Annotated in this window: 45 protein-coding genes and 3 pseudogenes; 10 read left to right on the forward strand and 38 right to left on the reverse strand. The window is 43.6% G+C overall.

From position 1 onward, the window contains the following. The 11 genes and pseudogenes from DPF93_RS18785 to DPF93_RS18835 form a co-directional block, all read right to left on the reverse strand. Window positions 1-160 (reverse strand): annotated as a pseudogene (locus DPF93_RS18785) (IS3 family transposase); the annotation flags it as partial. Window positions 161-273: 113 nt separating this feature from the next. Further along, complete coding sequence (gene vctC / locus DPF93_RS18790; RefSeq protein ID WP_114767581.1) at window positions 274-1,029, reverse strand: iron chelate ABC transporter ATP-binding protein VctC; 756 nt, start codon at window positions 1,027-1,029, stop codon at window positions 274-276. A gap of 7 nt (window positions 1,030-1,036) precedes the next feature. Beyond that, window positions 1,037-1,987: an iron chelate uptake ABC transporter permease subunit VctG gene (gene vctG, locus DPF93_RS18795; protein ID WP_114767582.1), complete on the reverse strand. Its 951-nt coding sequence runs from the start codon at window positions 1,985-1,987 to the stop codon at window positions 1,037-1,039. Then, window positions 1,977-2,912, reverse strand: coding sequence for an iron chelate uptake ABC transporter permease subunit VctD (gene vctD, locus DPF93_RS18800; RefSeq protein WP_114767583.1), 936 nt, complete (start codon window positions 2,910-2,912; stop codon window positions 1,977-1,979). The genes vctG and vctD overlap by 11 nt, the downstream gene beginning before the upstream one ends. 68 nt (window positions 2,913-2,980) lie before the next feature. Further along, window positions 2,981-3,886 (reverse strand): siderophore ABC transporter substrate-binding protein, encoded by a 906-nt coding sequence (locus tag DPF93_RS18805; protein WP_114767584.1) that lies wholly within the window; start codon window positions 3,884-3,886, stop codon window positions 2,981-2,983. Window positions 3,887-4,481: 595 nt separating this feature from the next. Then, the gene (locus DPF93_RS18810) at window positions 4,482-4,952 is read right to left on the reverse strand and encodes a P-loop nucleotide/nucleoside kinase family protein (RefSeq protein ID WP_114767585.1); all 471 of its coding nucleotides are present in this window, start codon (window positions 4,950-4,952) and stop codon (window positions 4,482-4,484) included. Window positions 4,953-5,180: 228 nt separating this feature from the next. Continuing rightward, window positions 5,181-6,098 carry a helix-turn-helix transcriptional regulator gene (locus tag DPF93_RS18815; RefSeq protein ID WP_114767660.1) on the reverse strand — a complete coding sequence of 306 codons (918 nt, stop codon included), beginning with the start codon at window positions 6,096-6,098 and terminating at the stop codon, window positions 5,181-5,183. A 70-nt stretch (window positions 6,099-6,168) separates the two neighbouring features. After that, complete coding sequence (locus tag DPF93_RS18820; protein ID WP_114767586.1) at window positions 6,169-9,288, reverse strand: efflux RND transporter permease subunit; 3,120 nt, start codon at window positions 9,286-9,288, stop codon at window positions 6,169-6,171. Continuing rightward, window positions 9,285-10,427, reverse strand: a complete 1,143-nt coding sequence (locus DPF93_RS18825; RefSeq protein WP_114767587.1) for an efflux RND transporter periplasmic adaptor subunit — start codon at window positions 10,425-10,427, stop codon at window positions 9,285-9,287. The genes DPF93_RS18820 and DPF93_RS18825 overlap by 4 nt, the downstream gene beginning before the upstream one ends. Then, window positions 10,417-11,298, reverse strand: a complete 882-nt coding sequence (locus DPF93_RS18830; protein WP_244204754.1) for an ABC transporter six-transmembrane domain-containing protein — start codon at window positions 11,296-11,298, stop codon at window positions 10,417-10,419. Before DPF93_RS18830 ends, DPF93_RS18825 begins: the two co-directional genes overlap by 11 nt. Before the next feature lie 325 nt (window positions 11,299-11,623). Continuing rightward, window positions 11,624-12,130: an RNA-binding S4 domain-containing protein gene (locus DPF93_RS18835; protein WP_114767589.1), complete on the reverse strand. Its 507-nt coding sequence runs from the start codon at window positions 12,128-12,130 to the stop codon at window positions 11,624-11,626. A gap of 407 nt (window positions 12,131-12,537) precedes the next feature. On the opposite strand from DPF93_RS18835, the gene DPF93_RS18840 reads away from it, so the two are divergent. After that, the gene (locus DPF93_RS18840; RefSeq protein WP_425275313.1) at window positions 12,538-14,184 is read left to right on the forward strand and encodes an EAL domain-containing protein; all 1,647 of its coding nucleotides are present in this window, start codon (window positions 12,538-12,540) and stop codon (window positions 14,182-14,184) included. Between the two features lies 1 nt (window position 14,185). Here DPF93_RS18840 and DPF93_RS18845 read toward each other — a convergent pair whose 3' ends face one another. The 5 genes from DPF93_RS18845 to DPF93_RS18865 form a co-directional block, all read right to left on the reverse strand. Then, window positions 14,186-15,772: an ABC transporter ATP-binding protein gene (locus DPF93_RS18845; RefSeq protein WP_114767591.1), complete on the reverse strand. Its 1,587-nt coding sequence runs from the start codon at window positions 15,770-15,772 to the stop codon at window positions 14,186-14,188. Window positions 15,773-15,774: 2 nt separating this feature from the next. Then, the gene (locus DPF93_RS18850; RefSeq protein ID WP_114767592.1) at window positions 15,775-16,815 is read right to left on the reverse strand and encodes an ABC transporter permease; all 1,041 of its coding nucleotides are present in this window, start codon (window positions 16,813-16,815) and stop codon (window positions 15,775-15,777) included. Further along, window positions 16,815-17,903, reverse strand: coding sequence for a microcin C ABC transporter permease YejB (locus tag DPF93_RS18855; protein ID WP_114767593.1), 1,089 nt, complete (start codon window positions 17,901-17,903; stop codon window positions 16,815-16,817). Before DPF93_RS18855 ends, DPF93_RS18850 begins: the two co-directional genes overlap by 1 nt. Before the next feature lie 10 nt (window positions 17,904-17,913). Further along, window positions 17,914-19,671: an extracellular solute-binding protein gene (locus DPF93_RS18860; protein ID WP_425275314.1), complete on the reverse strand. Its 1,758-nt coding sequence runs from the start codon at window positions 19,669-19,671 to the stop codon at window positions 17,914-17,916. Window positions 19,672-19,953: 282 nt separating this feature from the next. After that, a complete protein-coding gene (locus tag DPF93_RS18865) occupies window positions 19,954-20,472 on the reverse strand; it encodes an NUDIX hydrolase (RefSeq protein ID WP_114767595.1) in 519 nt (172 codons plus the stop codon). 327 nt (window positions 20,473-20,799) lie between these two features. On the opposite strand from DPF93_RS18865, the gene DPF93_RS18870 reads away from it, so the two are divergent. Further along, window positions 20,800-21,804 carry a 2-hydroxyacid dehydrogenase gene (locus DPF93_RS18870; protein WP_114767596.1) on the forward strand — a complete coding sequence of 335 codons (1,005 nt, stop codon included), beginning with the start codon at window positions 20,800-20,802 and terminating at the stop codon, window positions 21,802-21,804. A gap of 51 nt (window positions 21,805-21,855) precedes the next feature. On the opposite strand, the gene DPF93_RS18875 is transcribed toward DPF93_RS18870, so the two are convergent. Continuing rightward, window positions 21,856-24,216 carry a Lon protease family protein gene (locus DPF93_RS18875; protein ID WP_114767597.1) on the reverse strand — a complete coding sequence of 787 codons (2,361 nt, stop codon included), beginning with the start codon at window positions 24,214-24,216 and terminating at the stop codon, window positions 21,856-21,858. Between the two features lie 214 nt (window positions 24,217-24,430). On the opposite strand from DPF93_RS18875, the gene DPF93_RS18880 reads away from it, so the two are divergent. Next, on the forward strand, window positions 24,431-24,925 hold the full coding sequence (locus DPF93_RS18880; protein WP_114767598.1) for a hypothetical protein: 495 nt from the start codon (window positions 24,431-24,433) through the stop codon (window positions 24,923-24,925). Window positions 24,926-24,946: 21 nt separating this feature from the next. Here the strand turns inward: DPF93_RS18880 and DPF93_RS18885 are convergent, their stop codons facing one another. Beyond that, the gene (locus tag DPF93_RS18885) at window positions 24,947-25,846 is read right to left on the reverse strand and encodes a LysR family transcriptional regulator (protein ID WP_114767599.1); all 900 of its coding nucleotides are present in this window, start codon (window positions 25,844-25,846) and stop codon (window positions 24,947-24,949) included. Between the two features lie 159 nt (window positions 25,847-26,005). Here DPF93_RS18885 and DPF93_RS18890 point away from each other — a divergent pair, with 159 nt between their 5' ends. Both DPF93_RS18890 and DPF93_RS18895 read left to right on the forward strand, forming a co-directional pair. Beyond that, a complete protein-coding gene (locus DPF93_RS18890) occupies window positions 26,006-27,697 on the forward strand; it encodes an L-lactate permease (protein WP_114767600.1) in 1,692 nt (563 codons plus the stop codon). Window positions 27,698-27,934: 237 nt separating this feature from the next. After that, entirely contained in the window at window positions 27,935-28,558 is a 624-nt protein-coding gene (locus DPF93_RS18895; RefSeq protein ID WP_114767601.1) for an esterase/lipase family protein, read from the forward strand. Window positions 28,559-28,577: 19 nt separating this feature from the next. Here the strand turns inward: DPF93_RS18895 and DPF93_RS18900 are convergent, their stop codons facing one another. Beyond that, window positions 28,578-29,585 carry a GGDEF domain-containing protein gene (locus DPF93_RS18900; RefSeq protein WP_114767602.1) on the reverse strand — a complete coding sequence of 336 codons (1,008 nt, stop codon included), beginning with the start codon at window positions 29,583-29,585 and terminating at the stop codon, window positions 28,578-28,580. A gap of 304 nt (window positions 29,586-29,889) precedes the next feature. On the opposite strand from DPF93_RS18900, the gene DPF93_RS18905 reads away from it, so the two are divergent. Together DPF93_RS18905 and arsB are read left to right on the forward strand one after the other, a co-directional pair. Then, the gene (locus tag DPF93_RS18905; RefSeq protein WP_114767603.1) at window positions 29,890-30,228 is read left to right on the forward strand and encodes an ArsR/SmtB family transcription factor; all 339 of its coding nucleotides are present in this window, start codon (window positions 29,890-29,892) and stop codon (window positions 30,226-30,228) included. 86 nt (window positions 30,229-30,314) lie between these two features. Continuing rightward, the gene (gene arsB / locus DPF93_RS18910; protein ID WP_114767604.1) at window positions 30,315-31,385 is read left to right on the forward strand and encodes an ACR3 family arsenite efflux transporter; all 1,071 of its coding nucleotides are present in this window, start codon (window positions 30,315-30,317) and stop codon (window positions 31,383-31,385) included. 56 nt (window positions 31,386-31,441) lie between these two features. On the opposite strand, the gene DPF93_RS18915 is transcribed toward arsB, so the two are convergent. The 5 genes from DPF93_RS18915 to DPF93_RS18935 form a co-directional block, all read right to left on the reverse strand. Continuing rightward, window positions 31,442-33,475 (reverse strand): EAL domain-containing protein, encoded by a 2,034-nt coding sequence (locus tag DPF93_RS18915; protein WP_114767605.1) that lies wholly within the window; start codon window positions 33,473-33,475, stop codon window positions 31,442-31,444. A 288-nt stretch (window positions 33,476-33,763) separates the two neighbouring features. Continuing rightward, window positions 33,764-34,612 (reverse strand): mechanosensitive ion channel family protein, encoded by an 849-nt coding sequence (locus DPF93_RS18920; RefSeq protein ID WP_114767606.1) that lies wholly within the window; start codon window positions 34,610-34,612, stop codon window positions 33,764-33,766. Window positions 34,613-34,673: 61 nt separating this feature from the next. Next, entirely contained in the window at window positions 34,674-35,141 is a 468-nt protein-coding gene (locus DPF93_RS18925; protein ID WP_114767607.1) for a DM13 domain-containing protein, read from the reverse strand. A 52-nt stretch (window positions 35,142-35,193) separates the two neighbouring features. Beyond that, the gene (gene pepT, locus DPF93_RS18930; protein WP_114767608.1) at window positions 35,194-36,423 is read right to left on the reverse strand and encodes a peptidase T; all 1,230 of its coding nucleotides are present in this window, start codon (window positions 36,421-36,423) and stop codon (window positions 35,194-35,196) included. Window positions 36,424-36,628: 205 nt separating this feature from the next. Continuing rightward, window positions 36,629-37,837: a NupC/NupG family nucleoside CNT transporter gene (locus tag DPF93_RS18935; RefSeq protein WP_114767609.1), complete on the reverse strand. Its 1,209-nt coding sequence runs from the start codon at window positions 37,835-37,837 to the stop codon at window positions 36,629-36,631. A gap of 519 nt (window positions 37,838-38,356) precedes the next feature. Between DPF93_RS18935 and DPF93_RS18940 the strand changes: the two genes are divergently transcribed. Then, the gene (locus DPF93_RS18940; RefSeq protein ID WP_114767610.1) at window positions 38,357-38,578 is read left to right on the forward strand and encodes a hypothetical protein; all 222 of its coding nucleotides are present in this window, start codon (window positions 38,357-38,359) and stop codon (window positions 38,576-38,578) included. Between the two features lie 136 nt (window positions 38,579-38,714). Here DPF93_RS18940 and DPF93_RS18945 read toward each other — a convergent pair whose 3' ends face one another. From DPF93_RS18945 to DPF93_RS19000, 12 genes and pseudogenes are all read right to left on the reverse strand, one after another. Continuing rightward, the gene (locus tag DPF93_RS18945; protein ID WP_114767611.1) at window positions 38,715-39,665 is read right to left on the reverse strand and encodes a nucleoside hydrolase; all 951 of its coding nucleotides are present in this window, start codon (window positions 39,663-39,665) and stop codon (window positions 38,715-38,717) included. A gap of 4 nt (window positions 39,666-39,669) precedes the next feature. Next, a complete protein-coding gene (locus DPF93_RS18950) occupies window positions 39,670-40,470 on the reverse strand; it encodes an energy-coupling factor ABC transporter ATP-binding protein (protein WP_114767612.1) in 801 nt (266 codons plus the stop codon). Next, window positions 40,454-41,314: an energy-coupling factor ABC transporter ATP-binding protein gene (locus DPF93_RS18955; protein ID WP_114767613.1), complete on the reverse strand. Its 861-nt coding sequence runs from the start codon at window positions 41,312-41,314 to the stop codon at window positions 40,454-40,456. Before DPF93_RS18955 ends, DPF93_RS18950 begins: the two co-directional genes overlap by 17 nt. A gap of 1 nt (window position 41,315) precedes the next feature. Next, entirely contained in the window at window positions 41,316-42,113 is a 798-nt protein-coding gene (locus DPF93_RS18960; protein ID WP_114767614.1) for an energy-coupling factor transporter transmembrane component T family protein, read from the reverse strand. Between the two features lie 14 nt (window positions 42,114-42,127). After that, complete coding sequence (locus tag DPF93_RS18965; RefSeq protein ID WP_114767615.1) at window positions 42,128-42,718, reverse strand: ECF transporter S component; 591 nt, start codon at window positions 42,716-42,718, stop codon at window positions 42,128-42,130. Between the two features lie 19 nt (window positions 42,719-42,737). After that, entirely contained in the window at window positions 42,738-43,697 is a 960-nt protein-coding gene (gene rbsK / locus DPF93_RS18970; protein ID WP_114767616.1) for a ribokinase, read from the reverse strand. Window positions 43,698-43,741: 44 nt separating this feature from the next. Continuing rightward, the gene (locus DPF93_RS18975) at window positions 43,742-44,887 is read right to left on the reverse strand and encodes a PfkB family carbohydrate kinase (protein ID WP_114767617.1); all 1,146 of its coding nucleotides are present in this window, start codon (window positions 44,885-44,887) and stop codon (window positions 43,742-43,744) included. Between the two features lie 383 nt (window positions 44,888-45,270). Further along, window positions 45,271-45,429 (reverse strand): annotated as a pseudogene (gene tdh / locus DPF93_RS18980) (L-threonine 3-dehydrogenase); the annotation flags it as partial. A 377-nt stretch (window positions 45,430-45,806) separates the two neighbouring features. Then, on the reverse strand, window positions 45,807-46,472 hold the full coding sequence (locus tag DPF93_RS18985; protein WP_114767619.1) for an arylamine N-acetyltransferase: 666 nt from the start codon (window positions 46,470-46,472) through the stop codon (window positions 45,807-45,809). Continuing rightward, window positions 46,469-47,815: an asparagine synthetase B family protein gene (locus DPF93_RS18990; RefSeq protein WP_164675399.1), complete on the reverse strand. Its 1,347-nt coding sequence runs from the start codon at window positions 47,813-47,815 to the stop codon at window positions 46,469-46,471. Before DPF93_RS18990 ends, DPF93_RS18985 begins: the two co-directional genes overlap by 4 nt. A 90-nt stretch (window positions 47,816-47,905) precedes the next feature. Continuing rightward, on the reverse strand, window positions 47,906-49,057 hold the full coding sequence (ribA, locus tag DPF93_RS21390; protein ID WP_341866799.1) for a GTP cyclohydrolase II RibA: 1,152 nt from the start codon (window positions 49,055-49,057) through the stop codon (window positions 47,906-47,908). Continuing rightward, complete coding sequence (locus DPF93_RS19000) at window positions 48,963-52,337, reverse strand: glycosyltransferase family 2 protein (protein ID WP_114767621.1); 3,375 nt, start codon at window positions 52,335-52,337, stop codon at window positions 48,963-48,965. Before DPF93_RS19000 ends, ribA begins: the two co-directional genes overlap by 95 nt. A 675-nt stretch (window positions 52,338-53,012) precedes the next feature. On the opposite strand from DPF93_RS19000, the pseudogene DPF93_RS21495 reads away from it, so the two are divergent. Together DPF93_RS21495 and DPF93_RS19015 are read left to right on the forward strand one after the other, a co-directional pair. Then, window positions 53,013-54,171: pseudogene (locus DPF93_RS21495) on the forward strand (IS3 family transposase). Window positions 54,172-54,195: 24 nt separating this feature from the next. After that, window positions 54,196-54,828, forward strand: a complete 633-nt coding sequence (locus tag DPF93_RS19015) for a site-specific integrase (protein ID WP_114767623.1) — start codon at window positions 54,196-54,198, stop codon at window positions 54,826-54,828. A 239-nt stretch (window positions 54,829-55,067) separates the two neighbouring features. Here DPF93_RS19015 and tdh (DPF93_RS19020) read toward each other — a convergent pair whose 3' ends face one another. Both tdh (DPF93_RS19020) and DPF93_RS19025 read right to left on the reverse strand, forming a co-directional pair. Further along, window positions 55,068-56,099: an L-threonine 3-dehydrogenase gene (gene tdh, locus DPF93_RS19020; protein WP_114767624.1), complete on the reverse strand. Its 1,032-nt coding sequence runs from the start codon at window positions 56,097-56,099 to the stop codon at window positions 55,068-55,070. Between the two features lie 158 nt (window positions 56,100-56,257). Further along, the gene (locus tag DPF93_RS19025) at window positions 56,258-57,454 is read right to left on the reverse strand and encodes a glycine C-acetyltransferase (protein WP_114767625.1); all 1,197 of its coding nucleotides are present in this window, start codon (window positions 57,452-57,454) and stop codon (window positions 56,258-56,260) included. Between the last annotated feature and the right edge of the window lie 217 nt (window positions 57,455-57,671).

The following is a 57,671-nucleotide window of genomic DNA, read 5'->3' on the forward strand; positions in this document are numbered from 1 at the left end:
CGTGTTTTCGGAGCCACACTAATACTGTAGAACAACCTTGTATGCCGTACTTCTCTTGAGCCTGTTTATAAGTCAGTTCACCTCTTTCAACTTGGTCAACGACATCCAATTTAAAAGCGAGTGAATAGTCACGTTGGGTTCGTCTAGCTGCTGATTTCATAACACTCTCCAATTTTCTGATTGGGTTGTGTCAACCTTATTTAGGACGGGTCATCTATCGTAGAAAAAGCCTTTCCATTGGAAAGGCTTTTTATGCAAGGAAATCGCACTAGACTAGTAGTAAGTACACATACGTTTGCCATCCATCTCAATGATGTTAAATGGCGTTTCGTAGATGCTCTCAAGCACATCTGCTTGGATAACGGCTTCGACATCACCCTGAGCAACTACCTGCCCTTTCTTAAGCGCGATAATCTTATCTGAGTAACATGCCGCAAAGTTGATGTCGTGGATTACCACCACCACCGCTTTGTTCATTTCACGAGCTAATCGCCCCACATTACGCATGATCTGCAGTGAGTGCTTAATATCAAGGTTGTTAAGTGGTTCATCTAAAAACACGTAGTCTGTGTCTTGCGCGATTACCATAGCAATAAACGCGAGTTGGCGCTGACCACCACTCAATTCATCCAGATACTTATGCTGGATAGCGACCAAATCCAAGTACTCAATCGCTTGATTAATAATAGTTTGGTCTTCTGAAGTTAGCTTACCTTGGCTATATGGGAAACGACCAAAAGCGATCATTTCACGCACGGTAAAGCGCATCGTAATTGAGTTGGCTTGACGCAGCACAGCAAGGCGCTTCGCGAGCTCCTTGGTGTCCCACTCAGCAATCTCTTTGCAGTCGATAAAGACCTGACCTTCATCTTTGCTAACTAAGCGACTTGCCATGGAAAGCAATGTACTTTTGCCTGCGCCGTTAGGACCAATGATCGACGTAACTTTGCCTTTCTCAAATTCTGCACTAGCTTGTTTCACTACTGCGTTTTGACCGAAAAGTTTGGTCAGTTTTTCTAGCTTAATCATATTGATCCTAAACGATTTTGTTTCTTAGCAGCATAGATAAGAAGTAGATGCCGCCGATAAAGTTAATCACAACGCTTAATGTGGTAGAGAAGCCAAACAGATTCTCAACAATCCACTGCCCTGCTAAGAGCGATGCTACAGAGAGTAATGAGACGCCTAGCAGTAACACTCGGTGTTGATAGCTACGCAGCATTTCGCGCGCTAGGTTAGTCACCAACAGACCGAAGAACATAATTGGACCAATCAACGCGGTTGAAATTGCAATCAAACAGGCAGAGAGCACTAACACCTGCATGGTGACTCGCTTTACGTCAATACCTAAGCTGGTCGCGTTATCTTTGTCGAGCCAAAACACATCCAGTACGCGATTTAAGCGGTACAACAATGCAATAATGATGATTAGCAGAGGCGTGCACAAATAAACCAGTTCCACTTTAATGTTGTTGAAACTAGCAAACATACTCTCTTGCAAAGCGGCAAAGTCATTTGGATCCATCAGCATGGTCAAAAATGATGATACGCTGCCAAACAACTGCCCCAAGATCACGCCCAATAATAGCAATACCATTAGGTTCGGTTTACTGCTCTTAAAGTAAAACGTAAACAGCAACATTGAGAAGCCAAGCATCACAGTGACTGACAGCGAGAAGTTCAAATAGTCATTCATCACATAACTGCTAAAGCCACCGAATAACGCGACCACCAGCACTTGAGTGAACATATAGAGCGCATCAAAGCCCATGATACTTGGTGTCAGGATGCGGTTGTTTGTGATGGTTTGAAATGCCAGCGCAGATTGACCAATCGCGATACCAGCTAAAATCATCGCCAATACCTTAGGCACGCGACGTGATAAAAAGTATTGGTAGTTGTCGGCATTAAGACCAAGACCAATAAACAACGCAGCGAATACTACGGCGATCACGCCGAGGATCAGCAGTTTGGTTCTATCCTGCATGTTTTTGACCTCGCAGAATAAAGAACACGAACACACTGCCGCCTAAAATACTGATGATCATCGAAATTGGGATCTCATAAGGGAAAATAATCAAGCGTCCCGCTAAGTCACAGCAGAGCACTATTAACGCACCAAGCACGGCGGTTAATGGAATATTGCGACGTAAGTTATCACCATAGAACTTGCTCACTAGGTTTGGCACGATAAGACCAAGAAACGGTAATTGACCAACGATCATCACCACACTCGCTGCCATGATCGACACCAGCATAACGCCAATGACAATCACTTGTTGGTAGTTCAAACCTAAGTTAGTCGCAAAGTCCTTACCTAAGCCCACTGCCGAGATACGCGTGGCATATAGATAACTGAAAATCGCAATCGGAATTGCAATATAAAGTAGCTCATAATCACCTTGCAGCAGGTTGGCAAAATTCGCGACCGTCCAACCCGACAGGTTCTGTAGCGCATCGTATTTATAAGCAATAAATGTTGCCAGTGAGTCAACCACGTTACCAAAAACAATACCGATCAGTGGGACAAAAATAGCGTTTTTAAATTGAATACGATTGATAAACTGAACAAACAGCAAAGTACCAAGAATAGAAATTAAAAAGATTAGCCAGATTTGCTGAGAACCAAACAGCACCAAGCTCAAAATATAGCCCAGCATGGCACACTCGATGGTACCTGACGTCGAAGGCGCTGCGAAACGGTTTTGGCTGATTTGCTGCATGATAAGGCCGGCAATACTCAAGCCTGCACCGGCAAGAATAACCGCAACAAGACGAGGAATACGGCTGGTAAACATTAAATGCCAACTGTTGGCATCCCCCGCGAGCAGTGCCGTAGGACTTAAATCGCTCACACCAACAAATAGCGAACCGATACTGAGCAAAATCAGTATTGGAAGTAACTTCTTCAAAACATGCCTCTAACGTCAAAAAGCCCAAACAACCTTTGTTGCTTGGGCAAAAAATCTAACTTTTAATTTTATTGTGCCATCGATGATTTAACATCGCTGATCATTTGCTCGGTCGCTTGGATGCCCGAGATAGCCAAGTACCATGCACTAATATCTAAGTAAGCCATTTGCTTATTTTGGTAAGCATTAGTCGCTTTAACTAGATCATTTTCAAAATCGCGTTTAACGGTACTATTACCCTTGTTGGTCAACTGATCTTTATCAACAATCAGTAGCGTTGAAGGGTTAGTTTCACGGATAAACTCGTAAGATACTAAATCACCGTGAGTTTTCGCTTTAACGTTTTGCGCGGTTTGTTTAAAACCAAAATCTTGGTAAATTGCTGAGAAACGCGAGTCCGCACCAAACGCGGTAATATTACCACCAGAGCTCATAACCGTTAGAGCATCCACATTATTGGCTTGGTTGTAATCGCTGATTGCTTTAAATTCTTTGTCTAGTTGAGCAATCTTCTGCTCTACAAGTTCTTGCTTTTCAAAAACTTGACCTAGATTACGCCATTGCTGTTGAGTGCTCTTCCAGTAACCCTCTTTAGCATCAGCGGCAAAAACGATAGTTGGTGCAATTTTTGATAACTCATCAAACTGTTTTGCACCGCGCGAACCGACAATGATCAGATCCGGCTTTTGCATAAAAATAGTTTCGAAGTTTGGCTCAGACAGGCTACCTGCTGAAATAAACTTGTAATCACGGTATTGCGCTAGGTAGTCAGGGAACATACTAACTGTTGAAATCGCAACAGGTTCAACACCTAATGTTACCGCTGCATCTAGTGCACCTACACCGATTACAACGACACGTTCAGGATTCGTTTCAACTTTTGTCGTACCCTTTTGGTGTGTGATTTCAACCATCTCTGCATTTGCAGAAAATGCGACTAAGCCTGTCAATAAGGCTAAAACTGACGCTTTCATACCCAACTCCATAATTACTAATGCAATGCATTATCATTTAGATTCAGTTTGAAGTCATCTTGAATTTACGTTTTTTACATTCGTAAACAAAGATTGAGAGGTGTTAAAGGGATTGTATGGAGCGCTCTTGCTTTCAGCATGAGCTTCGAGAGACGAGAAGATGGAATCGAGTTGCGGAAATGCCTGCGCTAAAGCGTAAACTTACGGAATCGCGAGGACGCTCGCGATGGTAAGCAACGAAACAAATTACGAAATCCAAAACAGCGCTTCAACTAGAACGAACCGACTCCCTAGGAAAAAATCAGGACGATTTTTTAGGTTTTCGGTGTCGGGAACACCTAAAACCGTCCGGACAACAACAGCAAATCAAACGCCTTTCTGATTACTCTTTGGCAAGGCAAAGAGTAATTGGACCGCTTACACCAAGTAGAAAAAAGCGCCAAGGTTTTAAGCGGGACATACAACATATGTAAGTTTTGAGAGTTTAGAACGCCCCGTAGTACAGGGCGTCGAGAAAAGAAAAGATGAATTCGAGACGCGGAAACGCCTGCGCTAAAGAGCAAGCTAACAGATACAAGAATGCGGCATGCATTTACTACTGTATCAAAACAACCTTTTCACTCGAGTCAGGCATTTCAAACCACGACCAAAATAGCTCTAACATTTCAGGGGTCATTTCATATGATTTGCCATTTCGATCTGCATTGCGAATAAATGCTCTTTGCTTACAGGTATTAAATGAAACATCTAGAGAATGCACTTCGCTATCGATACCCATTTGTGACGCCCAAGCAGTAACGGCATCACGGTCTGCCTTACGCCAGAAACCAAAGTCAAAAATAACCGGCACCCCAAGCGATAACAGTTGCAATGCAGATTCTTTAAACAAATCTTGCAGTGTCGCTAAACGGCTTTCGAATACATCACGTTCCATATGCTCGCCGAATAATGGGATCATCCACTCGTCAATTGAAAAACGAAACGCACCGTGTTTCTCAGCCAGTGCTTTCGAGTAGGTCGTTTTCCCCGAGCCAATAAAGCCACAGATAAAATAGATTTTGCTCATAATTCCTCTTTCGCTGTTACGAATGAAATGGTTTCACCTTACTGAGAAGCAGCAATATTCAGTTATAACTCAGTTCAAGACTCATACTACCTACTCTGTACAAAAATATACCCATCGGAAACAATTATAAATTATGAAAACTACGACCCAACTTGAGTTGGATAAATCTTCGCGCGCGCCCCTAAATTAATCAATACGTTACACTTTGGGTTGTTATATTTGCGAGGCTTACTTTAGGTTTCCATGTGAATCAGTCACAGGAAGTTGAATCGACATGGTCAAACCACCATTGGGCTCCATTTCAAAATCGCGCATTAATTCGATGAGAAACCCATCATTATCGACTGTTAGCTGCTGTTTTTCGGCAGCTAAGAACAACGCTTCAATTGCAGCAATGTATGCAGCATCAGAATTAAGATATACCTCAGCACATAGGTATCGACCGGCGGGAATAGTAAAATCATAGAGTGAGCTATCTATCTGCCAACTGCCTATTACTGTCTCGATTTGCTGCCAACGCTTATCAAGTTGCGCTAATGGCGTGGCGCTAAGAAAACGCTTAGTCTTATTACCATAAATTTCAATCACGGCATCCCAATCAGGATCATCGACCATTAGCTTCTTTACACCTCTCAGCGGGTAAGAGTTCAACTCGACGGGCATCGACTGAGCTAGCTCTGCTTCCAATGTATCTGCTCGCCCGGGATGAGCAACCTTGGCAATAAGCGCAGCCGTTTCATTGGGCGTTGATTCATAGCCCATTTTGCGTACTTGCTTAGCTGTCACACCCAATTCGCGTTTTAGCGCTTTGCCCAATGCCTGCGAGGATGAAAACCCACAATAATGCGCAATCTCCATTACACTCCAAGGCGCATCATTTAGAAGCAGATTCAGCGCGATTTGTAGACGAACACGACTCAGGTATTGACCGGGCGTTTCATTAAATAGCTCACTAAACTGGCGATGAAAGTGGTAGCGCGAGATTGAACTCTGCTCTGCCACTTGCTGCCACGTACTTTGCTCGACCAGCTCTGTGTGCATCGTATTTAACGCCTGCTTAAACCTTTTTTGTAAATTCGGCGGCAACTGGTCAATTAGCGCCAATTCAGGAACTAAATTAAATACGCTATTTTTAGCTTCAGGCATACGAGCAACTCTCAACGACTTAATAACACCACTATTACCATTTATGCTTGTAAATTCAATAAGGTGTTCGTCATATCCCATCCATAACATCTTTACCTTCAGCCGGTTTTACGACGCTTTGACTGGTGACGCTCAAAAGTATTGGGATTAACAGTAAAGTGACGATAGTGGCAAATAGCTCACCAAACACTAAAGAAACCACCGCGGGTTTAAGGTATTGAGCCTGCTCTGCGGTTTCACTGAGTAATGGAAGCAAGCCGCATACAGTCGTAATAGTGGTGAGAAAGATTGCACGAAAACGCCCTGTTGCTGCCGTGATTAACGCAGGCTTTAGCGGAACACCACTGCGATACTCCGAATTGAAACGCGTGATAAGCACCAATGAATCATTAATAACTATCCCTGTCATTGCCATCATGCCGAACATTGAAAGCAGACTAATTGGCATATCCATAACATAATGCCCAAATATCGCGCCAGCAAAGCCAAAAGGAATCACTGCCATGATGATAAATGGTTGCCAATAGGATTTTAGTGGCACCGCTAATAAAATATATATAAGTAATAGAGTTAAGATCATCGCAGATGAGAACCCTGACGATACTTCGTTTATTTCCTCTAGCTCCCCACCCGCTTTGATTTTTACGTGCGGAAACTCAGCCTGTAGCGTTTCAATATGCGCTTCAAGTTGCCGCATAGTTTGCTCAGGTGACTGAATATCTCGTGCCTGTTTCCAATATAGATTCACGACTTGATCGCGATCGCGCCGATAAACCGTTTGAGCCTCCTGCTCATAAAGCAGTTGAGCAATGTCACCTAACAATACACTGCCACCTTGAGGCAGAAGAATCATCGCTTGCTTTAGTTGGGCGACACTGATTCGCTGTGAATCAGGGTAACGCAGTAATACATTTATTTCTTGCCCTCGCTCAAGCAAGCGATAAACTTCACGCTCGCCTAACGCCTCTCCAGCAAACCGTGCTAGCGTATCTTGAGTAAGCCCTAATCCTCTTCCATATTCGTTCAATACTAGTCGAATTTGTGGCTGTCCACTTTTACCATCGTCGTAAACATCTGAAACCCCGGTCAAAGTGCGTAACTTATCGGCCAGTTTTGCACTCACCTGTTTAGCCAGCTCGCGCTCCATCGCAGAAATAGAAATAAACGTCTCTCCCGCCGGAGCTTCTGCTGCGCTATACTGCACTGAATACGCACCTTCAATTTCACCAGTTTCTTCACGCCAACTTCCGGTAAGCAAATTGTTTGGTAAGGTGCTAAGCGCTTCACTCGTCAACTCAGCAGTGACCTCTATTGAGCCGTATCCATCAGACCATGCTAGCAGGTTAACCACTGGCGAATGGCTCAAGGGGTAGTCTTGCATCAGTTTGTCTTCGACTTTAGCCATCGCATGCTCTAGTTGTATTAGAGCTTTACTTTGCAGCGGTAAAGGCGCGCCATCCTCTAAGTCGACTTTGGCGCTAATATAACGACCAGGGATATCAGGAAAAATTGCACTACGAATCGTACCGGTTGCCCACATCCCATACGCAAGGACAAATATCGCTATAAACCCCAATAACGATGCCAGTTTGTAGTCCAACGCTTTTTCCAACGTCGGTTGATAAATGCGAGAGTTGAACCACTGCAGACTTCCTTGCGCCCATGATTGCAAGCGAGCAAATTTTGTTTTTATAGGGTTACTGCGTAAAGGCGTATTTTTGGTCTGCATGAGGCTTGGTAATGTTGCCAAATGAGCGGGTAAAATAAATTTGCTCTCGATGAGAGAAAAAGCGAGGGCAAAAATAACCACGGCAGAAAAACCCGCGAGTAGCTTTGCAAAATCATTATCAATCCATAACATCGGAGAAAAGGCTGCAATCGTCGTTAGCACACCAAAAATAGTGGCGACAGAGACAGAATGCACACCATACCAAGCCGCTTTGTTGCCATCCTCATGCTTAGTACGTTGCTCGTAAATCGCTTCACCGACTACCACTGCATCATCGACCAAAATGCCCAGCACGAGAATAAAGCCAAATAGCGTAATATCGTTGATGCTGTAGTTGGTTAGCTGCATTGCCGCCAACGTACCAGCAAGCGCCACAGGTATTCCGACTGATACCCAAAAAGCCAATCTGATTTCCAAAAACAAACCCAACAACAGCGCAACAATAACAAACCCTTGCCACGCGTTATCGCCTAAACGAAATAGCTGCTCCTCAATATAAGGCGCCATATCTGCCATGATGGTCAACTCTATATTTGACGGTAAAGTATGTCGTAACTCTTCTAGTGTTTTTTCAATTGCATCACTAACCTTGAGTAGATTGTCGGTTTGGCTCGTGCTTACCAATAATGCAATTGCACTCACCCCGTTATTGCGAACTATCGAACCACTGCGTTCATAATCCCGACTTAACCTTGCAATATCGCCCAAGTAAACTGTACCTGAAGGCTTGGAGACGATCGATAGGCTCCTCAGTTTCTGTATATCATTCGCATACCCATCGCCTCGAATCGCTATGCGCTCGTGATCACTCAGTAACTCACCGCTACGTGACTCCAGTGACATCCTCTCGATAATGTGCGCTAGCTCTTCAAGGCTTAGGTTTAACTTCTTTAGTTCATCCGGATCTGGTTCAATAAGAAGTTGAGGCTGACGACTCCCCCAGTTGCTCACATTTGAGATAGTCGGATTACTGCGCAACGCTGTCTCAACCTGCCTAGCAATCGGCTGTAATTCATCATCACTACGCGTGCTTGAGACAATCACAAAAGCGGCAAGGTTAGTAAACTCATTTCTCTTCACCTGAGGCTTTTCCGCTTGAACAGGAAAACTATTGATAGCATTGACTCGATTGCGGACATCGTCGAGCAACTTATCAAGGTCAGCACTGCTATTTTTTCTCACAATTACCTTAGCCATCCCCGCACTGGATTGGCTTGTAACTTGTTTGATACCGAAAATACCACTAATTGATTCTTCAATCCGCTGGGTAATGCTTTGATCAATCTGAATAGCAGTACCCCCAGGATAAGCGACACTGATCTCGACCGAAGACGGCGCTATTTGAGGAAAGGATTCGACACGTAATTGACCATATGCCATTACGCCACTAGCAATAATGGCGAGCATTAATAGATTGGCGCCTACAGGATTGTCGATAAACCACTTTGTTAACCAGCTCATAGACGGCTATCCTTTTGAGCAATCAACGTCTTTTCTGCTGTAGGCATGACTTCTTTGCCAGGCAACATAGAAATCAGCGGATAGAGCACGACCTGACGCGTTCTGTCGCTGTTTTGCACAAATCGTACATACGCCTTACTGCCTTTGTGCGCAATTTTCTCAACCGACTCTTTTTGCAAACGGTTTTGCTTGTCTAAAGTCCAAACTTCACCGTCTCGAGTAATTGAGCTCACAGGCAAAACGGCAATATTATCTTGCTCTCCGAGAGAAATGGTTACTTTAACCTGCTGGTTTGGCAGTAAACGCGTTGCTCCCTGATAAGGGTGACTTACCGAAAAAACCACCTCCTTTTGACGAGTGTTTACATCAGCTTGGGGGGCGACATAACGTACCTGCGCTTTCCATTGGTTACCCTCGCGATTTTCAACAAGAATTGAATCTTGTCGTAAGGCTGCATGCACTTGCTGCCAATGCATCTCAGAGACTGGCAGACTTACATCAAGTGAATCGCTTGCTGCTAGCTCATAGAGCACCTGCCCTTCCTCTAACCACTCCCCAGGGCTTATATGACGTCGGATGATCACGGCATCAAATGGCACTGTGATGCTGGCTTGTGCCAATATTGTCGCTGCGCTGGTGTAAGCATGTTCCGCTTGCTTTAATGCTGCTTTTGCCGCCAATACCTGAGGCTCGCGACGCGCGAAAGCCGAGCTTTTATCGGGTGAAAGCATCTTCAAGGCAACCGTTTGTTCATGTAATGTATGTTGTAAATTCAGTTCGGCTTGCTTTACGCTGCTATTTGCCTGAGCAAGATTGAACTCCAGTTCGCTGGTATCTAACTTGGCAAGTCGAGTTCCTTTTTTAACCAATGCACCTGGTTCTATCTTCAGATTTAACCAGTCTAGTCGCGCACTGCTTGGCGCCTTTAATTGCATCGACCAGTACACCGACGTGGTCGCTAGCAAGATGAGTTCCGTTGTATGTGTGGAAGGGGTAACCTCTAGCACCGTAACTGGCGGTTTGGCATGGCGCTTTGGGGTAACCTTCACGGGTTGAGGTTCTAAAATATCAATCAACACTAAAGCAGTGATAATCGCACCCACCCCAGCCAGAGTCGCCATCACCTTTTTAAGCTTCATGCACACTCTCCTTGATGTCCATTTGAACGTCTTGTCGGTTAAGCCTCTGGCTAATTTCGGTCAACCTAGCCAATGTCTGCAGAGTCAGCGGTAGCATCACTGCCGATTCAACGAACTCAAGGGAATAAGTGACGATTGAGAAGACTTGTCCAACCGTTGGGTCAATTAAACTTCCGACCATCCATAAATTGGTTAGAATGGCAGCAAATAAGATCAGAAAGATCAGACCATAAACTAAAGCTTCAGTGTCAGACAATTTGATTTCACAACGCTTGAGGCGCTCGAAATGTAGGGCAATAGCGGGAAATGGTTGCCCACTAAGCACATGAACTTGCAACTCCAACTGGTCATTTAGTTTGCCGTTAAGCTGGGCAAACACTCGGTGAAAGCCAAAATAGACTAACAACATCACTAAGCCAGCACTCAGTACACACAACGCTAGTTTGATATGAAACGTCGCAAGAATGACCACCGCAGCAACCAATTGGATTATCGAAGTAAATAAGTTAGGTAGATCATCTTCGAGAAAATCCACCAGCTCACGTGACATAGTTAAGCGCGCATCTTTAACCGAGACAGAAGCGCCACGCAAGTTTCGCTCTACTCGTTTGGCAAGCCTGACTCTGATACCACCATAAACACGCGTATCATAAAAGCGGCGTACTACCGCAATGACCACTAGCGCAAACATAATCAGAGCAAAAACAAATAACGGTTGTAGGTTGTTACTCAGCACACCATCAATGGCAAAGCCAATAAACAACGGCAATAAAATCATTAATAGATTTTCAGCCAGTACCATAAGCCACGTGATAGCAACTTTTACAGGGCTGATCCGTACGACGGTACGAAGATTAATAGGTCGATTCACTAGCAATAAATTCCAATAATAGAGATGGCGCTAGTATCACCAATTTTTAAGTGGAAAAAGTGTCCCAGATTGCTGAGTTGCTGATCGGGATGCGGGAATTTGGAACGCGTTGCTTCGGGATACGGGAGCGCTAATGTTTCCGGATGCGGGAACACTTGCGCCAAGCGTAACCTCACGGAATCGCGAGGAGGCTCGTGATGGCGCTCAAACGAACTGATTCACTACTGTAATCGTGCCTGTCCCTATAAGGGCGAAAACGATGCTAGACAAAAAAAGGCACCATATGCTGGTGCCTCTCTGAATACTTGAATTGACTGACGCCGAATTAGAAGAAATCTATGCTACCGCGACCGTTTTCGTTCTTTTTCTTTGGCTTGTTGTCTGCTGGTGCTTTCGCTGATTTTCCGCTTTTGCCTGCTTTGTTCGATTTTGCTGGCTTTGGTTGCTTGTTCGCTGTTTTCGCTGACTTGCTCTTTTTCTCAGCTGGCTTCTGCTTTGCCTGCTTAGCGGCTTTCGGCTCAGGTTTTTCTTCTTCGATTTCTGGCTCAGTGACTGGCGCATCGCAAACTACGACGTAGTATTCTTGGTTAAACTCGAAGAAGTCACCGTCGTACATTTTGCGACGTTTACGCGTTTCTAGTTCACCGTTTACCGCAACATAACCTTCAGAAATTAGATGTTTGGCTTCGCCACCACCACCAACTAAGTTGGCAATTTTAAATACTTTATACAGTTCTATCGGCTGAGAAGAGACATCAATACCAATTGCTTCAATCTCAATCTCTTCGCCCTGCTCTTCCCACTCTTCATGCTGGTTGTAGTCTGACATCATCTAATCTCTTAAGGAAAACGCTGAGTCTGCCTTTTTATCATCGTTCACTCAACCTTTAATTACTAATCACCATGAGCAATTTGGGGCTATAAGCTCGAAGTCGGTTATATATAACGCACTTAAACAGAATTTGCTTAATAAGTATCTCATTGTTCGTTTTTGATATAGCACTTAATATAATATTCATGTAAAAACCTTACCCTAAAGGAATAGTAGTAAATCACCGCTCACCTCAAACTAAGAGACGTGTGAGTGTGGATTAGGTTTTTCAAAAAATGACAGAAAAAATTAGTACACTTTATCCACACCAAGGCACGGAACGCGGTTTAACTCAAGATATTGCCTCAAATGCCGCACGTCGGATTGATGCCGGTTCTCCGCTGTCGGGTAAACAACTTGATTCAATCATGAACGACCACTTCAAGTATATTTTTGATGTACTTAACGATGGTCTGTTTTACATGAATAGCCAAGATCAGATTTTCTTCTATAATCCTTCTTTCTATCGCCAGTTTGGTCTGCAAACCGGTCATATCGATATTGAGCAATGGCTATCGAAAATCCACCCATTCGACCGTGTTCAACTGCAAGAAAAAATCGTTGATCACATGATGACCGACGCACAAAGAGTAACCTCTGAATTTCGCGTGCGTAACAAAGATGGGCAATATATTTGGATTGAAGGCACGGGCGTTACCAAAACAGTCAACGGTGAGCGTTTCTTAATTGGTTGCCATCGCGATGTGTCCGACGCGAAGCTGATGGAAACCTATGTTCACCAAGCTGCATTTCGGGACAATGCTTCTGGTCTTGCAAATGCGCATAAGTTAGCTGCTGATTTAGATGCGTTATGTATCAGCAATCAATTTGAACACTCTTTAATTTATATCCATCTCGAAGATGTTCGCGCTTATCTCTCGGTATACGGACCACAGACGCTTCGTGATTTGATGGCACACCTGCTCTCTTCTCTCAGCAGCTTGCCTGACGAATTTGTTGATATTTACCGTGTCCGCAGTGATGATTTCGCTATTTTGGTAAAAGGGCATTATCCAGTCAGTGAGATTGAACAACTTGGACAACGTATTTTAGATACTTACCAAGAGTCTATCGAAGCCAATGGCTCTCTTTGGGGCAATGATATTAGCGTTGGGATTTACCCAAACTTTAGTTGTGCGCTAAGCAGCGAAGAAATCATGAAAATTGCTTCCCGTACTTGTCAGTTTGCCCGAGAAAAACATCAAAATCACCTCGCTATTTACCATGAGAGAACGCAGCAAAACGTTGATCGCTATTTCTACATCGAACGTGAGTTGGCTCAGGCGATAAAAAATGAAACGCTCAAAGTTCGCTTCCAGCCAATTATCGATGCCAAGCTAAATAAAATCGCCAGCTTTGAGGCTTTGGTACGCTGGAAAGATGCAGAACTTGGAGAAATATTCCCCGATGAGTTTATCTCGGTTGCCGAGAAAAAAGGGTTAATTGTCGATTTAGGTTACTTTGTTTTTAGCCAAGCGTGCCAATTTATTAAACGCTATCAAGAGCAACACGCATGCTCGATTCGCGTCAATATTAATGTCTCAGTCTTGCAGTTGCTTAATAGTCAATTTCCAGAAAAAGCTAAACAACTCGCTCAAGAGTACCGAATTGCGCCAGAGCAAATTGTTTTAGAACTGACTGAGACGGTTATCTTAGATGGCAATAAAAGTGCCGTGTCGCAACTACACCGCTTAAACAAGTTCGGATTCCGCTTGTCGCTTGATGATTTCGGCTCAGGTTATAGCTCATTAAACAGCTTTTTTGATTTACCGTTAAAACAGATTAAAGTCGATAAAGCGATGGCTTGGCGCGCACTAGAGAACCCAGCGACCATGGAGTATCTGCGCTTTATCACCAACCTATGCCAAACCAAACAGGTAGACGTGGTGATTGAGGGAATTGAGAACGCCAATATGCAGCGACAGTTCACTGAAATTGGCGTCAACTACTTACAAGGTTATTGGTTCAATAAGCCGCTAACTATTGCCAGTGCGAGCTTTACAACCGATATCTAGCCTAAGACAAAGATACCAGCTCTTGCGTATAGCTCTGTTTAGGCTGTGAGAAGAGCGATTGGGTTTCGCCTTGCTCCACAATCTCACCGTTTCGCATCACTATGGTGTAGTGGCAAAGGGATTTCACGACATGCAGATCATGGCTAATAAACAGATAAGTTAAACCATGTTTGACTTGTAACGATTTTAGAAGCTCTAAGATCTGCGCTTGGACCGTGCGATCAAGTGACGAAGTCGGTTCATCTAACAATATAAACTCAGGTTTAAGCACCAGCGCACGTGCAATTGCAATACGCTGACGCTGACCACCGGAAAACTCATTCGGGTAACGGAAACGTGTCTCTGGATCTAAGTCCACTTCGAGCATCGCTTTAACAATCGCAGCATCAATTTCCTGCTCACTCATTTCAGTGTGAACGTATAAGCCCTCTCCAATAACCTGAGCCACCGACATGCGCGGATTGAGTGCTGAAAATGGGTCTTGAAACACTACCTGCATTTTACTGCGATACGGCAGCATTGCTTTGCGATCAAGACCTTGTAACTCTTGACCTTGATAGCTGATCGAGCCGTCTGAGCCCACCAAGCGTAAAATCGCCATACCTGTGGTCGATTTACCGGATCCACTCTCGCCAACCAACCCTATCGAGTGACCTCGTTTAAGCTCAAATCCCATATTGGTGACCGCCTTAACATGAGAAACCACGCGTTTAAACAAACCACCAGTGATGGGAAACCATACTCGGAGCTGTTCTACGCTGAGCAAAGCTGGCGCAATTGACGAAACTTCAACTGGCAAACCTTTGGGATCAGAATCAATTAGCTGTTTGGTATAGGGGTGACTTGGCTGATTGAAAACCTGTTGGCAATCGCCTACCTCAAGCAATTGTCCATTGCGCATAACTGCAACGCGGTCGGCAATGCGGCGAACAATACTAAGATCATGAGTGATAAACAACATCGCCATACCCAGCTCTTGCTGCAACGATTTCAGTAAATCAAGGATCTGCGCTTGCACTGATACATCAAGTGCTGTAGTTGGCTCATCGGCAATCAATAGCTCTGGCTCATTGATAAGTGCCATGGCGATCATTACGCGTTGCCTTTCGCCGCCCGAGAGTTCATGGGGGTAAGCATTAATCTTGGCTTCTGGTTGGCGGAGTCCCACTTTACCTAACCACTCAATCGCCAGTTTCTCCGCTTTTCCTTGACGAATACCGCGGTGAATACCAACAATCTCGACCAACTGTTTGCCCACTTTATGCAGAGGATTGAGCGACACCATTGGCTCTTGGAAAATCATCCCGATACGTGCACCACGGATGCCGCGCAATTGGCGCTCACTGCACGCCAACATATCAATGCCGTCGAATTGGATTTTACCATTCAAATAATGAGATGAACCTTTAGGTAACAACTTAAGAATTGAGTTCGCGGTAACCGACTTACCCGAACCACTCTCACCAACCAAAGCTAGGGTTTCACCGCGTTTAATATCAAGCGAGACATCAAACGTCACTTGCTCAACTTTATTCGCTCTACCGAAACCCACCGATAGCGAATCAATCGATAATATTTTCTCACTCATGATTATCTACCTTGTTGGTGTGGGTCAAACGCATCACGCACGGCTTCACCGATAAAGACCAACAAGGTCAGCATCAGTGACAGCACCACAAATGCTGAAATACCAAGCCATGGTGCTTGCAGGTTTGCCTTACCTTGTGCCAATAACTCACCAAGTGATGGCGAGCCTGCTGGTAAGCCAAAACCGAGGAAATCTAACGATGTTAGGGTTGTCACCGAACCAGAAAGAATAAACGGCATCATGGTTAATGAAGCCACCATCGCATTGGGTAACATATGACGCAGCATGATGCGGCTATCGTTAACGCCCATGGCTTGAGCGGCGCGCACATAATCAAAATTACGGCAGCGTAAAAATTCGGCGCGTACAATGCCAACTAAGCTCATCCAACTAAACAGCACCATAATGCCGAGCAACCACCAAAAATTCGGCTCAACGAAACTGGATAGGATGATCAATAGGAATAATGTCGGCATACCAGACCATACTTCAATAAATCGCTGACCAAACAGATCAAGCCAACCACCGTAGTAACCTTGGGTCGCACCGACGGCGACGCCAATAATGCTGGAAATGATGGTTAGAACAAAGCCAAAAATGACCGAGATACGAAAGCCATAAATAATGCGAGCCAGAACATCGCGCCCTTTGTCGTCAGTGCCAAGCCAGTTCACACTGTCTGGCGCAGAGGGAACCGCTGCCACGACATTATAGTTGATGGTGTCATAACTAAAACGAATTAGCGGCCAGACAATACTGCCGCTCTCTTCAATTAATTCAATCACATATGGGTCGGTATAATCCGCTTCGCTTTCAAATTCACCACCAAATTCGGTTTCCGCATATTGATTGAAGATCGGCATATACCATTGCTGATCGTAGTGAACTAACAGCGGTTTATCATTGGCAATAAACTCGGCAAAGAGGCTTAAAAAAAACAAAATACCAAACACCCACATCGAGATTAAACCTCGTTTGTTGGCTTTAAATCTATTCCAGCGCGCTTCGTTAAGAGGATTGCGCATCTTAGTCTTTTTCGTCATTAACGCGCCTCAAAATCAATGCGAGGATCAACCCAGGTATAGGTCAAATCAGAAATAATACTGAGGATAAGCCCCAGCAACGTCATAATATACAAAGAGCTAAACACCACTGGGTAATCACGTTGGATGGTCGACTCAAACCCAAGTAAACCAATCCCTTCTAGTGAGAACATCACCTCAATTAGCATTGAACCGGTAAAGAAAATACTGATAAAGGCACTAGGAAAACCAGCGATGATGATAAGCATGGCGTTACGAAAAACGTGGCGATACAAAATGCTGCGTTCATCTAAGCCTTTGGCACGCGCCGTCACCACATACTGTTTGTTGATTTCATCGAGGAAAGAGTTTTTGGTCAACATACTTAGCGTAGCGAACCCACCAATCACCATGGCTAAAATTGGCAGTGCTAAGTGCCAAAAGTAATCAATGATCTGCTGATACCACGTTAATTGATCAAAGTTGCTCGACACTAGACCGCGCAGCGGGAACCAACTGAAGTAATTACCGCTGGCGAACAGGATGATTAGAATAATCGCGAATAAGAAACCGGGGATGGCATAGCCAACAATCACCAACGCACTTGACCAAATATCAAAGCGCGAACCGTGGTGAATCGCCTTCATGATCCCAAGCGGTATCGAAATCAGATAGATGATTAAGGTACTCCACAGCCCCAGCGAAATAGAGACAGGCAGGCGCTCTACTATCAAATCAATCACGTTGCCGCCTTTAAATAAGCTTTCACCAAAATTAAAGGTGGCGTAGTTTTTCAGCATATCGAAGTAGCGCTCATGCAGCGGCTTATCAAAACCGAATTGCTTTTTGATCTCTTCGACGACCTCAGGGTCGAGCCCACGAGAGCCCTTATAGCCCGTCGCCGTTGCTTCATTAGAGATATCAAGCTCAACTTCTGTGCCGCCACCAGCAAAACGCTCCATAATGCCTGAAGATTGACCTTCAATCTGTGCGATCGCCTGCTCCACCGGTCCACCCGGCGCGATTTGGATAATAAAGAAGTTGATGGTGATGATCGCCCACAGCGTAGGGATCACCAACAACAAGCGTCGAAATATATAGGCAGCCATTTATCCCTCTTTAACGGCGTTTTTCTGGTAAAAGCTCTGTTTTATCCTGCGAGATCCACCAAGTATCAATGCCCAAATCGTATTTAGGCATTACCTCTGGACGCTCAAACTTATCCCACATCGCAACTCGGTACGTGCTGATGTGCCACTGCGGAATAATATAGAAGTTCCATTGCAAAACACGGTCAAGCGCGCGACCAAGTGGCAGTAGCTTATCTGGGTGCTGCTGGTTCTTAACAATTTCTTCTGTAAGCGCATCCACCACTGGATCGTTGACACCTGCCGTATTGTAAGTGGAGTCCATATAGTTGGAGTTCCAAATGATCATTAGGTTTGGACTCGGGTATGGATTAGCTGAATAAGGTGACGACAACATATCAAAGTCGCGATCACGTAAACGCTTAATATACTGGGTGGTATCGACGGTACGGATCTTCATATCGATACCCATGCGTTTAAGGTTCTTTTGCAAAGGTATCGCGATGCGCTCTGTCGTCGGACTGTAAACCAAAAACTCAAATGCCAAAGGCTGACCGGTTTCAACATTGGTCATCACTTTATTGCGTAGCTCCCAACCTGCTTCTTTCAGCAGTTTAAATGCTGCACGCATTTGTGTGCGGATTCTTCCTGAACCATCCGTCACTGAAGGTTGATATTCTTGGGTAAATACGCGCTCAGGCACTTGTTGCTTGAATGGCGTCAGAATGGCAACTTCTTCCTCAGACGGCAACCCACTGGCTTCGTAGTCAGTGTTTTGGAAAAAACTGCGTGTACGTGAATACTGACCATAGAACATGTTGGCATTCATCCATTCAAAGTCCATGGCGTAGTTAATCGCTTCACGCACTTTCGGGTCTTTAAAGAACTCGCGTTGAGTGTTAAAAACAAATGCTTGAGTGGATTCAGGCTTTTGATGCGGGATCTCTTGCTTGACGATAAAGCCTTTATCAAAGTTTTGCCCGGTGTAAGAATTAGCCCAGAACTTTGCCGACGTTTCTAAACGGAAATCAAACTCACCTGCCTTAAACGCCTCAAGCATGACGGTGTCATCACGGTAATAGTCGTACTGGGTTTGCTCAAAGTTATAGCGACCCACATTTACTGGCAGATCTTTTGCCCAGTAATCTTTTACCAAAGTGTAAGTCACACTTTGTCCGACTTTATACTCGCTAACTTTATAAGCTGAGCTACCGACAGGAGGTTCAGAGAGTGGTTCAGAAAAGTTCTTATCTTGCCAAAAGTGTTTCGGCAATACTCGGGTCGATTGGGCAAAGCTGAACAGCTTCTCACGATTTGGCTTTGCCATCTCGATACGCACCAACAAATCGTTTTTAGCGGTTACTGACTTGATGTCTTCGTAGTAAACTCGATATTGAGGTACACCCTCGGTCATAAACTTATCGAAGCTAAACGCGACATCATGCGCGGTAATTGGCTTGCCATCATGAAAGCGTGCGTTTGGGTTGATCTCGATTTCCATCCAACTGAAATCGTCTGAGTAGCGAACTTTCTGTGCGATCAAAGGATAGAAAGCATCAATCTCATCGCTTGGGCTAAACATTAAAGTATCGTAAAGCTCCCCAGCACCACGCGCAGCAACACCGCGGGAGGCAAAACGGTTGAAATTGTCGTAAGTACCGACCACGCCATAGGTGATTTTGCCGAATTTAGGGGCGTCAGGATTGACGTAATCGAAGTGGATAAAATTGTCTGGATATTTGGCACTACCGAAGCCAACTAAAGAAGTACTTTCTATTACCGCCGACATCGCGGTTGAACTAACAAGCGTGAGCACGCTGCCTATCACTAAGCGTTGAAACTTCCCCATGGCTACTCCCTTAGCATTCTGTTTGTTTTAATAATTTTATTATTCAGTCACTTGTCCAAGTATATACCGAATTTTCAATTCGAGCATAAGCCAAACCAAGAGAATTTGTTATTTTTCATTTGCCTTGTTCATGTTGTCTGCCCAAACATTGGTACTTTTCATCGCTAAAAATAAACCCGCTGAATGCGGGTTTACTTGTCATTAAGCTCACCAATTCCGGCGTTACAGCATTTCTTTCGCCACTAACTGTAGCAAGAATGTTTCGCGCTCAATGCTCATGCCTTTCTTTGGGCTTTCCGCTATGGTTTTCTCATTATGAGCAATCGCTTCATGAATGTTTAACCAGACCGGTTTCATGCCATTTTTAATTTCATAATCTTCGTAAGCGGTTTCACCAAGTTCGCGGTCAATTTTGCACGTGTAGCAGTATGAGGTCATGTGCATCACATCCGCATCGTCTTTGTACCAAGGACGAAACTCTTCATAGATACCAAACGGCTTAATGTTGTGGATGTTCTGTGCGCCCGTCTCTTCTTGTAGTTCACGCACCAAACCTGCAATCACATCTTCATCTTCGTCTAAACCACCACCAGGAATGGTGTAGTCGTGATAGCGCTCGGTGTATAACAGCAAAATATCTTCACCATCGACAACAATCGCGCGCGCGGCTTTGCGTTGAAACACGGTTTTATCGTCTAGATGGTCAATCTCAGGATGAATTGTAGTTTGTAGGTGTCGCATCGTTTGTCTTGCTACTTATAGATTTAGGCAGAGATGCTACCATAGCGGCGATCGCATCGAAAACCCAATTTTTGCCAAGTATCCAACTATTGCATCTGCTCAATTCTGGAGATTCAACCTAAACCTACACTAAATTCATGGTTTATTTCGCTAGCAAACAGCGCTATTAATGATGCTAATTTATTCAAAGTTAGTACGAAGACTTATTTTCTAACGTAACGAACTTTATTGCTCATGACTTAACATTGAAAAGATAGGTTCGACTCTTGTTTCGGAATATCCTTGCTGAGATTCCTTTCTAGAGAGCCCTGTGAAGGAGAGGTATCTATGATAAATATCGCCTTGTTTAGTAGTAAATCTTACGATGAAAAATCATTCACAGAGGTCAATCAGACGTTTGGCTTCAAAATCCATTATCACGACTTTAGACTGACCACTAAGACCGCGCGCATGGCGCAAGGTTGTAGCGTAGTATGTGCGTTTGTGAACGATGATCTTTCCGCCCCCGTACTTGAAGAATTAGCGCGCCATGGTATCAAACTCATCGCAATGCGCTGCGCGGGGTTTGACCGAGTCGATCTCGACGCTGCCGAGCGCCTAGATTTGCAAGTGGTTCGCGTGCCAGCCTACTCCCCTGAAGCGGTAGCAGAACACACGGTTGGCATGATGATGTGTCTCAATCGTCGCTTTCACAAAGCTTACCAAAGAACGCGCGATGCCAATTTCTCACTAGAAGGATTAGTTGGCTTTAATTTTCACGGTAAAACGGTCGGCGTATTTGGCAGCGGTAAAATAGGCTTAGCAACGATGCGAATTCTTAAGGGCTTGGGCATGAAAATCTTATGCGTTGACCCTTACGAGAATCCTCTTGCAGTTGAGCTCGGGGTCACTTACTGCGACAAAGAAACCTTACTTAAATCCAGCGATATCATCACGCTCCATTGTCCGATGACACCAGAAAACCATCATCTGCTCAACCAACAAGCGTTTGACCAAATGAAAGATGGCGTGATGATCGTCAATACCAGCCGAGGCGAATTGCTTGATTCTGCGGCAGCAATCGAAGCACTCAAAAGAGGCAGAATTGGCTCGTTGGGATTGGATGTTTATGACAATGAAAAAGAACTATTTTTCCAAGACAAATCGAATGACATCATTGTTGATGATGTTTTCCGCCGACTCTCTGCTTGCCACAATGTACTGTTTACGGGTCACCAGGCGTTCTTAACTAACGAAGCCCTATCAAACATCGCTCATACCACACTGAGTAATGTACAAGCATTTAGCAATAATCAAGCGAGTGGCAACGAGCTGATCACTCACCAAAGTTAACCCGAGCACAAAAGAAAAAGGCTCTGAAATTTCAGAGCCTTACTTATCTATCTATTTACGTAATGCGTTGAGTTTAGCTTGGGCAATACCGTAAATCGTATCAATTGGATAGCTGCCCTCATCACTTGGCGTACCGGCTGGCTTACCGGTAAATATTTCAATCGCTTCAGTCACATGGTCAATTGCCCAAATGTTAAACTCTCCGCGTTCAACCGCTTTTACCACATCAGGGCGAAGCATTAGGTTGTGCATATTTGAACGAGGAATGATCACCCCTTGTTGATTAGCGCGCCCCTTGATGCCACAAACATCAAAGAAGCCTTCTATTTTCTCGTTAACCCCGCCGATCGGCTGAGACTCACCAAACTGGTTCATCGAACCAGTTATCGCAATATCTTGTCGGTTTGGTTGTTTGGAAAACGCCGAAACCACAGCACAGAACTCAGCCATACTGGCACTATCACCATCGACACCACCATAAGATTGCTCAAAGGTTATGGTAGTGGTTAACGGCACTTTAGCGGTTTTGCCAAAGACAGAAGATAAGTAAGCAGTTAAGATCATGACGCCTTTGGAGTGAATACTACCGCCTAAATCTACACTGCGTTCAATATCAATCACATCGCCATCACCGTAACAAGTTGTCGCGGTAATTCGGTTTGGCGCACCAAACATATACTCACTCGTACTTAATACTGATAGCGCATTCACCTGCCCCACTGCCGTGCCTTCGGTATGGATCAATGTTGTGCCATTAATAAAGCCTTCCATCACCGCATCTTTGAGGCGGCTAACGCGCAGCTCCTGATTCGATAATGCCTCTTCAACGTGGCTAGAGCGAATCATATTCGCATTAGCTTGCTTAGCAACGTAGTTAGACTCGCGCAGCAAATTGGCAATGTTGGCTGAGTGAAGCGACAGCTTATTTTGGTCGCCAGCCAGCCTTGAGCTGTGCTCAATAATGCGCGCAATGGCTTTGCGATCGCAGTGCAGCATATTGTTATCATGCACGACACTAGAGATAAAACGCGCATAATGCATCTCTGAATCTGAGGTTCGCTTCATCTCATCTTCAAAATCTGCTGTCACGCGGAAAAGCTCACTAAATTCTGGATCGTAATGTTGCAACAATTGATAAGTTCGGTAGTCGCCAAATAGTATGATCTTAACGTCCAGAGGAATTGGTTCGGGATCAAGCGAAACGGCACCGGTCAACGTCAGCTCTTTTTCCAATGAGGTAAAGCTCAGTTGGCGCGAGCGTAACGCTCGTTTTAGACCATCCCACACATAAGGTTGCTCCAGCACTTTCTGGGCATCCATCAAAAGCACACCGCCATTAGCTTTGTGTAAACTGCCAGCACGAATGAGCGAGAAATCAGTAAATACCGTACCTTTGTAAGTCGCGGTTTCAATGTAACCAAACAGGCTGTGGTAATTTGGATTTTCTTCGACAATCACCGGAAACTCACACGCTTTACGATTGACGAGAATGTTGACTTTGTAGCGACGTGGTAGCTTTTTATCGAGCGATGCTGCGGCAATCTCCGCCTGCTCATTGCCCTGCTCTAAGAAAATATCGGCGTTTTCAACTATGTCCTTTTTCAACTCAGAGAGATAGGTTTTAATCTCAGGGTATTGCGAGTAATCCGCTTTTAGCTGTTTGATAAAATGCGCAATAACATCAAGTGTGACGTCATCATTGAGCTTCTTGATTTTTTCACTAAACGTTTCTTCCCATTCCGTTAGCTCTCTAACCATGTTGCGCAGTTTGACTTCTAGATCATCGATAGAGTCACTAAATTGTTCTTGCTCTTTTTCAGACAGTTGGTCAAAGCTTTCCTCGGTGTGCAGCTCTTCACCGTCCATCGCGACAAACTGATAATCACCTTGCGTCGTCACCGTGAGGCTAATGTTCTTCTCTTTCGCCTCTTTACTGATCGATTCAAGCTCGACCGCTTGCTTTTGCGCTAACTGAGCTTTTAACTTTTCAGCACGTGTTATATAGAGCTCGTTGTCAAACGCCAGTGGCATCGCGACGACCAGCTTGGCAATCATTTTTTCAATGTCATGCTTGAACGTTTTGCCAACACCACAAGGTAGCTTAAGCACCTTTGGCGTACGATTATTCGAAAAATCAGAAACATAACACCAATCGTATAACTCTGAGGTATCGCTTTTGTGGCGGTTCAGATAACGTAAAATCATGGTTCGCTTACCAAGCCCATTTTGCCCGATAGCGTAAATGTTGTAGCCTTTCTCTTTAATTGACATCGCGAATTCAACGGCTTTCTGTGCCCGTTCTTGACCGACTATCTCATCAATTGGTGGCAAATCTTTGGTCGATTTGCTCGGGAGCTGTTCTAACTCCGTTGCGTGGTACAGTTGACTCGCTAATAGCTTTTCTATCGCCATCTCTATTTCCTTATCACAGAGCCTTCATATTCAACAGTCTAGTTTAATTTCATTTACATTTTAGTGACTTAGGCTGTAATCGAGTTCAACAGCTCAATTATTCACCAACAATAGAGCTAATGATATTTATTTGCAATTGATATTCGTTTGCATTTAAATATCTATCATTGAAGATTAGCGTCGTAACTCGTGGCGTATTGAGGAGTGAATCATCATGGATCTAAACCAGTGTTGGAACCACTATTTAAAAGCGGAGCAATTGTTAGAGCAAGGGCATTGGCCAGAAGCACAGTATCTATATGACCAAGTGCTGCATCATATGCCCACTCATATTCAAAGCGCAGTGGAAACCACCAAGACTAAGCCATGCCAGTTCGTCTGCTTAATTACTGGCTATCGAGATGCTGCGGTTTCGCAATCACAAATCCTTAATCGAATGGGTCAATATCAAGCTGCATTTGATTGTCTTAATCAAGCATACGCACTGCTGCAGTTTCTCTCTTTAGAAAATAATGATCTCATTCGTACTACCAACAATTTAGTTACCAAAGCAAGCGATGATTTACTGCAGCATATTGGCGCTTTTTGCTCTTCGCAGCGCAGTGCAAACTGGATGTTTGAATATGAGCTATTGCAAAAAGCGCAGCACTACTTTGATAACTTAAAACTTGCGCAAAACTTGTCAACTCGAGTTCAGGTACTCAACTAGAGCCGTTTCGTTACGACGTCACTAAAAGTAGTGAGCAATTTCTAGATAACGGTTTTTAATGTGCTCGATTAGCATTTTGACCTTTTTAGGAGGTTGGCGAGTAAACGGATACACAGCATAAATGCCTAGCCGCTTGCCCACTTGCTCAGGGAATAAATCAATAAGCTCGCCGTTATTGAGATCGTGATAAACCAAACAGCGTGGAACATAAGCAATACCATGCCCTCCCATTGCCGCTTTGCGCAGCGCGGTGGCATTATCGGTAGAGAAGTTACCTGAAACGCGAATGATATTGTTGCGCTTGGCAGCTTTAAATTCCCACTCGCTCGCGCCAGTCGTTTGATAGGCATATTGCAGACAATTATGGTTTAACAAATCATTTGGCTTCGCAGGTCGACCAAATTGGCTGATATAAGCCGGCGAGGCGCAAACTACCCATTGAGAATCGAGCATATGACGGGCAATCAAACTCGAGTCTTCCAAATAGCCGGTGCGGATCACAAGGTCATACCCACCATCAACCAGATCGACAAAACGGTTATCAAGCGACATATCTACGGTCAAACCTGGATGCAGGTTACAAAATTCGGACACTGCATCAGCCAAAAGTAAATCACCTGAAATAGTTGGCACCGACATTTTGATGTGTCCGGTTACTTTCTCGCCAAATCCCGATACCGAGTCTGCTGCCTCTTGCGTGGCTTGCTTCACATTTTTAGCACCTTGTAACAAAGCACGACCCGCCTCGGTCAAGGTCAGCTTTCGCGTCGTTCGGTATAGCAGTTGAACCCCTGCTTGTTCTTCTAAACGAGCAATTCTTTTGCTAACTACTGAATTTGTAAGATTATTTTGCTCAGCAGCTTTACTAAAACTTCCCAATTCGAATACTTGAGAAAATAGGATCAGGTCATCCGCGCGCATCAATTACACCATTTTTGGAACTAATAATTTTCATTATCTCCCTATATTAACAAAAAATAAAGCGTAAGATTCACATCCAATTAACACCAAAATTACAATAAACAACTACAAAACCATTCGTCAGCATTTGATTGTATTGCCCGAGAAAGGAACTCCCCTATGAATGAAACCCTACTTGCCTTAGTCGCATTCTCACCTATTGTGGTGGCTGCGATTCTATTGGTTGGTCTAAACTGGCCCGCTAAACGTGCGATGCCTATCGCATTTGCACTTACTGTGATAATTGCACTCGTGTTTTGGGATATGTCACCAACACGCGTGTTCGCCTCTATCTTCCAAGGTCTTGGCATCACAGTTTCCGTACTTTGGATTGTGTTTGGCGCTATCTTCTTACTTAACACTCTCAAACACACTGGTGCGATCACCACAATACGCAATGGCTTTACTGACATCTCTGAAGATCGTCGTGTACAAGCGATTATTATTGCTTGGTGTTTTGGCTCATTTATTGAAGGCGCTTCAGGCTTTGGTACCCCGGCTGCGATTGCCGCACCACTGTTAGTGGCGATTGGCTTCCCTGCCCTAGCGGCAGTACTCATGGGAATGATGATCCAGTCAACGCCAGTGTCATTTGGCGCAGTAGGTACACCAATTATCGTTGGAGTAAATAAGGGCTTAGATACGCATGGCATTGGTAGCGTATTGGTAGAAAATGGCTCTAGCTGGAGTGTTTACCTTCAACAAATCACCTCGAGTGTGGCGATCATTCATGCCATCGTCGGTACACTGATTCCGGTACTAATGGCAATGATGCTAACGCGCTTTTTTGGCAAAAACAAAAGTTGGCGTGAAGGTTTAGATATTTTACCGTTCGCTCTATTCGCAGGTGTGGCGTTCACCGTACCTTACGCACTAACTGGTGTTTTCTTGGGTGCAGAGTTCCCTTCACTGATTGGCGGCTTATTCGGTCTTGCGATCGTCGTTTCAGCAGCGAAAAAAGGCTTTTTGGTACCAAAGACAAAGTGGGACTTCGAATCTGAAGATAAATGGCCAGCAGAATGGCTAGGCTCTCTGAAAATCGATTTAAAAGATAATACCAACAAACCAATGAGCTTGGTGATGGCTTGGGCTCCTTACGTACTATTAGCGGTGGTATTGGTTGCCAGTCGTGTAAGTGCTGATTTTAAATCTCTGTTAACCAGTGTCAGCATTTCCTTTGCTAATATCCTGGGTGAAACTGGCATCAGCACTGCTATTCAGCCACTTTACCTACCTGGCGGTATTCTAGTATTCGTTGCTCTAGTCGCGGTATTAATGCAAGCGAAAAGCTTAAAACCACTGAGTGCGGCATTTACGGAATCGAGTAAAACTTTAATTGGTGCAGGTTTCGTACTGCTGTTCACTATTCCTATGGTACGTATCTTCATCAATTCCGGCGTTAACGGTGCGGATCTCGCCAGTATGCCAGTGACCACAGCAAACTTTGCTGCAGGTATTGTTGGCACGGCTTTCCCAGCATTAAGTGCAACGGTTGGTGCATTAGGCGCGTTTATTGCCGGCTCTAACACCGTATCTAATATGATGTTTAGCCAGTTCCAATTTGAAGTCGCACAAACGCTCACTATCTCTAGTGTCGTCGTCGTGGCACTGCAAGCTGTTGGCGCAGCCGCTGGTAATATGATTGCGATTCACAATGTGGTCGCAGCTTCGGCGACAGTTGGCTTGCTTGGTCGTGAAGGCGCAACGCTGAGAAAAACCGTGATCCCTACATTCTACTACCTAGTGATGACGGGCATTATTGGTCTTATCTTAATTTACGGTTTTCAGTTCAATGATGTGTTAATGAAATAAACCATTGCCTTCCTGCGGTGCTAAACCTCTCCCCTCACTTAGTACCGCATCAAATTTGATGCTGATGTTCATTACGTCCGACAAGACTGCGATTGTACTCTAACTTTCGTTCCCCGCGAACATCAGCATCAATTCTTTCGTTTTTGGTGCAATTACTAACCTAGCTCAATAGTTGCTTTAGCTTTCTCTGTCATGATAGTTTTATTGTCGTAACATACTGAAGCTATTGAGGTATCGATGAAAATCATTATTTTGCATGGTTTATATATGCATGGCTTAGCGATGCAGCCATTGAGTCATAAACTGCGTAAATATGGCTATTCAACACAAACCTTAACTTACAACACGGTTGCGATTGATAAGACGAAAGTTTTCCAAAAGATCGATGATGCGTTAAGCACAACTGAGCCAAATGTGCTGGTCGGACATAGCTTAGGGGGATTGATCATCAAAGCTTACCTCGAAGCAAGAAAGCCAAGCAAAGGTACCGTCAGTCATGTTATCGCGATTGGAAGCCCAATTAGAGGGGCTTCTATCGTTGAACGCATGCAGCAACTAGGGATTGGCGCCATGTTAGGCAATTCGCCTCTACATGGTTTAAACCTGCATGAAGATCAATGGCAATACCCGCAATACTTGGGCTGCATTGCTGGAACATTACCAGTGGGGGCGCGAGCGCTACTGATGATGGATAACTCAATTCTCTCTGACGGCACTGTTACCGTCGAGGAGACAAAAATTGAAGGTATGACCGATCATATTCTAAGCCCAAGTACCCACACCAGTTTGATTTACAATTCGTTCGTGCCTAAGCAAATTGACCACTTTGTTCACCACAACCGTTTTGAGCACGCCGAATGAGCTTACCCAATAGGGTATATTAGCCACAGGCAACAATCGCGTTTCGGCCGCTATTTTTCGCTCTGTATAAATTGGCATCCGCCCTTCGATTCGCTTCAACCAAGCAATTTTGTTTCACTGTGTCGGAGATACCGATACTTACAGTAATATCGATATCATGCTCTTCAAACGGCACTGAGCTATGGCTCACTGATTGCCTGATTTTCTCAGCAACTGACATGACATATTTGCGATCAGCCTGCTCCAGTATCACACAGAACTCCTCGCCGCCCTGTCGGTAAACATTTGCATTGCCAGCTAACTCAGCAATCTTTTTCGCCACAGAAGTAAGAACAACATCACCGGCATCATGGCCAAACTCATCATTAATCCTTTTAAAGTGGTCAATATCTAAGATCATGACATAAAAAGGGCTTTGTGATTTTTTCAGCTCTTGAAAACGGTGCCTTAACGCCAAGCGATTATTTACTTGAGTCAAAGTATCGATGGTTGCTAATGACTTGAGCTTTTGTTCAGTGCTAAAACGGTTCGCCTCGTAGACATGGGAAATCGCCGCAACACTCAAGTAGCTAAACGTAAAGTTGATCATTATCCCGACCGGATAGTAACGATTTTCAGGGTCGAGGATAATAAATAGAATCGAACTTTGGGTGATAAACAGCGCAATGGTGGCAATTAAACCGACTTTCTTGCCCAGCAACAAGTAGTAGATGATTGGCAGAACATATGTCCAGACAAAAATGCCCCACTTTGCGTGTTCTATAGAGGTGCCATAAACAATGATTGCGGTAATAAATGCGCTAATAATGTATTTATGCCAAGGCTTAAGCGTCTTGTTTTTAATCTGCTTGTACAGATACCAAGAATAGAGAGCATAAAGCAACTCACTAAAGGCAAGCATGTAGCTTTGTCCAATGGTGACATTACCAATGGACAATAGTAGCGCCAACGAACCAATACCGATACTCATGCCTTTGAGCACTTTGACCCGTAGAGTTGACGTGCCATCAAGCTCAAATTCATCCATCTTGCATCCCTTCAAGTTAGATTAATAGATTATCAACGAGTCACATTTCAACTCTTCGTGACAAATGTAACATATCCAAAGCGATGAAAAAGAAATAAGCGAGCTATGTATTTCACATTTTTGGAACATATGGGTTACATACAACATCAATACAGTTCTCTTAGTCACAAACCTACACGCCTTTGCCAATAGAGCATATCAAGGAACGTTTATGCATCTACTATCCGAACACTAAATTGATCTTGATTCTCAACCAATCTAGAACTAACATATCGCCATTCGACGATTAACTATTCTTTGATGTATGAACAACTGTAATTCAAGCGATTCATCGGTACTAGAAGCCTCTCCTGAGCAACTAGAGTTAGAACAGCAGTTTGCTGCACAAGCTAAAGCGTTGGCGCATCCTGCTCGAGTACGTATCTTAAAAACTCTGTTGGTGCTCGAATCTATCGGCGGCTGCTTAAACAGTGATCTTGTTTCTCAGTTAGGATTAGCGCAATCAACCGTTTCAGAACATTTACGCATTCTAAAAACAGCTGGATTGATCATCGCAGAGCCTAACCCACCAAAGATTTGTTATCGCGTTGCGCCAAGAGCAACTAAACAATTTATAGAGTTATTTGAGCAAATCACTCAATAACGACCTAGAGTTAGGGAAAAGCCCTAACTCACTCCAAAAAATTTTTCCATAAACATCGTTGTTCGACGATTAACGAAGAGAAACTTATGAATGCGACAACACAACAAATAGCGAAACCTAAAATGGGATTTCTTGATCGCTACTTAACATTGTGGATTTTCCTAGCAATGGCGATTGGCGTCGGATTGGGTGCGCTTTTTCCAGACATCGCACTTTGGAATGAGTCGATGTCTGTTGGTTCAACCAACATCCCGTTAGCCATCGGTCTAATTCTGATGATGTATCCACCACTTGCCAAAGTTGACTACAGCCTACTAGGCAAAGTGAAAAAAGATAAACAAGCGATCAAGCTATCGCTGTTTATGAACTGGATAGTCGGACCGATTCTAATGTTCATCCTCGCAATCACTTTTCTTGGTGATCATCCTGGATATATGGTCGGGATTATCCTAATTGGCTTAGCTCGCTGTATTGCGATGGTGCTAGTGTGGAATGATATCGGCGGCGGCAACAAAGAGTATGGAGCTGCACTGGTGGCGATTAACAGCGCATTCCAAATAGTTACTTACAGCTTTATGGCATGGTTGTTTATCACTGTCCTGCCACCTCTATTTGGCTTCCAAGGGTTTGCGGTTGATATCTCTATGATTGATATTGCCGAAAGCGTATTAATCTACCTAGGCATTCCTTTCTTTGCTGGTTTTATGAGCCGTAAACTATTGGTGAAAATGAAAGGTGAAGCATGGTACAACGAGCGCTTTATCCCTGCTATCTCGCCAATTACTTTGATTGCGCTACTAGCGACTATCGTGCTGATGTTTAGTCTAAAAGGTGAGATGATCCTCGAACTACCAATGGACGTGGTACGAGTGGCAATTCCGCTGACTATCTACTTTGTGGTGATGTTCTTTGTCAGTTTCTACGTTGGCAAACGTATGGGTATTGAATACGACAAAAATGCGTCCATCGCTTTCACCGCAACAGGCAATAATTTTGAGTTAGCGATTGCTGTATCTATCGCGGTATTTGGGCTTAACTCTGACCAAGCATTTGCGGGCGTGATTGGTCCACTTATTGAGGTGCCGGTTTTGATTGCGCTAGTTAACGTCGCACTTAGACTCAAGCAGCGTTACCCTGCCTTTGCTAAGGCGCAATAATAGCTAAGGGAAAATAGATACAAAAAAGAGGGCAACTGCCCTCTTTTCATATTTCATCACTTACAAAATAAGTCTTTATCGACGATGTCGCTAAACGGCATTGGTTTGAAGAAGTAAAAACCTTGGATCAAATCGATGTTCTGCTCGCGCATGAAATCAATTTCTTCTTGCTGTTCAACCCCTTCTACCACAATCTCAGCGCCCGTTGTGCGCACCAATTGGCTCGTTAAGCTAAACATTTCACGACCGTTTTTCTGATTCAAATTGAGCACTAAAGAGCGGTCAATTTTTACTTTATCAAACTCATATCGGCTTAAGTAACCAATAGAAGAATAGCCTGCACCAAAGTCATCTAACGCAATACGGATGCCTTTTTGACGTAACTCTTGCAGCACAGACCAAGTTTTCTTCTCATCTTGGATCAGGAGATCCTCAGTGATTTCAAACTCAACTTGATTGAAAGACAAACTACTTTTCGCTATTAAACCCGATACTATGGTAGCAAAGTTCTCGACTAAGAAAGTATCCGGCGAAATATTAATCGACACTTTGAAGTTCGGGTTTGTCGCCAGTGGGCTAACCTCTTCTAAAGCTTGCTTAACCACCCATAGGTCGAGTTCTGAAGTCAAACCAAGCTTAGCAAAGCTACCTAAAAACCATGGTGGGGTGATTTTCCCGTCGTAACCTTTGTGGCGAATCAACACTTCAAGCGAGTTCACGCACTCTTTATTCATATCATACTGAGGTTGATAGAAAAGTACGAAATCACCGGTCTTTTGCAATTGGCTAATCTCACGCTGAGCTGATAAATTGGCGCTCATTTGCGGTAATACGCCCATCACAGAACGGCTATTGCCAAGATCACGATAGTTAAAGAAGTTGTCGGATAGTCCCTTGGTAAACACCGCGTTACTGCCCGCCACTTTGTCCATCTGTTTGAAAAATGGCAAATAGATCGCCATACCAACCAGTACGATAACCAACTGCAAAATTGGTGCTGCAATGTCGTTACCCGTCGCCAGATAGCCGCTTATAAAAGCAGGAGTCATCCAACTAACGAAAGTCGAAACAGGGTCAACCCAACCAAGCGCAGTTGCGAGATAACCAATCGACAAACCCGCTAATGGTGTCAACAAGAAAGGGATGACCAATACTGGATTAAAAATAATCGGCAAACCAAACAAAATCGGTTCATTAATATTGAAGATACTTAACACCAGTGTCGCAACAGCGAGTGTTCGGTAGCCCTTGTTTTTGGTAAAAAGCAGCATACACAGCACAAGGCTTAACGTATTACCCGAGCCTCCCATTCCAGCATAAATATCATAAAAGTTACTGGTTAGGATCGGTAACGGATTCCCAAAGGTCGAATGCAGTTCGAAACTTTGCACAGAGAACTCGTACACTTCACTCTTAATTGGCGCCAGGATAATGTGACCATTAACCCCGATAGCCCAAAACAGATTGCGAATAAGCTCATAAAGCAATGCATCGCCAAGCGAATACTCATCCAAGCTTGGAATTAAGCGTACAACTTCGCTGAATGACTGAATCCAGCCCTTGAACAAGTATCCCGCTCCAGCATACAGCACGACCATAAAGATACATGCCCCAACTAAGTTAATGGTTTGGTCAACTACATTAGGTAGTTCACTTTCCATAAACAGTTTCTTGCGCTCTAAAATTTGGGTGGTTTTACTAACCAATAAAGGGATAAAAATCGCAAGTGGGTAGTTAGTTGGGATCATAGTGCCCGGATGTAACATCCCCCACTCGTGACCTAAAATTACATAGATCAACAATGAAGGTGTAATCACATTGGTGCGCGAGGTTTTATGTAGCGTCGCCAAAAACTGCGAGTAATACACAACCAGTAAGATTCGAAATAGCTTCCAAATTAGAGTACTTGTGAAGAGAACTTTATCTGCAAGCTCCGTCATGCCGATCAGCGTAAAGCTATTGCCCAACAGCATACAAAATGCAGACAATAAACTGATTGGTAGAAGCATCAAAAACACATTACATAAGCCGTTAACGTAACTGTTCTCAGATGTACTCGCGATAAATTGGTAAAGCGATTTTAATTTCATGTTGGGCTTTTTCTCATTATTTGCGTTTATGCAAGCCTTGCAAATAGAAACGCCGCCCCCATTCATTCCTTGTGGTGTACCTCAATATTGAGGTGGTTGGTCTATCAACAGCGCCAAACTGACAACTCATTTCTGAGCAACTTAACTTATAGGCACATAGAGTGATATATAAGCAAGCAGGCGCACGTTACTCCCAATGAAAGCAAACTTCCATTGGGATTTTTTATGGTAAAGATTAACCTTTTAACTTGCAGGGTTAATAAGCAAATCCAACATCAAACTGTTGATTTATTGCTCATTTTTAACAGGGAATCGCTCTTCATACATCACCATAAAATCTTGGCGAATAAGCTGCTCAATATGATTGGCTTGATCCGTTGGACAGAAAATCATGACGTGAATATTTTGCTCGCCAGTCGAGGTGCTATTGATATGGATATGAGGTTCTGAACCCGGCAAATCCACACCAGCGTGACGTTCAATTATTGAGTTATAGCGACGAGCTACTTCGCTAAAATCTTGGCAATGCTCCTCTATCTTGGTTGTAAGTAGTGGTAGCATTGGATAGAGATTGACGAAGTCACGTACCACGATAGAGAAATCGTGATAAACAAAGCGCTTCATGAAATTGAGATTTTTTACCGGATAGGTAAAAAACATACTGTTTGGTAAGGTCGCAGTTTTACCTGTGAAGTGATATTGCCCATGATAGAGGTCGATTTCTTGAATCACCGTCGCCATCATATTGTGCTCAATCACCTCACCACAAAGCTTACCGACTTCAATCCAGTCACCGATACGAAAAGAGCGCGAGCTCGCCCTTTGAATCGAGCCAGTAAAACACAAGATGATTTCTTTGCTCGCCACTACGACAGCAACTGCAATAGCCGTTAACGACAGAGCAAACTCGTTGATCTCCGACTGCCATAGAATAAACAACAATAGGACAATAGTGGTAAACGAACCATTTTTGGTTCGCGACATCCATTTGCGTTGATCTTCAGAAACAAAGGCCACGTCACCACGGATTTTGGACAGAGCCAAACGGCGGATCATCGAAATGAATGTAATAATTAAAACAGAAAAGACTATTTTGTGCGTGAGAAGAAAATCGATTACAACTTGTACTTTCTCCACGTGTAACTCCTGTAAGCAATGTTTGTACTTGGCATTGAGTCATTCATGCCTTGATATAGTTTTAGTTATAGCGAGCGGAAGTTATAAACTCTCCAAAACTCTCACACCATACTATCACTGTGTTGTACTCAGAAACATTCACCCCAGCTGGTAAATTTAAACTAAATCGGTCAAAAGTTTTGACATCACCAATTTGGATCATCGTATCCTTGTACTGAGCAAATGCGGTTTCGGTTTCAATAAACACCGGTGATAAGTAGAGCTTGTAGTCAGGCCCAGGCGCTAACTCGCCCATAAAAACAATTTGGGTATCGCTAATTGAGACCGAGCCTTCGCCCCAGTGAAGAAAGTCGCTGTCGATTCGTTCGCGCTGAAACTCTGCATTAAACAGGGCATGCTGTGAGATGCCCTGAATTTCTTCAAGTGCGGGGGACGCCGGTTGTGTCAGGATGGGCAATGTGTAGATACCTAGCGCAAAGCCCATAAAAGCGACGACAAGATGTGAACCTATTAGTAATAAGATTCGCATTAGAAACTCCAATATTTTAGGCACTTACCTCAAGATTAGAGCATTGTGGCACTTAGCGGTATTCTAATGCTGTTTTTTCTGACAACTTCACAATAACCTTCACAGCCTGCAGCATTCCTTCGACACTAATAAACTCGTGGATGCCGTGGAAGTTGTAACCGCCAGTGAAGATATTTGGACAAGGCAGCCCCATAAAGGATAAACGCGCGCCATCTGTACCACCGCGAATAGGCTTGATTAAAGGCTCGACATCACACTCTATCATCGCCTGTTTTGCCAGTTCGATAACATGCGGGTGAGGCTCAACCATTTCCTTCATATTAAAGTAGTTATCTGCCAGTTTGAGCTCAACTTTGCCGCGCTTTAACTCTGCGTTAAGCGAGTCAGCAATGCTCTGCATAAAGGCTTTACGCTGCTCTAAACCCTCACGTTCAAAGTCGCGGATGATGTAACCAAGTTCACTGCGTGCAACCGACATCTCAGCCGACTTCAAGTGGTAGAAGCCTTGATAGCCTTCCGTGCACTCTGGCGTTTCATCAGCTGGCATCATCATTTGAAAACGTGCCGCAATATTCATTGAGTTAACCATTTTGTCTTTGGCTGTGCCCGGATGAACATTTGTGCCATAACAGATCACATCTGCACTAGCTGCATTGAAGTTTTCAAACTCCAACTCACCAACTGGACCACCATCGATAGTGTAAGCCCACTTTGCACCAAACTTCTCAACATCAAACAAGTTGGCACCACGCCCGATCTCTTCATCCGGGGTAAAACCAATACAAATATCGCCATGTGGAATCGTTGGGTTTTCAATTAAGGTTGCTACGGCAGTGATGATCTCCGCGATGCCCGCTTTATTATCAGCACCAAGCAGTGTAGTACCATCTGTGGTGATCAAGGTATGACCGTGTAACTGATGAAGATCAGGGTATTGAACTGGAGACAGAACCTCTTCGCCTACTCCCAATGCTATATCGCCACCTTGGTAGTTTTCAACAAGCTGCGGTTTTACATTAGCACCTGAAGCATCTGGCGCTGTATCCATATGCGCAATAAACCCAATCGCAGGCACTGGGTAGTCAACATTACTTGGCAACCTCGCCATAAGGTAGCCATTTTCATCGAGTGAAACATCACTTAAGCCGAGGTTGATGAGTTCATCATGCAGTTGACGAGCAAAGACACGCTGCCCTTCACTACTTGGGCAAACAGATTGAGTTGGGTTAGATTGCGTATCAAACGTCACATAACGCAAGAAACGTGCGACCAAATTATCCATAAATACATCTCTTGATAATTAGACTGTTCAGCAGCCAAACAGATTACAGGACTCCAGTCAGGCAAAAACCATGACCATTTTCCGTCAATCATATGGTTAAAATGACAAAATGCATTGATATAAACACCCATTTCCCCGCTATAGCCAAATTAAGGACAAAAAAAAGCGCCATGACGATGGCGCTTAAAAGAATTTAGTCTTTTGATTAAAGCAGGACAAAGATACCTGCTAGGCAAGCACTCATTAAGTTTGCCAACGTACCAGCGGCAACCGCTTTCAGACCTAGGTTCGCAACTTCAGAACGACGCTCAGGCGCAATCACTCCAATCGAACCAAGCTGGATCGCGATTGAACCGATGTTCGCAAAACCACACAGAGCAAAAGTGATGATCACTTGCGAGTGCTCAGACAACAATTGCTTGTGCTCAACAAAGTCGATAAATGCTACGAACTCATTCATCACCACTTTCTGACCAATGTAAGAGCCAGCCATTAGCACTTCATTTGATGGCACACCGATAACCCATGCCAGTGGCGCAAACAAGTAGCCGAACACACCTTGTAGCGTCACACCCGTGAAACCAACAAGTTCACCTAGGTTTTCTAGCCCAGTGTTTACCATCGCAATAACAGATACGAATGCGATTAGCATGGTACCCACAGCCACCGCGACTTTCATACCATTCATCGCACCACTTGCTAGTGCATCGATAACGTTCGAGTCTTGCGCTTTATCCATCTCGATGTCTGATTGGTCCACTGGCGTGTCACGTTCAGGAACGATGATCTTGGCCATCATCAAGCTGCCCGGTGCCGCCATAAAGCTTGCCGCGATAAGGTATTTAAGGTCAACACCAAGACCAGCATAACCACCAAGCACACTACCCGCAACCGATGCCATACCACCAGCCATTACAGCAAACAGTTCAGAGCGAGTCATACGTGAAAGGAAAGGACGAACAAGAAGTGGTGATTCACCTTGAGAAAGGAAAATATTACCTGTAGCAACCAGAGATTCAGCTTTACTGGTACCCAAGAACTTTTGAATACCGCCACCGATAAACTCGATAACGCGTTGCATGATGCCTAAGTAATATAGCGCTGAGATAACCGCACTAAAGAAGATAATAATAGGAAGGACGCGGACAGCGAAGATAAAGCCGGTATTAGCAAGATCGCCAAAAAGAAATTTGATGCCTTCATCGGCAAAAGAGAGAAGACTTGCTACACCACCACTTAGACTGGATAACGCAACTTGCCCCCACGGGAAATAGAGAACTAAGGCGGCGAAACCAACCTGTAATAGCATCGCTCGCGATACTGTTTTCCAATTGATCGCCTTACGACTCTCTGACAACAGTACAGCACATCCAACTAGGACTAGGATACCGATTAAACCAAAAATCACATTCACTTAAGATCACCTTTACAAGCATTGAATTAACAGCTGGTCCTGTCCTTGGGGTCATTCACTCGTCCATGTGACGGCTTGTATTGGTAGGGTTTTTGCCCATAACCGGGCGGCAAGTATAGCGATAGAATTGATACATTCATCACATATTTTTACGCAAACGTTCAAGCGATTACTTTTTAATCACGCAAACGTTTTGATATTGAGCGGCATTTGAGGGATTTCTTGAATTAAGATCACATTCAGCACAGCAAGAGCAACTAAATGCATACTTGAGTTGGTAAAAATCAAACTTCATTTCTACCTTTAAATAAGTTAATTGATAACTCCTTACGTTCTAACACGTCAACTTGGCTACATACAAAATACAACAACCTTCTTCCCCGCTCCTCGCGGGGTCTTTTTTTTGTAAGGCTATCAATACAAACCACTAAATCGCATTTCTCTAATGAGCATAGACGGCAATAGAAACTGGTGATATGTTGAGCAGTGAGGTTAGACAAACATTACTATGGTGACGTGATGAGAATCGAAAATGCCATCTACCAACCGCACATTCAGCACAACTTAAAAGCGGCAACCAAGTTTATTGACCAAAGCTTGCAAAACCAAGGCGATCACTTAAGTGCGTCGCTTAATCAACACAACCAAATTCAAATTCGTAATCAAGACGGCGTCGTGGTTAAAACCTTTCAAGGCGAAAATGTCGTGCGCAAAATGCACCATATCGATGAGTATGTTTAAGAGCACCTTCGATACTTTGACCTATCCAGAATAGCCGATACGAAGGCTAACGGCTGCAAATTACTTTGTGCCACAGACAAAAAAGCCCTGTCGTTAACAACATGACAGGGCTGATTCTTTTAACCAATTCGCCTAACTATGGAAGACGTGACACGGCGTCTTTTATCAGTTGGATAAACTTTTCTCTATCAATATCAAAACAAATACAACCATTAGCTGCTTTGCCAAGCACATGACCATAGTCAACAACAGTGGCTCCTCTCATTATTCTTGATTCAGATAAATCCACTTCATAGTACAGTTCGCGCGTTTCAAAAATCTCCGGGCTTAACAAGTAGGCTATTGCGGTGACATCATGAAGGCGGATCTTTTTCCCTTCTTGCTCACGTCTAAACTCAGGCGTTGAAGTCTCAGAGAAGAAATCAAGCATCTCAGCGATAACCAAGCCACATTGGCTACCTGAATGCCTAAAGTATTCAATCTCCTCTTGATTGATTGTCGCCTGATGCGTGACATCAAGCCCACACATCACGATAGGCACTCCCGATGCCGACACAACTTGGGCAGCTTCAGGGTCAACATAAATATTGAACTCCGACTTTGGACTCCAGTTACCGCCAAAACACGCGCCGCCCATAAATACAATCTGCTCGATTTTGTGTTTATATTCAGGTTTTGCGAGTAGGAATAGCGCCATATTGGTCTGTGGACCCGTCACGACAAACGTCATCTTTTCATCTGGCTCAAGTGCATCGAGTAAACGAACATAGGTATCGATAAAATTCTCATCCAATGCTCGCTTTTGCGTAACTGGCAGCTCTGGTCCATCAATACCACTATCACCATGAACAGAATCGGCGATCTCTAACGCTCTCACCAAAGGCTTATCTCGACCTGCCACAACCGGGATATTACTGTCCATTAACTCCAACAGCCTTAGCGTATTATGGGTTGTTTTTTCCAGGACTTGATTACCACCAACGGTTGAAATGCATTGAATATCGAACTTATCTCGATTTCCAATCGCAAGCATAAGCGCTATTGCATCATCATGGCCAGGGTCACAATCGATAATCAGTTTTTTCATATGCCTAAAGCTCCGCTAAAAGTTCTCGTTCAAATTCGTTGAGGTTAAGTGGTGTCCCTTTCATTTTCATCTGCTTAGCAACTTGCACCACTGGCGGGGCAACAATATGACTTTGAGCCAGCACAGCTTGATCATCAAACGCGGCAAAGTTTGCCGTATCCGATAACAACTGCCCTTGTCCAAAGATCAAAATGCGATTAAATGTATTGGTGACAAAATTCATATCATGGCTGATGGTAATGAATTGAATACCTTGTTGTTGAAGACTATTTATAACCTTCATAAAGTGCTCAACTTCGAGCCAGTCTTGGTTCGCAGTCGGTTCATCTAATAGAACGAGTTGCGGATCGTTAACCAAAGCGGTGCCAAGTGTTACTAGCTTTTGTTGGCTAAACGGTATTTCTAGCGGGTGCTCTTCTAACAAATGTTCGATGCCCACTTTAGCTGCAATTTGTTTAACTTTCTCTTCTCGCTGTTTTGCATCGCGAACTTGATGCAATAAGCCAAACTCAATTTCTTTAAATACCGTTTCGTTAAAAAGTTGGTCTTTCGGGTTTTGGAAAACGAAGCCTATCGATTGTGACCATTGGTTTAACGGCTTACTCGATACCGACACCCCATCAATCAGAATCTCACCACTGCTTAAAGGCAGCATATTATTAAGCAGCTTAATAAAGGTTGTTTTCCCTGCTCCATTTTGCCCAATGATCGCTACCGACTGGTTATCTATATCGACGTTGATACCTTTTAATACCTTGATACCTTCTACGTAGGAAAATGAGACATCTTTAACTACAACATGCATTTTCTTTCTCCAAATTAGCCAGCAATTCGGTCAGCGTTATTTGTGTTTGCGGCAACTGATGATGGCGAACAAGCAACTCCGACATCGCGAGTGAGTCGTGCTTTTGTATTTTGTGTTGATAGATTGACTGATTTGCCATTACCTCTGCTGGCGAGCCAAAGTCAATCTGTTTGCCATCTTCCAGCACCAGAATGCGGTCGGAAAAACTGCACACCCTTTCCATGTTGTGATCCACAGAGATGATCGTCATCCCAGTGCTTTTTATCTTTTCAACAATTTCAAAAATCTTAATTGCACCAGCAGGGTCAAGCTGAGATGTGCAATCATCCAGCATCAGCAGTTTTGGCTTCAGTACCAAAGTTGATGCAATTGCGACACGCTGTAACTGACCTCCAGACAACTCTAATGGCGACTTACTCATTAAGTGGTGAATGCCAATTAAGTCGGCAATTTCATCAATCCGCTCTTCGATTTCTCTTACTGGGATATTTTGATTGCACAAGCCAAACGCAATCTCATGTCGAACGGTTTCCGTGGTGTATGAGATTTGGTTAAACGGGTTATCAAAAACAAAACCAATTTTGGTCGATAACTGGCTAACGCTTTTCTCCTGAGTATTCCAACCATCGATGATGATCTCACCTTTCATTTTTGAATTAGTGAAATGAGGGATCAGTCCATTAAGTGCCATCATTAGCGAAGTTTTGCCACTGCCATTCACCCCGCATAAACTAACAAATTCACCGGGTTTAACAGAGAAGCTCACATCTTTAAGGGCATCGACATGACCATTGCGTTTGTAATGCCTGATACAAAGATTTTTAACGGTTAACAGATCTTGCATATTACCCCCCTAAATTCGCAGCAACTTTTACGCAGATGAACAGCAAAAACGACACGGTTAGAAGACGTTGAATCAGCTTATCAACTTTGGACTCTTCTAAGTCATACAAGCTGGTAGTTTTTCTTGATACACCAAAAGAACGAATTTCTAAGGTGATGCTTCGTGAGTGAATATCCGACAGCGATGAAAGGATCACTGGCATTAGTATCGGGATAAATGCTTTCACTCGAGTCAGGAAGGAGCCATCCATTTTGATGCCTCGCGTTTCTTGAGCAAGACGAATCACTTCCATTTTTTGCTTGATCTGAGGAATCACGTTAATCGATGCCAAAAACAGATAGCTCACGGTCGGCGGAACGCCTTTATGGATCAGGTTAGGCATCAGTTCTTCTTGTTTAGTCGTGAATACAAATACAAACACGATCGGCAGAATGAGAGCCAGCTTACTGACAAGATTTAAGGTAATGACAATACCTTCTCGACCAACGTCCATAACGTAGCCGAAAACAGTAAATGAAAATAGCACTTCTGAGTTAGCTGGATTAACCAAGCCGTGCACCACACTCAAAAACAGAAAAATAGGTGTCAGAATGCTGACTGAAAGCTTGGTTACTTTCATTGCACAACTGGATATGGCGACAACGCAAGCAAGTAAGACAAACAGCGCTGCAATAAACAGCGGCACACTAGTGAGTAGACTTAGCATCACAAACCAAATCATAAAATAGAGCTTTGTGATCGGGTTTAGATGATTAAGCAGCCCACTACTATTTTGATAACTTAAAGATGATGTGCTCATAGTTAACCCCAAATTTAGAAATCATCAACGACACGAGTGTTCAAGTTTCGTAGGCTGTTTGGTAGTTTCTTAATCACCACTACAGCAACTAACACTGCGATTAATTTGTCTATCGATTCGATAATGAGTGTTGAGGAAAGAACAGATTTAATAATGCTATCTGTCGCGGCCATAAATGTTGCGGTCAGTACCGATGCTCCCGTCGCTCCAGTGATCCCGCCAAAGACAATGATTGAAACAAATGAAGCGGTAATAGTGGAGGCAATAACCAACAACGCCCAAGGTATAAATGAATGCGGAATATCATCAAACCAGCCTTTTTTGGCGCAAAAACCGATGATAAGCGCATTAACAATGCCGACGACCATAAAAGGAAAATAGATTGGGTTAACAAACATTCCTTGGAATACCGCAGAAAAAATCGCAACCGCAACAGCGACCAACCAGCCACCTAAAACTCCCGCAATCGTGGTGCCGATTAAATCAAGGAAAACCGGCAACTTAAGCGTACTTGCGGCAAAGTTACCAACAAGGTTGATACCAACAGCAATGGGAATCAACACCAAAGCCGATGTGTTTAATTGTTCTTTAAGCATCTTAATCATGACTATGTCCTTTTTGTAGTTAACGCATTGCGACCTCAGAAAGATGTCTGTCCTTATGGAAAGCTTCTATGTCGTGCCTACTTGGGATTGAACTATAAGCACCATCTTTTGTTACACAAATTGCTGCAGCGCACTGAGCTAGAGCTATCGCTGCTTCTATGTCGTAGCCGATGGCTAGATAGCCAACCAGCACACCATTGAATGTATCTCCCGCCGCCGTGGTATCTTTTACCTCCACTTGATAGCTTTGGTATCGCTGAGCTTTACCTTTGGTGCTATACCAAACCCCTTGCGAACCAAGTGTGATAATCACTTGCTCAATGCCCAATTGGTGGAAGTGGTCGCTCGCCTCAATCAGGCTCTTTTCATCGCTGACCTTAATACCTGTTAAAATTTCTACTTCCGTTTCATTTGGCGTAATCAAATCGACTTGGTTTAAAAGACCGAGGGGAAGCTTTTGCGCAGGCGCGGGATTAAGCACCACTTTGGTGTTATTCTCTTTGGCAATATTGATAGCGGCTTCGATACCATCTATTGGCGTTTCAAGTTGTAAAAGCACATAGTCGCTTTCTGCGATAGCTTGGCTAAAGCCCATGATGACCTGCGGATCGAGTAAGGCGTTCGCTTGAGCTGAAATAGTGATGCTGTTTTCACCGCTTGTTTCGACATTAATCAGCGCCACACCAGTATTGAGATGTTTAATCGTGGTGATACCTTGCGTGGTGCAGCCCAAAGCATGGATTTTCTCAACCAAATCTTCACCGTGAGTATCACCACCCACACAAGCGATAAACATGGATTGCGAGGTAATGTTGCCAGCAGCAAAAGCCTGATTTGCCCCTTTTCCTCCGAGCACACATTGATAAAACTGGCTGGAAACTGTTTCCCCTGGATGCGGGAAGCGATCAACTTTCATAACGTGATCGACATTGACACTGCCGACAACAACAACTTTATGTTTGTGATTTTGTACATCCATAATTGCTCTCACTGTTAGACCAACTTTTAAAACCGATAGCCTAGCTAGGCTAAACAAGAAATTTTCTTTTCTGCGAATGTCGTTTTAATGTATTTCGACGCCTCATGCGCAGACTGGTAAAAACCTTTCCCTTGAACCAATTTGGCAGCGAAACATCCGACAAAAGAGTCATTAATCATTGTCTCATCCATACAGATCATTCCTTGGTTCTCAATCACTTCGACCTGTTCTTCGCTATATAGCCAAAAACTCTTATCAGAACCGATAACAATAATTTGCTTAACACCTGACGCGCTAATCGCCTTAATTGCATCAGTAATTGACGCGTTTGGTTGACTATCTAAATTGGCAATTTGAAGTATTTCACGCTCATCTGCGATTAAAGTATCCACATACTTTAATAACTGCATTGCATATGGTCGAAATGGTGACGCGTTCAATATGGTTGGAATCGCTTTTTGATGCGCATTTCTAAGTACGCCCTCAGTTGCACCCTGGTTATTTTCAAGTTGAACTAAAAGTAAATCATGGTTATTTATCAGTTCACAACACTCATAAAGCTCTCTTTCATTTATTTGCTCGTTCGCGCCGAGATAAACTGAAATATTATGCTTACCATCACTTTCTCTAACCTGAATCTGTGCTAACCCCGTAGAATAATCACCACTCTCTAAAATAAACAACCTATCGAAGTTCATATTCTTTAGAGTTGTTTTTGCGTAGCTATTTAAATGATCATTTCCGACCTTAACTAATAATGTAACGTGAACATCATTCTTATTTGCCACAACTGCTTGGTTAGTGCCTTTACCTCCTGAAGTTCTTGTTACCTGATTCGCTCTTACGGTTTCACCGGGCTCAGGAAAATGAGGAATATATGACGTAATATCGACATTAAAGCTGCCAAAGACAAACAGCTTGCCTGTTCGTTTTTGCTCGAAATGAACCACTTTATTGAACAAATCAGAAGTGATGACATTCACTATCGCAGAACCAATATCAGCGTTTGATTTCGCGCCACCATGAAAGCGCGTAATCATGTCTGAACGTTCTAGTTCTTTGAGATCAAGACGAATAGTTTTTGAGGTACAGTCTAGTTGCTTAGCAAGGCTATCAATAGTAACTCGACCTTTATCTTTGAGCTCATCAAGGATGAACTTTCTTCTTTCAATCTTAGTCAATGCACTCATACGATAAACCTCAACGGCAACGTTATGACATTAATCTAAACGTTATCCTGTTTATCTGTCTGTGATTACTAACAAAGAAAGTGAACCAATATAAACATTAAGGTTTATATGAGAATGATTTACAATAAAGTGAACTTAACTTTATTACATCCATATTAATTATTTATCGAAAAACCATATGAATACATACGGCAATTCATCCATCCGTCAAATAACCAAAACAGAATATATCTACAATATTTTGGCTAGAAATCACAAATAAGCTAAGTAACTTAAATATGTTTTATAACACTCTTTATATTTTACATATGAAAATGCCCCAATATTAATTGGGGCATTTTTTATAACAAGTGTTACCGACTACTCTCTACGTTCGAACTTTATTATTCCCAATCGAGAATAACTTTGCCTGACATGCCTGAGCGCATAATGTCGAAGCCTTGCTGGAAATCATCTACCTTGAATTGGTGAGTTATGATTGGCGTCAAATCTAGACCCGATTGGATAAGGCTTGCCATCTTGTACCAAGTTTCGAACATGTCTGGCGAACCATGAGAAAACCACGAATTATTATGCATTTAGAGAAAAACTACAGTCTATGGGACGCTTATGGAACGTATTGATCCCAAGTTTGAGAACTAGAAAGTCAAAACAAACTTCCCGATACGTTAGTATACTGCACGAACAAAGATCAAGCTACGAAGCCAAACCTCACAATCAAAAGCTTCCTTATAAGAGGTGTAGACCTCTCCAACTCGAAAATGGACATAAATAAGTCAGATGGTTGTGAAAATTCGCTCTTATTGATAAAAATGTATGGGTAACATTTGAAAGCTGAACACGCATCAAATGACGAAATAGTCAGTGATCAGTCTTCAGATCGTCGATCTCCCTACTACATTTATATAGATTTCAAGAGTTAGTTGTTAAACGGAAAATAAGAAGTCACATCAAAACCAAACTCTTGCTGAATTGCTTTGGGAATATCCTGCTCATCCAACTCTTTGACTGTGAATCCAGTTTTCGAGTACTTTTCTAGCCGATTTCCCCGTAGAAACAAAAATGATTCTCCAACAACGAGAGAGAAACGTAGGCTATTGGAGAATGGATACTGGATACCAGAAGTGTAACGAGAGTTAATCTGATCAAAAATCTCTCTTTCCGAGCGAGGAGTAGTATTTATTTCCATCTGAAGGCTTTCTCTTCCTTGCTTTTCATGGAATACAACCAACCATTCATTATTTACCTCCGTACGATACTTCATACCGAAGCATTCAAAGGAGACGGCCTCATCTGCAGGCAATAACCTCAGTGCTGGCCAACCATTACCAATATCTGCATAAAAGCTGCGACCATCAACATTAACTCTGACCAATCGATGAATCTCTTTTCCTCCAATATATGCAGTGTGTAAATAAGCATTTGCGCCACGATCACGCACATCAGAAAGAAATGCTAGTGTTTTATCCGAACAGGTTCCTCCTGGAATCGTGTTTTCTCCCAGCCTGCCCATTAACAGATTCAAGTTATGAAAAGGAATATTCCTGAAGTGCTCAAGGATTAACTGTTCAATATGAGGAATCACCTGTGAGATTCTCCTCGAACATCAATAGCAATATCAAAGACTGGATACGAGTGAAAATAGTTGTCCCTCAACTCAAAATTGAAGTGTGTTCTCCATATCTTCAGTAACTCTTCACGCTCTGAACGACCGTTTTGCCTGAGATAGCGGACCACCATACCTCGAACCCCGCTTCCCACATCACAGGAAGTTTTTGGGCGCTTGAGGATTTCATCAGGAAGGTAGCCCAAAAAGCTTTGCCTCAAAACTACCTTGTTGCCGCTCGCATTATAAAGCTGACCATAACCTAGCTGGTTACTAAATGCTCTAACCATTCGGTCAAGGAAAGGACACCTAGGTTCAATAGAGTTTGCCATACAGGAGAGGTCGAGTCGCCTCAATTCGGTAAATTGCATATCGTTTATTAGCTGGTTTCTTGTTTCCTGCCAGGGATCTTTTTCCGAGAATTGATGATAGCCACCGAATAGTTCATCAGCTCCTTCCCCTGTTAAAACCACTTTAATACCTGCTTTTTTAGCCGCTCTTGCCAAAAGAAATGTTGAGAGGCCATTGCTGATCACCGATGGGTTATAACTCTCTGTTACATGAACAGTTTCGGAAACTAATTCAGGTATTTCATCTTCATGCGGTAGCGAAACATAAGAGACGTTTTTAAGACATAAATATTCCACCACTGTCTTAGCTGCAGCTGAGTCTAAGCTATCTATATTACCTAGAATGAAGTAATGAGCATCCGCTCTAAATCGAGATGTAATGCTGGCTATGATTGAACTATCAAGCCCCCCGCTAAGAAAAACACCCACGGGTTGATCGTCACTTGGTAATCTCTTTCGAACACTCTCTATCAGAGCTTCATTTAAGAGGCTGTCGGTCGTTTCTTGTTGATGTTCTTTTAAAAGCTCAAACTTACCAGAGCTCAAATTCACCTTAGATACACCTTTTGGCAAAGCTTTAAACCAATCTGCTTCTGGTAAAGCTTTGAGCTCACTCGTAATAAAAACAGTGCCTTTGAGTGAACCCACAAAAAGTGGCTTTTTGCCCATAAAGTCACGCAAGCAAAATGCTTCCGTTCTTTCAGGGTTCAATAGAACTGCAGCATAGAATCCATCTAGCTCATCTATGATATCCTCTTTCATCATTAGAAATAGAGGTAACATGACAGAAGTGTCACAATCTGACTCTGGTAATTGATGCCGCACAATTAAGTCTCGATAGTTATAGACCTCACCATTTACGACAGCAGACCATCCTTGCTCTTCAAAAGGTTGATGCCCTTGCTCTGCATCACCATTAATCGAAAGTCTTTGAAAGCCTACAGAAGCACCGTTACCTATAGAGATGCTCATGCTGTCAGGCCCCCTGTGCCGGAGCTTCTCTGTACACTCAGATATCAGCTCATGGCTTTTTTCACCAACCAGCAGTACCAAGCCACACATTTAACAATACTCCACCTGCTCAGATGCCAAACTTGCTTGTGAGGTAAGTCCTGCTCGAACCTCCATGAGTAGTATACCGAGTCTGTTCTGGCCAGAGCCATCCCCCGGATCTCCCCAATATTTATCGTTTGTTGTTCGCTCCACTAGATTTCGATTCCCAGAACTTAACAGTTTGATTGCAAGATCCGGGTGCTGAGTAAACTTCGCTCGTAGGGCTTTTCGCATGATGTCTTCTCGAATAGTCACCCAATCATTTGTGCCAAACTGATCTACTAATTCATAGGCTTGTGACTTTGCCAGCATAGGTGTTGAAGCGCATCGAATATACTCTCGATGAGCTTCATGTGTAAACTTCTGAGCTTGATAGTAATGCTCTGTTGTTGGCCAAATCACCCCATCAATGAACACCGAATGTCGTGAAAAGTTTGATAACTCTCCCCACGGCTGATCAGAATGATAAAAATATACGGGTTCAGATACATAGTCAGTAGCTTCTAACGGCAGTCTATGACCTAGCTTTTCATTCTTAGTAAATAAATACTCTTTGTTTTCAGGGCGAACATTTGGGTTGGTATTAACCATTTGGGTTTGAATACCATGATCGTTCAGATACTGATGTTTTCGTGGGTTATTTGAAACTAGACGCACTGCTGAGATATTGAGTTGCTTTAAAAAATCGACCGCCTCCGCATAAGTGCGAACATCTTGTTCAAGCCCCATTTTTTCAAAAGCCTGAGCTGTATCTAAATTATCACACTCCATTGACCGAACAGCTGTTATCTTTAAAGACAGGCCTTGCCCACGACCTTCTTGCTGTTGATAAATAATTACCCCTCGGCCTTCAATGGCTAGATTCTTCATGGTCTCCCTTAGTTGGTCTGCACAATCGCAGTCTAATGCCCCAAATACTTCAGAGGATCGACAGGATGAGTGAATCCTCAGAAGTGGGAGCTCACCTTGAGATTTAATATCCCCCATGCAGATCACACTAATATTGTCATCGGTAGTATCATACATTCGAAATTCGCCCATCGCGGTAGGCAATGTACACCAGTTGTCAATCTGTAGTTTCACTAGTAGTCTCCAATAATCCATCATTTTCTCTTTTAGACTCAAGCCCCGCAGAGGAACCATAATTAGTGACCAGTGCATTGCGATAAGCGTCAGTGGCTTGAACTAGTTGGCTGAGAAAATGTGATATATCATTTTTGCCAATTTCCCTAACCGCGCGGCTAATTTTGCTGTAAGTAACAAGAGAAAACTCTTCTTCAAGGCAGCTAGTAAGTGGCAATAGTTCTTTTCCTGATGATGAAAATTTTAAGGTCTTTACCAATCCCTTAATTCGATAGAAGCTTTGCTTTAATGCGTTCATTCGGTCCACCATTTGCTCAATCGTCATTTCGTGAATGATTTGGACCTCTTCTGGGCGAAAGCTCAATTGATGCTCAGGGTTTGCCTGTAAGAAATTTGTTAGCCCCGCATAAAGTGCAGAGCCAACTATTTCACTTTGAACCTTTTCAGCATTAACCGATGGTTTGTCAGAGATGCGACCGACATGCTTGATGGGAAAAGAGACCGCTTTGATTGTCATGCCTCGATAGTAGCGATTGACAATGGCCCAGATCATGTCAGAGCGCCGGGCTTCTTTGCCATGCATGGTAAGTATCAAATTCGGTGTATGCTGTACTGCCTTGTGGTTCAAGATAAAGGTACAGCCACCACGATTCACTGAGTATTTCGCCTCTTTCAATGGGTCACGGCATTCTGTAGCTATTATTGAGCGTGTTATAGGAGTACCGTTTAAAACTCCTTCCGCGCCAGCAATAAGCCGGGCACGAGCTTCTCTGACGGTCTCATATTCATAACTCGGTTCTAACCAAATAGGGGATTCCAAGTGTGCGGTATGCCTGCGAGAAAGGTCATAGTAATAATCAGGAAAATTTGCTCGCAATAGAGCATTCTCTGCTGAGCGATCAGGCAAAATTGACTCATCCGGCAATTTAGCCAACCACTCTAGATTGTGTGCTAGATCCATTAGCTGGACACGTAGCCCATTCAAAGGAGGATTAGGTGAAGAGCCCTCATAGGTCCCGAGAAGCACATCCACACCTTGTTTACGAAAATGAGGAAGCCAACCGATATAATCATAAGCACGATGATCGAGACGCATGTCATCATCGAGAATCCAGCCAATTGCTCCAGGAGATTGCTCAAGCTCTTCGCCTAAATAGCGCTGCAGCATTGTTCGGGCTAGGGCTATGCCGACCTGTCCAACTGGTCTGAATTTAATTTCTTCTCCAAAATGACCATTGCATACATCGTGGCTTTGCCGCTTCTCTGAAATGAGGTTGAGTCTGGGAATCTGCCAACTTGTAGAATCAAACAGTTGTTGAAGCTCATGCTCATCACATCCATTACACAGCACAGAGATAGAAAGAGATCGAATGCTAGTGTGGCCTATCAACACTCGAAGGCTGCTGATTAATGGTAGTAACATTAAAGGATTGGCAGTGATCACGCCAATGGCGAGCTCGAAAGGCTCTGCTTTAGGAGCAGAAAGCAATGCTGATTCACAACGCACTTGGGTATGAACGGGGTAGTCTAGTTTTGCTCGAAACGCTGGATAACCATCCAGTTCAGGTATACGTTCATCAGTTAATGATTGCCGCATCAAAGCATTCAAATCAGGTCTATCTGCGCACCAACAAGTAAGATAAGTACGCCTTGCCATATGTTCAAAACCCAGCTCAGTCCATGGGCGGATATCCGAACCATAGTCAATGAGCTTTACCTCTTTATCCGTTTGAATCAGATTCTTTGGGTGTATGTTATTGCAAACAATTCCGGCTTGAGTACAACCGTTGATTAGCTGAATAAGTAACTCTTCAGCCCCACCATTGTAGGGCTTGCTGATTTCATAAGGGTAAGTAATGAGAACCCAGGAGCCATCTCTGACGACAGAGAGAAGAGGATATAGCCCTGAGGTATTTTTCCATGTAGGACCGCTATTACAAAGAAACTCAAACTGAGCTTTTGGTGTTCGCGTTTTCCAGTAATCGATACATTTAAAAACAGTCAGCCCATCGGTGAATACAATAGCTTCTGAGCCATAGCCTAATCTTCTCAATGATTTGGGCTTAAAGTGTTGGGCAACTCGATGCTCAGCAGAAGTAATCCTAAGCTCGTGTATATGCTGATTTATACCGTTAGTTGCCAAATGTTCGGGTTCCGCATGATCAGATAAATCAAGCGCACCACTCTCCATCAAATAATCTTCAGAGCTGTTAAAAAGCCTGAGATCCGATTCTAAAAGAGTTCCAAGTTCCCACGCTTTACTACCCGGCCTCAGTTCAGAAATGCGATTGCTATATATCCGCAGTAGCTCTGCAGATTCAACAGGAAAGCAACCTATTCCCAGCTCACGCAAAGTAGTGGAAATGTGGTGCTGTGCTAGATCTTCTGCTTTGGATAGAAATACAACATCCAGCCCTACCAAGTCGAGATTCAGGAAGTGCTTAAAAAACAACTCCAGTATCTCTAGCTGCTCTGAGTTAATCCCATTTCTAAACACCAAAACAAGTGCTTTATTACTTGTCTCTGCTAAAAGATCACTGCCATCAGCACTAGAGGACTCCCAGTTAAAAAGGTCAAATGCTCGTTGAGTAAAGGCTCTTCTTTGTTCAGCAAACATACGCGAATGGTACTTCCGCCAGAATGCAGTTAGCCCTGAAGACTTGGGACCGGTCCCGGGTGTACTTAACCTCACCCGGTCTGACTCGGCATAATGATTGACCAAATACATCGGAATGGCTTGATATCGAATTGTATTCATGTCCGCTAAACGAATACATAAGTCCCGATCTGTAGAACTGTTCAGAGATTCATCAAAACCTCCAGCTTCTAAAAAGGTATTCAGGCGGAGAAATAGGTTTGAGCCCTGTATGCCTGGATTACCTACCAGAAAAGCAGATCTACTTAGCTTTTCTGGTGCAGGATTTTGAATAGAATCTGTCGACTTGCCTTCGATTCGATTGATACCACATGCGACCATATCCAGGCACTGTGTTTCCATTGCATTCGAACAGCATTCCAGATATTCAGGAGACCACGTATCGTCATCATCAAGGAAAGCAAGCGCCACTTCGGAGGGGTTACTTTCTTCAGTTAATAAAGCATTGACTGCCGAATTCCAAGCTCCGCTTGCTCCCAATGTTCTATGATTTTCCAAGTAGAGGATCTTACAATCTAGTGAGTTGAATTGACTAATCGCCTCTCTATTTTTATTGCGATATTCATGATCTGAGTCGTCACAAATAATCAGGTAACAGGGCTTCCGAGTTTGACTTTGAAGTGCCTTCAGTGTTCTACTAATTAACAACTCACAACGATTTTTCGTGGCCACTATTACTGCTATCTTCAATGGTGACATCATTCTTTTATAGTCCTGAAAACTTTTTACCTATGATAAATGAGCATACAACTATTAGAGTGTCTATTTGATATAGACTGCTACTGCCTAATTCAGCTTGAACTACGGACGAGAAACGATATTGCTGCAACTGAAAGGAAGTTTCTTTTATGCAACTTATCGTATTCCAAGAGCTATATCAACTTCAGTTGACCATTCATTTTTAAATGATATCACCAACTCGCATCTTTATTACTTCACGGAAACCTGTTGATTCGACAGACGTTACTGGTGTAGCCAGACAAGCAGAAAGAACCAATCAATCACCCTTGATGCTTCTGCAGCCCTCTTAAAAGCCTGCATATAATTCTTCTTACCCTGCGAATTATATCTTATTAACTGAAATTGCAAGAATTGCAGCTATATTTATTGCGTCCTTTTCATTTTGTTACCTTTACTTTAACATTTTTGCATGTTCATAAATCATTTCAGTTTATCAATACTCCTTATTTAATTTATGGTCTAGTTATCACCGCCGATTGATATAAATTCGAAGGTTCGCTTATACCTCACATGGAAATAACTAACATTTGCCCCTTTCTATCCTATTAGCCCACCACTTTCACGCTTAAACTATGAATAGCCACCGACTTGATAGACACCTTTTAGTTAGACAAAATAACTAATAGAGAGGTGCTTATGAGCAGTAAGAGATATCCAGAAGAATTTAAAATTGAAGCTGTCAAACAAGTGACTGAAAAAGGTCGTAGCGTGGCTGATGTTGCAGCGCGACTAGGAACAACGAGCCATAGTTTGTATGCGTGGGTTAAACGCTACGGTCCCAACTCCTCACAATACCAAGCTCAATCTGATGAAAGTGCTGAAATTCGTCGACTTAAAAAGGAATTACAGCGAGTAACAGAAGAGCGAGACATACTAAAAAAAGCCGCGGTGTACTTCGCAAGCCAGAAGCTCAATCTGATGAAAGTGCTGAAATTCGTCGACTTAAAAAGGAATTACAGCGAGTAACAGAAGAGCGAGACATACTAAAAAAAGCCGCGGTGTACTTCGCAAGCCAGTCCGACTGAGGTATGCCTTTATTAAAGCGAATCAGACAATCTGGTCTGTTCGACGTATGTGTAAGGTCTTTGGAATTCACCCAAGTGGTTATCATTCTTGGCTAAAAAATCCAGATAGTAGACAAGAAAAGCGGCGAAAATATCTTCTCGGACTGATAAAGCAATTTTGGCTGGAGTCAGGCTGTGTATACGGTTATCGAAAGCCCCGCCCTAAAGGTGGTGTCGAAAACATCATTGTTTCCAACAAGCTCGCCCGAGAGTTCAACCCGCATGCGCCCAATCAATCGTGGGTAACTGATATTACATATATCAAAACGCACGAAGGCTGGCTGTATCTAGCGGTAGTTGTAGACCTGTTCTCTCGGCGGGTAATTGGTTGGTCAATGAAAAGTAGAATAACCAAAGAGCTTGCCCTTGATGCTTTGCTGATGGCTATTTGGCGTCGTTCACCAATAGAAAAAGTGCTCGTTCACTCAGATCAAGGAAGCCAGTACACCAGCTACGACTGGGACAGGTTTTTGAAACAGCATGGTCTTGAATCAAGTATGAGTCGCCGTGGTAACTGTCAYGACAATGCGGTTGCCGAGAGTTTTTTCCAGTTACTCAAAAGAGAAAGAATTAAGCGGAAGATCTAYACCACGAGAGAGGAAGCTCGTATGGACATCTTCGAATATATTGAGATGTTCTACAACATTAAACGCCGACATGGTTCCAATAATCAGTTGTCGCCAGTAGAGTATGAAAAGCAATATGAAATCGAATTAAAGAGTGTCTACTGATTTGGTGGCTATTCACACTGCCATATACTTCAACACTCAAACTTGGTTACCGTGGCTGCGTACACTGGGCTTCGTATTGGAGAATTGATTGCGCTCGCATGGGAAGATGTTGATTTAGCTAACAGAACTATTTGCATACGTCGTTCTGCCTATACAGACCGAGGACTAAAATCAACAAAGACTAATGAAGAAAGATTGGTAGACCTATTTCCACCAGCTATCGAAGCGTTGAAGGCCCAACAGCTTTTGACCTTAACCGAAAATTTTCCAGCAAAAGAATACGATGTTGAGGCACCAGACTTAACGTTATATCAGGAATCATTGCGCTTTGTGTTTAATCCAAAAGCGGTAAGAGCGCAAAAAGGAAGTGATTATGATTACTATGGTCATAGAGCCATTGGTCGAATCTGGAAATCAATGTGTCGTATAGCCGGAGTCAACTATCGAAACCCGTATCAACTCAGACACACCTATGCGAGCTGGTTAATCACGCATGCAAATGTAAATGTTAGCTATTTAGCCGAAAAAATGGGACATGCTGATATCACAATGATTGCCAAAATATACGGCAAGTGGCTAAAAGAGGCGAATAAAACCGAGTCTGAACGTGCATGGAAAGCACTGATAGAAGCCCATAGGTTGAGTCTTGATGATTGATTTTTCCGATAATGGGCTTGCACATTAAAACGCCACAGAGACTTTCTGCGGCGTTTTTGTTTTATATCAGATACTTAGAAGCAAAATGGTCCCAAAGAAAATAAGGCGATTTTTCCCTCTGATTTTGGGACCAAATTGGGACCATTCACTAGGCTAAATGGGGTTATGTTTACCATTTATATGCTCGAATAACCCGTATTCAAGTAAATAGAACGGCTGCCGATTTAGCCTGCTTTTGGTTATTCCCAGTCGAGAATAACTTTGCCAGACTGCCCGCTACGCATGATGTCGAAGCCTTTTTGGAAGTCATCCACTTTGAATTGGTGAGTAATGATTGGCGTCAAATCTAGGCCAGATTGGATCAATGATGCCATTTTGTACCATGTCTCGAACATTTCACGACCGTAGATACCTTTGATCACCAAGCCTTTAAAAATAACTTGGTTCCAGTCGATACCCATGTCTGATGGTGGAATACCTAGTAGTGCAACTCGACCACCGTGGTTCATGGTTTTTAGCATTGAGTTAAACGCTGAAGGGTTGCCTGACATTTCTAGACCCACATCGAAGCCCTCTAACATGCCAAGATCAGCCATTACGTCTTCTAGTGACTCTTCTGCCACGTTCACAGCACGAGTCACGCCCATTTGACGAGCAAGGTCTAGGCGGTATTCATTCACATCCGTAATCACAACATGACGAGCACCAACGTGTTTTGCCACTGCTGCAGCCATAATGCCGATTGGACCCGCGCCAGTGATCAATACATCTTCACCGACTAAGTCAAACGACAGAGCTGTGTGTACTGCGTTACCAAATGGGTCAAAGATTGATGCTAGATCGTCAGAGATGCCATCAGGGATCTTAAATGCGTTAAATGCTGGGATCACTAGGTACTCTGAGAAACAACCAGTGCGGTTTACACCCACACCAATGGTGTTACGGCATAGGTGGGTGCGACCAGCGCGACAGTTACGGCAGTAACCACACGTGATGTGACCTTCACCAGACACACGATCGCCGATATTGAAGCCACGCACTTCTTGACCAATCGCGACGACTTCACCCACGTACTCGTGACCAACAACCATAGGTACTGGAATGGTTTTTTGTGACCATTCATCCCAGTTGTAGATATGAACGTCAGTACCACAAATAGCGGTCTTCTTAATCTTGATCAGTAGATCGTTGTGTCCAAGCTCAGGCTTGTCCACTTCGGTCATCCAAATGCCTTCTTCAGGCTTTAATTTTGATAATGCTTTGATTTTCATACTACACACCGAAATTTGCTCTGAAACGTTCAGAACAATGAAATCTTATCTATAAAAATAGTGTATTTTTTGCTTAGGCGATTTGTATCTCTACTCAATGGCATACCCGCTGAGTAGAGATAGTGTTTTTGGTTCGCTCTAAAGCGGCAATTGAGAAATTACTGAATAATGCCCATGTTGCGACCAACTTCGATAAAGGCATCGATAGCGCGATCAAGTTGCTCACGTGAATGTGCAGCAGACATTTGTGTACGGATTCGTGCCTGACCTTTCGGTACAACTGGGAATGAGAAGCCCACTACGTAGATATCTTTCGCTAGACAGCGCTCTGCAAACTCAGCGGCAACTTTCGCATCGCCAAGCATGATCGGAATGATTGCGTGATCAGCACCCGCTAGTGTGAAGCCTGCTTCAGTCATACGTGCACGGAAGTGCGCTGCGTTTTCCCACAGATGGTCACGTAGATCGCCACTCTCTTGCAGCAAATCAAGCACGCGTAGAGACGCGTTAACAATTGCTGGAGCGACAGAGTTTGAGAATAGGTATGGACGAGAACGCTGACGTAGCCAATCAATCACTTCTTTCTTACCAGAAGTGTAGCCGCCTGACGCGCCGCCCATTGCTTTACCTAGCGTACCCGTGATGATGTCGATACGGTCAATCACATCATGGTACTCATGCGTACCTGCGCCATTTTTGCCCATAAAGCCCACTGCGTGCGAGTCATCAACCATCACTAGCGCGCCGTATTTATCCGCTAGGTCACAAATTGCTGGCAGGTTTGCTACCACGCCATCCATTGAGAACACACCGTCAGTTACGATTAGGGTGTTACGTGCACCCGCTTCTTTCGCCGCAATAAGCTGCTCTTCCAGCTCTTGCATGTTGTTGTTCGCGTAGCGGTAACGCATCGCTTTACATAGACGAACACCGTCAATGATTGAAGCGTGGTTTAGTGCATCAGAGATGATTGCGTCTTCAGCGCCAAGAATGGTCTCAAATAGACCTGTGTTGGCATCAAAGCAAGAAGTGTAAAGAATGGTGTCTTCTTTACCTAGGAATTGAGACAGTTTTTGCTCGAGCTGCTTATGGATATCTTGCGTACCACAGATAAAGCGAACTGAAGCCATACCAAAACCGTGTTGATCCATACCCGCTTTACCCGCTTCGATTAGAGCTGGGTGATTAGCAAGACCAAGGTAGTTGTTAGCACAGAAGTTTAGGACTTCTTGACCCGTTGAAATTTGTACTTGGGCTTGTTGCTGAGAGGTAATAACACGCTCAGACTTGTAAAGGCCTTCAGCCTTTACTTCTTCAAGTTGCTGTTGGATCTGTTGGTAAAATGCAGAGGACATGTTCAATTCCTTCCTATCTTTATAGTTTTAATCACGCACATCACAAAATGAACAACTTCATCTGCGATGGCATTAGGCTATTAAAGGGCTTAGCACTTCAACAGCCGTTTCCATAAAGTGTAATCTAGGTTAGGAATTAGAATTATCCCACTAGGTGGAAAAACATTATTGAATCACAGGCACAAATCAGTTTTACTTAGAGCCGTTCATCGTCAGT

Source organism: Vibrio rhodolitus, assembly GCF_003350325.1.
Taxonomy (GTDB): domain Bacteria; phylum Pseudomonadota; class Gammaproteobacteria; order Enterobacterales; family Vibrionaceae; genus Vibrio; species Vibrio rhodolitus.

Excerpts from the sequence above, each read along its gene's own strand:
- DPF93_RS19025 (WP_114767625.1), bottom strand. The coding sequence starts at position 57,454 with ATGTCCTCTGCATTTTACCAACAGATCCAACAGCAACTTGAAGAAGTA.
- DPF93_RS18975 (WP_114767617.1), bottom strand. The coding sequence starts at position 44,887 with ATGAGTGCATTGACTAAGATTGAAAGAAGAAAGTTCATCCTTGATGAG.
- tdh (WP_114767624.1), bottom strand. The coding sequence starts at position 56,099 with ATGAAAATCAAAGCATTATCAAAATTAAAGCCTGAAGAAGGCATTTGG.
- DPF93_RS18950 (WP_114767612.1), bottom strand. The coding sequence starts at position 40,470 with ATGCATGTTGTAGTTAAAGATGTCTCATTTTCCTACGTAGAAGGTATC.
- DPF93_RS18965 (WP_114767615.1), bottom strand. The coding sequence starts at position 42,718 with ATGATTAAGATGCTTAAAGAACAATTAAACACATCGGCTTTGGTGTTG.
- DPF93_RS18850 (WP_114767592.1), bottom strand. The coding sequence starts at position 16,815 with ATGACGAAAAAGACTAAGATGCGCAATCCTCTTAACGAAGCGCGCTGG.
- DPF93_RS18905 (WP_114767603.1), top strand. The coding sequence starts at position 29,890 with ATGAACAACTGTAATTCAAGCGATTCATCGGTACTAGAAGCCTCTCCT.
- vctG (WP_114767582.1), bottom strand. The coding sequence starts at position 1,987 with ATGCAGGATAGAACCAAACTGCTGATCCTCGGCGTGATCGCCGTAGTA.
- DPF93_RS18940 (WP_114767610.1), top strand. The coding sequence starts at position 38,357 with ATGAGAATCGAAAATGCCATCTACCAACCGCACATTCAGCACAACTTA.
- pepT (WP_114767608.1), bottom strand. The coding sequence starts at position 36,423 with ATGGATAATTTGGTCGCACGTTTCTTGCGTTATGTGACGTTTGATACG.
- DPF93_RS18925 (WP_114767607.1), bottom strand. The coding sequence starts at position 35,141 with ATGCGAATCTTATTACTAATAGGTTCACATCTTGTCGTCGCTTTTATG.
- DPF93_RS18860 (WP_425275314.1), bottom strand. The coding sequence starts at position 19,671 with ATGTCGGCGGTAATAGAAAGTACTTCTTTAGTTGGCTTCGGTAGTGCC.
- DPF93_RS18945 (WP_114767611.1), bottom strand. The coding sequence starts at position 39,665 with ATGAAAAAACTGATTATCGATTGTGACCCTGGCCATGATGATGCAATA.
- ribA (WP_341866799.1), bottom strand. The coding sequence starts at position 49,057 with ATGCACTGGTCACTAATTATGGTTCCTCTGCGGGGCTTGAGTCTAAAA.
- DPF93_RS18960 (WP_114767614.1), bottom strand. The coding sequence starts at position 42,113 with ATGAGCACATCATCTTTAAGTTATCAAAATAGTAGTGGGCTGCTTAAT.
- DPF93_RS18900 (WP_114767602.1), bottom strand. The coding sequence starts at position 29,585 with ATGGATGAATTTGAGCTTGATGGCACGTCAACTCTACGGGTCAAAGTG.
- DPF93_RS18810 (WP_114767585.1), bottom strand. The coding sequence starts at position 4,952 with ATGAGCAAAATCTATTTTATCTGTGGCTTTATTGGCTCGGGGAAAACG.
- DPF93_RS18895 (WP_114767601.1), top strand. The coding sequence starts at position 27,935 with ATGAAAATCATTATTTTGCATGGTTTATATATGCATGGCTTAGCGATG.
- DPF93_RS18820 (WP_114767586.1), bottom strand. The coding sequence starts at position 9,288 with ATGAGCTGGTTAACAAAGTGGTTTATCGACAATCCTGTAGGCGCCAAT.
- arsB (WP_114767604.1), top strand. The coding sequence starts at position 30,315 with ATGAATGCGACAACACAACAAATAGCGAAACCTAAAATGGGATTTCTT.
- DPF93_RS18890 (WP_114767600.1), top strand. The coding sequence starts at position 26,006 with ATGAATGAAACCCTACTTGCCTTAGTCGCATTCTCACCTATTGTGGTG.
- DPF93_RS18855 (WP_114767593.1), bottom strand. The coding sequence starts at position 17,903 with ATGGCTGCCTATATATTTCGACGCTTGTTGTTGGTGATCCCTACGCTG.
- DPF93_RS18825 (WP_114767587.1), bottom strand. The coding sequence starts at position 10,427 with ATGAAGCTTAAAAAGGTGATGGCGACTCTGGCTGGGGTGGGTGCGATT.
- DPF93_RS18880 (WP_114767598.1), top strand. The coding sequence starts at position 24,431 with ATGGATCTAAACCAGTGTTGGAACCACTATTTAAAAGCGGAGCAATTG.
- DPF93_RS18840 (WP_425275313.1), top strand. The coding sequence starts at position 12,538 with ATGAACGACCACTTCAAGTATATTTTTGATGTACTTAACGATGGTCTG.
- DPF93_RS18915 (WP_114767605.1), bottom strand. The coding sequence starts at position 33,475 with ATGAAATTAAAATCGCTTTACCAATTTATCGCGAGTACATCTGAGAAC.
- DPF93_RS19000 (WP_114767621.1), bottom strand. The coding sequence starts at position 52,337 with ATGATGTCACCATTGAAGATAGCAGTAATAGTGGCCACGAAAAATCGT.
- DPF93_RS18845 (WP_114767591.1), bottom strand. The coding sequence starts at position 15,772 with ATGAGTGAGAAAATATTATCGATTGATTCGCTATCGGTGGGTTTCGGT.
- vctC (WP_114767581.1), bottom strand. The coding sequence starts at position 1,029 with ATGATTAAGCTAGAAAAACTGACCAAACTTTTCGGTCAAAACGCAGTA.
- rbsK (WP_114767616.1), bottom strand. The coding sequence starts at position 43,697 with ATGGATGTACAAAATCACAAACATAAAGTTGTTGTTGTCGGCAGTGTC.
- DPF93_RS18955 (WP_114767613.1), bottom strand. The coding sequence starts at position 41,314 with ATGCAAGATCTGTTAACCGTTAAAAATCTTTGTATCAGGCATTACAAA.
- DPF93_RS18805 (WP_114767584.1), bottom strand. The coding sequence starts at position 3,886 with ATGAAAGCGTCAGTTTTAGCCTTATTGACAGGCTTAGTCGCATTTTCT.
- DPF93_RS18990 (WP_164675399.1), bottom strand. The coding sequence starts at position 47,815 with ATGAGCATCTCTATAGGTAACGGTGCTTCTGTAGGCTTTCAAAGACTT.
- DPF93_RS18875 (WP_114767597.1), bottom strand. The coding sequence starts at position 24,216 with ATGGCGATAGAAAAGCTATTAGCGAGTCAACTGTACCACGCAACGGAG.
- DPF93_RS18835 (WP_114767589.1), bottom strand. The coding sequence starts at position 12,130 with ATGATGTCAGACTACAACCAGCATGAAGAGTGGGAAGAGCAGGGCGAA.
- DPF93_RS18870 (WP_114767596.1), top strand. The coding sequence starts at position 20,800 with ATGATAAATATCGCCTTGTTTAGTAGTAAATCTTACGATGAAAAATCA.
- DPF93_RS18865 (WP_114767595.1), bottom strand. The coding sequence starts at position 20,472 with ATGCGACACCTACAAACTACAATTCATCCTGAGATTGACCATCTAGAC.
- DPF93_RS18815 (WP_114767660.1), bottom strand. The coding sequence starts at position 6,098 with ATGCCTGAAGCTAAAAATAGCGTATTTAATTTAGTTCCTGAATTGGCG.
- DPF93_RS18885 (WP_114767599.1), bottom strand. The coding sequence starts at position 25,846 with ATGCGCGCGGATGACCTGATCCTATTTTCTCAAGTATTCGAATTGGGA.